Consider the following 57671-nt stretch of genomic DNA (forward strand, 5'->3'; position numbering starts at 1 on the left):
GTTGATTGCTCAATACTGCTGGCGTATCGCCGTCATAAGACGCGCGATTCGCTTTGATCTGCCGAAGCTGATCAGTAAGTTTGCCGCGATCGCTCGCGGCTGTATTATTGACGTTTTGCTGTTCAGTTTTCAAGGTTCATGTTGTGCACCTCTCTTGGCGACTTGACTAATATAGCACGCTGAAAAAATCTCGTCAAGCTTTTACGAGAAACTTTTACACTTCTTATTATAACGTAATATTCTTAATGTTCAACTAAAAAATTATTACAGTTTTGAAAGGGGTCCACTTCCTTTCATTCAAATACTTCCCTCCTTCTCCAATCGTTAATGATAGGCGATCTTAATTAAGAAGAAACCTCTGAATGAATCACCCGGTAATGATTTATTTAAATAAGCTTTCTTTTATAATAGAAGAAAGAATTCTTACAGACAAAAAGCCGCTGACATATGTCGGCGGCTTCTCTTTAAGCAAGAAATATAAAATACAAAACGAAGATAACAAACAGGCCATACATGATCGGGTGGATTTCTTTTCTTCTTCCCGCCACCATCATCGTGATGGGATAGAAAATGAATCCGATTGCGATCCCGGTAGCGATACTATACCCGAGCGGCATGGCAATCATCGTAAGGAATGCTGGAACAGCAATTTCAAACTTGCCCCATTCAATTTGGCCAAGAGCGGAGACCATCAAGACTCCAACGATAATTAATGCCGGAGCCGTGACCGCACTTGTAATCACTGATAACAAAGGATAGAAAAGAATCGCAACCAAGAAGAGGATACCTGTGACCACTGAAGCAAAACCGGAACGCGCTCCGGCTGCTACGCCAGACGTCGACTCAATGTATGAAGTCGTTGTCGATGTCCCGAAGATCGCTCCGCTCACTGTTGCAATCGAATCTGCGAGCAAAGCTTTTCCTGCGCGCGGCAATTTATTATCTTTCATTAAGCCGGCTTGGTTCGCGACTGCCACCAATGTTCCAGCAGTGTCAAAAAAGTCTACGAACAAAAATGTCAGGACGATAACAAGGAATTGAATGGTCATCAATGAACCCGGGTCGCTGAAGATCGGTTCGAGCGCAACACCGAATGTCGGCGCAAGGCTTGGAACATTCAAATCGATTACTGCAGTCGGCAAGCTGACTACTTGGAAGATCATCCCGACCACCGCAGCGATTAAAATCCCAAAGAAAATTCCACCCTTCACTCCGCGCACCATCATGATGACAGTGATGAACAAACCGAAAATCGCAAGCAAAGCCGAGCCATTCGTCAAATCGCCAAGGCCAACAAGCGTATCGGGATTGCCTACAACAATCCCTGCATTCTGCAGGCCGATAAACGTGATGTAAAGACCGATACCGGCGCCGACTGCGTACTTCAGCTGAGCCGGAATTGCATTGATGATCGTTTCACGAATACCTGACAAAGTCAGCAAAATGAAAATCAGCCCTGAAACCAATACTCCAGTCAATGCAGTTTGCCAAGGCACTCCGTACGTAAGAACAACTGTATAGGAGAAGAAAGCGTTGAGCCCCATTCCGGGCGCAAGAGCAAGCGGATATTTAGCGACGATTCCCATCAATAGGCTGCCAATAGCGGCTGCTAGAGCCGTAGCCATAAATACAGCCCCGTAATCCATGCGAAGGGCAGGGTCCAAATCTGGAATCGAGTCCATCGTCAGTGTCAGCGGGTTGACGACCAAGATATAAGCCATCGCCAAGAATGTGGTCAAGCCACCGATGAATTCCTGACGGTAGTTCGTCCCTAGTTCTTCAAATTGAAAATATTTCTTCATTCATAATTCCTCCGTATGCTTTTGTATAAGTCTACGTAAAAAACGCATACAGCGATTTGCCGTATGCGTCCGATTATCCCTGCCCGAAAACAGAGAGTCCCCCTATAGATGTGGCGGACTAAAATCGTAGTCGGATCATTTACGGTGAACCGGTAGAGACTTTCAGGCCATATCCCTGAATTTATACGACAAGCTTATTTAATTTCATATATAGAATACCACGATAGGTATTCGAAAACAAGACAAAACACGAACAATTATATCCTTTTTTTCACTGAAAGTTCGTAAAAAACAAAAAGACGGCTGCTGATGGCAGCCGTTTCTTTCTATTCCCACTCGATGGTTGCAGGTGGCTTGCTTGTAATATCGTACAATACACGGTTGATGTGATCTACTTCGTTGACGAGACGGACACTTATTTTCTCGAGTACATCCCATGGGATACGTGCCCAATCCGACGTCATGCCGTCAATCGATGTAACGGCACGGATGCCGATTGCGTAATCGTATGTGCGGGCATCGCCCATGACGCCGACGCTGCGGATATCCGGAAGCACCGTGAAGTATTGCCAAACATCGCGGTCAAGGCCGGCTTTCTTGATTTCATCACGCAAGATCCAATCCGATTCACGGACGATTTCAAGTTTTTCTTCCGTGACCGCTCCCATAATACGGATGCCGAGACCTGGGCCTGGGAATGGCTGGCGCCAAACGATTTCATCCGGCATGCCAAGCTCGGTGCCGAGTGCACGCACTTCATCTTTGAACAGCGTGTTGAGCGGTTCGATCAATTCGAACTGCATATCTTCAGGCAATCCACCTACATTGTGGTGGGATTTGATTGTTTGGGCTGTCGTTGTGCCGCTTTCGATAATATCCGTATAGAGCGTCCCTTGGGCAAGAAAGTCCATGCCTTTCAATTTCTCTGCTTCATCATCGAAGACATAGATGAATTCATTGCCGATGATTTTGCGTTTCTGTTCAGGGTCGCTTACGCCTTCAAGTTTTTTCAAGAAGCGCTCGCGTGCATCGATCTTGATGACGTTCATGTGGAAGCCGTCGGCGAAGGTTTTCATGACGCTTTCGGCTTCCCCTTTGCGGAGCAGGCCGTGGTCTACGAACATACATGTCAATTGATCACCGATCGCTTTATGGATCAGGACGGCAACAACTGAAGAATCGACGCCGCCGCTTAATGCGCAAAGGACTTTTTTGTCGCCCACTTGTTCGCGGATTTTCGCGATTTCCAATTCGATGTAGTTTTCCATCGACCATTCATCTTTCATGCCGCAAACATCGAAGACGAACTGGCGCAGCATTTCATTTCCGTAAACGGAATGGCGGACTTCCGGGTGATACTGGACGCCGTATAGTTTGCGCTCTTCGTTAGCCATTGCTGCGACAGGGCAGCCAGGGCTCGTAGCGATAACATCAAATCCAGGAGGCGCTGCAGTCACGAGGTCGCCGTGGCTCATCCAGACGATCTGCTCTTGTGGCACGTCTTTGAAAATGGAGCTTTCCTTCGTCAAGGTCAATTCGGCTTTGCCGTATTCGCGGTTGGAAGCTTTTTCGACTTTTCCTTCCATACGCAATGCCATCAATTGCATGCCGTAGCAAATGCCCAATATCGGCAGTCCCATTTCAAAAATCTCCGGATCGATGGAGAATGCATTTTCGTCATAGACGGAATTCGGTCCTCCGGAGAAAATGATTCCTGTGGCATTCATTTCCTTGATTTCAGTCGCGGTGATCGTGTGCGGGTGGAGTTCGCTATAGACACCGATTTCCCGGATGCGGCGCGTGATCAATTGGTTGTATTGGCTGCCGAAATCCAAGACGACGATTTTTTTCTGTTCCTTCAACATAGGGCTGACTGGCAAATCCTTCACCTCTTCTATTCGATTCAGGCCACAATATAAAAAAGAACGCGAAAAATCACTCCTCGCGTTCTTGTCCTCTACGATAAAAAGACGAATGCGCATGCAAACAAGCATGCGTCATCCGCCTTCATAGTCAAGTCATTTCCGGTGACTTGGTAGAGACATCCGAACCGTATCATCGGACATATATGAGGGCACTGTATTCTATAATTTTCTCAATTGTACAGGCTAGTGTTTTCAAAATCAACCGCTTGTCCGATTGATTAAATTTTCCCAACTTTCCTTCAGTTTCGGCCAATCGACCGATTCGGTGTCCCCGCCATACACGGATTTTTCATACACTGCCGTCAATTCCGTCATTTCTTTCGTCCCATAGAACGAATCGACGTATTCGGCATATGATCGCAATGTTTGGCCCGGAGCCCGCTTTATTCCATACAGCTCCAGTTGCTTCAAAAGCCGCAGATAGGCTTTTTCGAAGGTTTCCGCATCCTCCTTCTTACGGCGGTAATACGGAATCAGTACTTTGGGCAGCCATTTCTTACGGACCTTGAATAGCATTAAAGCGAATAACAGCAGGCCGATTGTGGCTGCGATGAGCTTTCCTGCGTGTTCAGAAACGAATTCCAGGAACCGCTCACCCGCTGTCGGTCCGGCATCTGTTCCTGTGCCGCCATCCGGCTGCTCAGGCTGCGCTTCGGGTTCAGGTTCAGGGCGGTCGGGCATCTCCTCTTCTTCCGGTTCAGAAGCGTCGATTTCCAAATCGAAATCAATGGAAGATGATCCAGTGAAACCGATGGTCGGCTCGAACATCATCCAGCCCACCCCCGGCATATAAGCTTCCACCCATGAGTGTGCATTATTGTTCGTCACTTCGTAAACATCATAGCCATCCACAGTATCGATGACCTCCCCTTCGTTAAAGCCTTTCACCCAGCGTGCGGGAATATCCAGCGAACGCAGCAAAACGACCATCGAGGTGGAGAAATTATCGCAGTACCCGCGCTGTGTTTCAAAGAGGAATTGATCGACATAATCCTGATCTTCCGCTGGAACGGCGATATCGCTCTGGCTGTATTCAAAACCATTAGTACTGAAATAACGTTCGACTGCCTGTGCTTGTCCGTAAACCGTGTCGGAACCGGCAGCGATTTCTTCCGCCAATTCCCTGACCCGTTCAGGCAATTCGTCAGGCAATTGCAGATAGCGGTCGTATTCTGGCGGCAGTTCTGCAAGTTCTTCTGTATCTGTTTCACGCAGCGCAGTCAGGCTATAGGAAGGTTCGCTGTAGAACACTTCATAGACATCGGGTTCGAAAGCCGCATTTTCCTGCAATGTGTCAAAGCGCTGCTGAATCGGATCGTAGCGATAATCAAGCGTTTCTTCCATCAAGAAAGAGCTGGTTCCATAAGGATAGAGCACAAACGGGAAAGGCAACTGCATATCCACGAGGGCAGATGAACGCTCCTCGCCTTCCGGAGGGAAGTCTGTTGCGACTTCATCCCCATTTCGGTAAAGCTGCTCTTGGGCATCTTCTTCCGAAAGCTCCCATCCTTTTGTCGTATAGACATCTTTCACTTCGACTTTCCAGTACTGGCCTTCTTCCACTTCCGCCCTGAAGACAGTCGTATCATCAGAGACAAAAGAGCCACCGAGCTGCGAATCATCCACGCCGTAGCCTATGCGCCCGACGCCCCCTTCCCCGACACCGCCCTTTCCGGAATAGGAGGTGATGTACGGAACAGGATCAGGCCAAATCGGCTCGGCTTTCGGCAGATAAAATGCAAGGGCCGTCGAAGCGACCAACAGCAATAATAAGGGAATCGAAAAGACCAGCAATTTATCCGTCTTCGCTGCCGCTCCGTACCGCTCCATCCATCTTGCCAGATGCAATAGCCCTGCCAACAATAAGCCTATGACCATGATGCGGACTATCGCTGCATCACCCGAATATGGGCTGAACGTATCCAGCACAGCAACAAAAATGACCGTCAATAGATAGAACAGGAAAATACTCAGTCGGAAACTGACCCAATAATGGATCAGATAAATAGCCATCCACAACAGGGCAAAAAACAGGACGGTGCGGAACACATCAGTCGTCGCCTGCCAATCTTGGCTGAAGAGCGCCGATAAGCTGATGCTCGCCTGCTCTAAGATAAACCCTATGCTGTCTGCCGTAAAAAAGAGATTTCCTGTATAAACATAGACAATAAACCATAGAATATAAAACAATTTCAGGGGGCCGGTGACCCACCACGGAATGTCAAAAAACGCCATGATGAGGCCAAGCGCCACAAAAGCCAAAAACAGCCGATGATGGCCGGTTTCGGTCAATTCGATGACAGGGCGGAGCCATTCCGACAATAGGAAAAACACCAATATATACAATAAGCCCATAAATACTTTATTTTTTCTGATGGATGTCATGAACGGTTCGCCTCCATAAACGCCGAAGCGAAATTCTCAGGCCCGATCAGTTTTACGCGGAACCCTTTGGATCTGGCATATTGATGGTTTTTTTCATCTTCCGTTGTGATTGACTGCCCTTTTTCTGTCACGACCAAGCATAAGCATTGGCTTAAGCCTGTTACGTTCCGGCGGATTTCATCGACCATTTCGCGCGATAATGCCCCCGTCACATAGACTAAACTCGACACGCGGACTTGTTTCAAGTCGTGGCCGACCACAGCCGCAATCGGCCGGTCCAAGTCATCCTGGACTTTCGCCAAATGATAGAGGGCACGCTGCAATTGTTCATCATTTTGGATCAGCGGGAAAAAAGCGCGCGGTGTGCCGGCGGATAAATAGGCGACACTGGCGTGGGATGCCACTACAGAAGTAAGGATCGAGGCGATCAATTCGACTTGTATTTCGAAAACCGGAGACGGGGAACGGTCATCGAGCAAGAATAGATCCTGCGATTGGCGGTCTTCGAATTCTTTCGTGCGCATCGTCTGCGTACGCGCAAACGATTTCCAGTGGATCCACGAGACCCGGTCTCCCGGCTGGTAATCGCGGATGCCGCTGGCCATCGTAGTATCTTTCACCAAGGTAAATGGCGCGGCGATCGAGCCCTGGTCAAAACTGGAACCGATCGGGCGATACATCATGTCAACAGTGTTAGGGTAAACCAGTATAGCCTCTCGGATCGGCAACAGCTGGCGTTTTTTCACCCACCCGAAAAAATCGGCGGTTTCTACCGTGACGCCCTCTAACACATGTTCACCTCTCGGCATTTCATCGATTTCATAGGTCCAGGAAAATTCCTGGCGAAACCCCGGCAGCAACAGCTGCCGGCCTGCTTCCGCCATGCGGACTTTAAGCCGTGCAGATTGCGCCTGTTCCTCGAGGACGGTGTAAAGCAGCGGAAACGGAAACGCTCGCCGGACGGTGACAGTGGCCGAAAAGCGATGGCCGCTCCGCACTCGTGGCGTATGGACTGTCCGTTCCGCACGCAAATTGCGCAATGGATAGAACGACAACAGGACAGAATAAAGAATGAAAGGAACAGATACGTAGAAAATGAACCAACTAACAAAGCCGCCTTGAAACATGGCGAATGAAAAAGTCAAAAAAAGCAGGATGAGCACAAATATCATCCTGCCCGACGAACCTAAAATTTGTTTGACCCGCTTCATTGATTCACAAGCCTTTGTACAGGAACGCGTGTCTTGGCAATGATGCGCTCTGTCAATTCTTCAGCTGTAATGCCGTCATACCGGGCCTCCGAACGAAGCATGATGCGGTGGCCAAAGACGAATTTCGCCAAATATTGGATATCATCCGGTGTGACATAATCCCGCCCTTTCAGCATCGCATAGGCTTGCGCCGCTTTCATCAAGGCAATCGAACCGCGCGGGCTGACCCCGAGATAGACATATGGATCACGGCGCGTTTGTGTCGCCAATTCCACGATATAAGTGCGGATTGTATCGTCCACGCGAATCGTCCGCACTTCTTCCTGCAGCTTGAGCAATTCTTCGAGCGTCAGCACCGATTCAAGTTCTTCAATCGGCGGGATGGATTGGGAACGGGTCAACACTTCGATTTCTTCTTCCCGCGTCGGATAGCCCATTTTCACTCTCAGCAAAAAGCGGTCCAATTGCGCTTCCGGCAATGGATAGGTTCCTTCGTATTCGATCGGGTTTTGGGTCGCCATGACGAAAAACGGTTTCGGGATCTGCATCGTCACGCCGTCTGTTGTGACTGACGCCTCCTCCATCGCTTCCAATAAGGCGGACTGGGTTTTCGGCGACGTCCGGTTGATCTCATCCGCCAAGACGATATTGCCCATGATCGGGCCCGGGCGGAAATGGAATTGCATGTCTTTCGGGTTATAGATGGACACGCCCACCACGTCTGAAGGCAGTAAGTCCGGGGTGAACTGGATGCGCTTGAAATCAGCCCCGACTGATTTTGCCAGTGCCCGGACAAGCATCGTCTTGCCGACGCCCGGTACATCTTCAAGCAAAACATGGCCATGTGATAATAAAGCGACCAAACTCAACTCGGCGATTTCGCGCTTCCCGATAATCACTTTTTCGATATTATCTATGACTTTCCCTAATCGTTCTGTCGCTTTCATATCGGTTCCTCCTATATATGTGAAAAAGGTTTTGAATTGTCACAATCTTATTGCCATCATAGCGGATTCCAAGCGATAACTCAACTTAGCCACCACGGCAAGCCGGCTCAGCAGGCCATTCGAAACTATGCGCCAAATAGAAAAAAGCGGGAAAAGCATATGCTTTTCCCGCCTTGTAGTCCTACTTAATTGTTTTTCCAGAAATCATCGAAAATCGTTACAGGCAAATGGCGCTTATGTTGTGTTTTCAGATAATAGCCTTCCAGTTTTTCACGCGCCTCTGACGGAATCTCCTTGCCTTCCAAATAATCGTCGATTTGGTCATAGGTGATGCCGAGCGCGACTTCATCCGGAATGGCGGGCTTATCTTCTTCCAAATCGGCCGTCGGCACTTTTGTATACAAGTGCTCCGGCGATCCGAGCGCTTTGAGCATTTCACGCCCTTGCCGCTTGTTCAAGCGGAACAAAGGCATTACGTCAGCTGCACCGTCGCCGTATTTTGTGTAAAACCCAGTAATCGCTTCAGCCGCATGATCTGTCCCGAGAACGACTGCATCATGCATGGCGGCGACCGAATACTGTGCTTTCATGCGTTCGCGTGCCTTTTCATTGCCTTTCGCGAAATCCGTCAACTCGATGCCTTCTGCTTCCAGTGCACGGTCGCTTGCATCGACTGCTTCTTTAATATTGATCGTATAAATTTTGGTCGGCTTAATGAAATCGATGGCATCCCGTGCATCATGTTCATCGAATTGAACCCCGTATGGCAGGCGCACGCCGTAAAAGCCGTAAGTTTGGCCGCCTTCTTCCTCGTTCAATTCATCGACGGCCATTTGCGCCAGCTTGCCGGCAAGAGTCGAATCCTGGCCGCCCGAGATGCCAAGCACAAATCCCTTTAGAAATGAATGATGCTTCAAATACTCTTTCAGGAATTCGACCGTGCGCTTTACCTCTTCCTGCGGGTTGATCGAAGGCTGTACCTTCAGTTCATTGATGATCTGCTGTTGTAATGTCGACATGTGGATCCTCCTTATTTGTTCGTGAATTCCTGAACCGATTCCCGTACTTCCTGGATATTCCGCATTTTGTTATTCCAGCATTTCTCACTCAAATCAACCGGATATTCTTCCGGGTTGAGCGACCGCTTGTACTCATCCCACAGCAAGTCGAGTGTCCCGACTGCGTATTTCTGTATTTCTTCCAGCGGCGGGCTCTCGTAAATGACTTCTCCCGCTTCGATGACTTTCTGATGGATGTTCACGGCATCGAAATTGGTGACGAACTTCGAGACGAATGTATGGACAGGGTGGAACATTTTCAAGCGTTCTTCAGAAGCGGGGTTTTCGTCATGCATTGTAATGTAATCACCTTCTGATTTCCCATTTTCCCTATCTATAATCCGGTAAACGTTTTTCAAACCTGGAGTCGTCACTTTTTCCGCATTGCCGGAAATCTTGATGGTATCTTCCATTTCGCCTGCACTGTTTTCGATTGAAACGAGTTTATAGACCGCGCCCAGCGCTGGCTGGTCATACGCAGTGATAAGCTTCGTCCCGATTCCCCATGCATCGACGCGGGCTCCCTGGGCTTTCAAGTTGAGGATGGTGTATTCATCCAAATCGTTGGAGACGACCACTTCGGTGTCAGGGAACCCTGCATCATCGAGCATTTTCCGCGCTTCCTTGGACAAAAAGGCAATATCGCCGCTATCCAGGCGGATGCCGCGGAAATTGATTTTATCTCCGAGCTCCTTGGCCACTTGGATCGCGATCGGCAGGCCGGACTTCAAGGTATCGTATGTATCGACCAGGAACACGCATTCACGGTGGCGCTTCGCATAAGCATGGAATGCTTCGTATTCATCTTTATAGGCCTGGATCATGGAATGGGCATGCGTACCTGCGGCCGGAATGCCGAATAACTTGGCGGCGCGGGTGTTGCTGGTCGCCTCTAAACCGCCGATGTAGGCGGCACGGGTGCCCCAAATCGCTGCATCCATCTCCTGTGCGCGGCGCGTGCCGAATTCCATGACACGCTCAGTGCCCACGACTTGTTTGATGCGGCTCGCTTTTGTAGCAATCAAGGTTTGGTAGTTGACGATATTAAGAAGTGCCGTCTCGACCAATTGCGCTTCCAAAAGAGGTGCTTCGATGCGGATCAACGGTTCATTTTGGAAAACAAGCTCACCTTCGACAACTGAGTATACGTCTCCCGTGAAACGGACTTCTTTTAAGTAATCCAAAAAATCTTCCTTATAGCCTAGTTCGTTGCGCAAATAAGCGATATCACTTTCCGAAAAATGGAAGTTCTTCAAATAATGAAGTATTCTCTTAAGCCCCGCAAATGTGGCATAACCATTGCCGAATGGCAATTTACGGAAAAATAGTTCAAAAACCGCTTTCCGTTCATGCATCCCATCCGCCCAATAGGTTTCAGCCATATTGATCTGGTATAAATCGGTATGTAATGCCAAGCTGTCATCTGCATAACGCGTTTCCACAAAAATCCCCTTCTTCCACAGTAATGACTATCATTATACATCAAATTCCTTATTTTATAAGACATTGAATTCCCATAGAAGCCCTATCATTGACATATACCCAAAATTATGAGATAGTATTCAGAGTTAACTACGAGGTAACATATAAATTTTGATAATCTGGCATTCTACGCAATGTTTTTGAAGATACTTATTCACACTGGCGCGATTACAGGATCGCAAGGACGTAAAAGAAGGTAGGGTTTACGTTGCTTAAGTTTTAAACACCCAGTGGAACTATTACCGCGGCAATGAAAGCAAACACTTTCAATGGAAATGATTCCCCGTTCGTTACGGGTTGATATTTTGGTCAAAACACATGATTGTTACCTAATAAACAAAGGGCTGTCCTCATCCGAGGGCAGCCCTTTTCCAATGCTCTAATACTTCAATGCGACGTTTTTCAAAACGGTATAATTGCGCAAGGCTTCAAGCCCTTTCTCCCGCCCAAAACCGCTTTTTTTATAGCCTCCGAACGGCATCTGCACACCGCCGCCGGCACCGTAATTATTGATGAACACTTGTCCTGCACGGATTTTCGAGGCAACGCGGTGAGCCCTTGCGCCATCTGATGTCCAGACGCCCGCCACCAAGCCATAATCCGTTCCATTCGCAAGCCGTATCGCCTCCTCTTCCGTCTCAAATGCGAAAGCCGCAACGACCGGCGCAAAGATCTCTTCCTGGGCGACATAACTTTTCGGCGATAGGCCTTCAATGATGGTCGGCTGGAAAAAATAGCCGCCGGACAGTTCTTCACGCTCTTCCCTTTTGCCTCCGCAGAGGAACTTCGCGCCTTCTCCCCTTGCGGTTTCCATGAAGCTTTCGATGCGCTCATATTGTTTTTCATTCAGTACAGGGCCAAGGTCAAAATCGTCTTCACCTTTGCCAAGACGGACAGCGCTTAAACGTTCAGACAGTTTTTTTAGAAACTCCTCTTTGATCGATCGATGAATCAGCAATCTGGAGCCCGCCGAACATGTCTGCCCCGCATTCTGGATAATGGAACGCATTACCCAGTCGAGCGCTTCCGCCTGGTCGCAGTCCTCGAACAGGATATTCGGTGATTTGCCCCCGAGTTCGAGCGTGACCGGTTTGACATTTTTCGCGGCTGCAGCCATGACGGCAGAACCGGTCTGGACCGACCCTGTAAACGTAATATGGTCGATATCAGGATGTTCGCAAAGCGCCGCACCGGCCTCAAAGCCGTATCCCGTGACGACATTGAAGACCCCTTTTGGCAACTCGGTCTGATCGATGATTTCCGCAAGCCTTAGCGCCGTTAAAGGCGTATCTTCCGCAGGCTTTGCAACGACTGTATTACCGGTCGCGATCGCGGCTGCCGCCGAACGCGCAATGATCTGCAGCGGGTAATTCCACGGCACGATATGGGCGGTCACGCCAATCGGTTCACGCACGGTGTAATCGAGAATGCCGGGCTGTACCGGAATCGTTTCGCCGAAAATCTTGTCGGCCATGCCGGCATAGTATTCAAAATACTGGGCAGCTGCCTCGACATCTTTCCTGCCTTGTGCCAGGGGCTTTCCGGTGTCACGCGTTTCAAGAAGCGCGATCGCTTCCAGGTCTTCCCGCAAGGCTGCCGCGATTTTGTGCATGATTCGCCCACGCTCGGCCGGATGGAATTGCTGCCATTCTTCCGATTCAAAGCAAGTTCTCGCAGCGGCCACTGCACGGTCGATATCTTCCGCTTTGCCCCTCGGCACTTGCGCCAGTATTGCACCGGTCGATGGATCTTTCGTTTCGAAACATTCCTGGCTGGCGCTATCCTTCCATTCCCCTGCCATATACATTTTCTTTTTACTCATTCGCTCGCTTCCTTCCATTAGATTCCCCGTCCGCCATCGACATTGACGACGCTTCCAGTCATCATTTTCGCTAAATCCGAACTCATGTACAGGAGGGCATTGGCAATGTCCTGAGGCTGGATCAAGTCGCCAAGCGGCACGCTTTTTCGGAATGTATTTTCTTTCATCGACTCCACATCGGCTCCCGCTGCTGTAAATTCCCCGAGCATTTGGGTATCAGATGGCCCGGGGTTGATGCAGTTGACGCGAATGTGATGAGGGGCCAGTTCGATCGCCAAGGCTTTCGTCAACGATACCGCAGCGCCTTTGGATGCGATATAGGCATTCAATCCAGGGCGCGGGCGTTCAACGGAAATCGATGCTACATTCAAGATCGAGCCTGAACCCTGGCGTTTCATATACGGGACCGCTGCCCGTGAGGTGAGGAAGACCGCTTTTGTATTGATGGAAAAGATCCGTTCCCACATTTCCAGGGAAACGTCTTCGATATCCGTTGCCGATTGGGCGATCCCGGCGACATTCGCCAATATATCGATGCGTCCATAGGAATTGTGGATTTCTTCAAAAGCAGCTTCAACGCTTGCTTCATCAGTCAAGTTGCTATTGACGACCAGCAATTTCCCTTGATGCCGGTTTTTCAATTCACCTAATGAATCCGTCCGGATATCGAGGGCAGCGACGTTCGCGCCGCTTTCAAGGAAACTTTCCACGGCCGCTTTGCCCATGCCGCCGCCGGCTCCGGTAATGACTGCTGTTTTGCCATCCAATCGAATCTCCATTTAACGCCCTTCTTTCACTGTGATTTGTTCTTTCACCGCTTGCCTGATCGCCGAACCGAGCTGTTCGGTAGTGGCGTCTCCCCCAAGATCCGGGGTGCGTACCTTTCCTTCGCCCAGCACTTGCTCGATTGCCGACACGATTGCCTTTGCCAATTCCGGCCTGCCGAGATGGTCGACCATTAATGCCGCTGACCAAATCTGGGCGATGGGGTTGGCGATGCCTTTGCCTGCGATGTCCGGTGCAGAACCGTGAATCGCTTCAAACATCGAAGGGAAATCACGTTCCGGGTTGATGTTGCCGGATGGCGTAACGCCGAGCCCGCCGACAATGGCCGCACCTAAATCCGTCAAAATATCGCCGAACAAGTTCGAGGCAACCACCACATCGAATGATTCCGGGCGTTCGACGAAATAGGCGGCAAGTGCATCGATGAAATAACTTTCGAGTTCGATGCCATCATACTCCGCTGCCACCGCAGCGACCGCTTCATCCCACAATTTCATGGAATGGATGATGGCGTTCGACTTCGTGGCACTCGTCACTTTTTTCCGGCCTGTAGCTTGCGCATATTCATACGCATAGCGGGTGATGCGCTCGACACCTGCGCGGGTGATGACTGTATTTTGTATCGCCATCTCCTGCGGCTGTTCCGCATACAAACGCCCGCCGACGTTCGAGTATTCCCCTTCCGCATTTTCACGGAACACGATGAAATCGACGGGCGCCTCATTTTTCAGCGGCGACTCGATTCCCGCCAGCCGTTTGATCGGCCGCATATTGACATATTGGCGGAAGTTTTTGCGGATCGGCATGATCAATTGCCATATGCTGATTTCATCCGCAACGCGTGCATCGCCGATAGCACCAAACAAAATTGCGTCGAAAGCTTTTAATTGCTCAAGGCCGTCTTCCGGCATCATGGTACCGTGTTCCAAGTAATGTTCACTATTCCAGTTGAATTCGGTAAAGCGGATGTCGAATTCCGGGTCCACTTCGCGGATCAGTTCCAGCACGCGAACCGCTTCTTTCGTCACATCCGGCCCGATGCCATCACCCGGCAACACCGCTATATTATAAGTCGCCATGAATTTCCCCCTAACTTAATCTCCTAATAAGAACAAACTGATTTCCGGGATAAAGGACAAAATGATTACGTCGATCACCATGATGAGAATGAAAGGCACAATCGCCCGAAGCAGGCTTTCGAATTTGGTGCCCGCGATATTCGCGGCCACAAACAAGTTAACCCCCACTGGCGGCGTGATGAAGCCGATGCCGAGGTTGACGACCATAATTATGCCAAAATGCACCAAATCGATGCCGAGCGCACTTGCAATCGGGGCAAGAATCGGCGTCAGGATGATGATGGCTGCAGACGTCTCGAGGAAAATCCCGCAAAGCAACAGCACTAAATTGATGATCAATAAAGCGATAATCCAATTGTCCGTCAAACTCAACATCATTTCCGTCAATTCAGCCGGAATGCGCTGGCGCGTCAGATAATAGCCGAAAACAGAGGCCCCTGCGATGATGAACATGATGACCGCAGTCGTCACGACAGAAGAAGAGAAAATCGCCGCAAGATCCGTGAACTTGATTTCCCGGTAAACGAACAAGCCGATGACAAGTCCGTAGACCACCGCGACCACTGCCGCTTCTGTCGGTGTGAAAATGCCGCCATAGATGCCGCCAAGAATGATGACCGGCATCAATAATGCAAGAAACGCATCCATAAATGCTTTGAAAAAATCTTTCGCCCCGAATTTCTCGCCCCCGCCGTAACCTTGTTTCAAGGAAATGAAATAGACGAGCAAGATCAAAGACAACATGACCATAAGACCCGGTACGATTCCGGCGATGAACAAATCACCGACCGAGACGCCCGCTGCTACACCATATAAAACAAGCGGGACGCTAGGCGGGATCATGATTCCGATGGTACCGCCAGCTGCTTGAATGGCAGTGGAAAAGCTTTTATCGTAGCCTTTATTGACCATTGCAGGAATCATCAGCGCCCCGACCGCAGCTGTCGTGGCGGCCGCTGAACCGGAAATCGCCGCGAAAAATGCACAGGCGACAATGGAAACAATCCCGAGCCCGCCTTTGACGCGGCCGAAGATGACATTCGCCAAATGAATCAAGCGGTTTGAAATCCCGCCGCTTTCCATCAATTTACCTGCCAGGATGAAAAATGGAATCGCCATCAATGGAAAGGAATCGACCGAATTGAACATGCGCTGGATGATGACAATGATCGATACATTGCCTTCAAAATAAAAAATCAACGCGGAAGCCAGCCCGAGTGCTATCGCAATCGGGACGTTAATCAAAAACAAGGCGATCAGCAGCACAAACAATAAGAGGGCCATATTCACACACCCCCGCTTTTGAAGTCTTGCTTAAAGCGTGCAGCCATGTTGATGATCAATACGGCACCGCTGATTGGGATGATCATGTAAATCGCCCCCATCGGTATGCGCAAAACCGGCGAAGACTGCGCCATGCCTTGCATCGCTAAATTATATCCTTCGACCACCATGAGCAAAAAGAACATGAGGCTCGCAATTGTGGCAATGATATAAAGCACTTTCCTGCCAGGCGTACGGAATAGGTTGACGAAAAACTCCATGCCGATATGCGCTTTTAGCGACATTGCATAAGCTGCACCTAAAAATGTCAGCCAAATCAAGCTGTAACGGGCCACTTCTTCCGTCCAGGCGAGCGGCGAACCGAGCACGAACCGGAAAATGACCTGAAGAAAAACAACTGTCACGAGCACTGCCATGAGCAGGTTCAAGAAATGCTTAATTCCTGAATTCAAATAACCGATCCATTTCATCATCGATTTCCCCCGATAGAAAAAAGAGAGAAGACACTCTCTCTTTTTTAAGTTTCAATTATAGTTTACTAAGGCCGTTTCATTAGCCAGCAAAAACGTCCTTTGACAGAAGCGCTCCCTTACTGGGCATCTAAAATACGATTCAGTAATTCCTGATGCTCGATTTGGTCATAAACCGGGCGTACCGCTTCCTGGAACGGGGCAGTATCGATGTCCTCAATGATTTCCATGCCCTCATCTTTCAGGTTCTGCAAGGACTCCTGCTCCATTTCGACAATAAGGTCACGCTCCATGGCGCCCACTTTCTGCCCTTCCTCCATGACGATATCGCGCAGGTCTTCCGGAAGTTCGTCATATGTCTGCTGGCTCATCATGTAAATGGCAACAGAGTAGACATGGCCCGTCAAGCTCATATACTGCTGGTTCGCATCGAACAAGCTGAACTGGTCCGCTACGATCGCCGGGTTTTCCTGGGCATCCACGACGCCTTGCTGGAGTGCCGTGATCGCTTCTGTCCAGGCCATCGGTGTCGGCTGTGCCCCTAGTTCTTCAAATGCCGCCAAGTGGATTTCGTTTTCCTGGGTACGGATTTTCAGGCCTTCCAAATCGGCAGGCGTATTGATCGGACGCACAGCGTTCGTCACATGGCGGTAGCCGTTTTCTCCCCAAGACAAACCGATGATGCCATTCTCTTCAAGCTTCGTGAACAATTCATCGCCGATCTCCCCTTCGAGAATTTCTACTGCAGAGTCACGGTCGTTGAACAGGAAAGGCACATCCAAAACGCCAAGCTCAGGCACGAAATTGGTGACCGGCGCTGTAGAAGAAACGACCAGGTCGACCGTGCCAAGTCCCATGCCTTCAGTCAATTCGCGTTCCGCACCGATTTCACTGTTGGCGAACACCTCGATTGTTACACGGCCATCCGTGCGTTCTTCCACGTTTTCAGCCATCTCCAAAAAGCCGAGATGATACGGATGGTCTTCAGGCAATGAATGCCCCGCCTGCAGGTTAAAAGTTTCTCCTGAATCCCCGCCGGACGTGTCCCCTTCTGAACTTCCGCACGCCGTTAAAGCAAGCGCGCCTCCAACCAATACTGTTGCAAACCCCATTTTCTTCATCGCCATCTTGTTTCCCCCTTTGTTTATTGTTTATTGCATTGCTGCAGAATTGCCGGTTTCATAAAACAGCTTTCCAGGATTCAAGAGATTTTGCGGGTCCAAGGTTTTTTTCAGGGCCTGCATGACACTATACGCATTGCCATGTTCAAGTTGCTGATACTTCGCCTTGCCGATGCCGACTCCGTGTTCACCGGTACATGAACCGCCTTTTGACAAAGCATATTCAACAATCGCCCGGTTAAATGCTTCCGCTTTCGCCATTTCCTCGGGATTTTCAACGTCAATCATCAACAGTGCATGGTAATTGCCATCTCCTACATGCCCGAGAATGCCCCCTTCAAGCCCTTCGGCGCGCAGTGCTTCCTGTGCAGCGTGGATGCCGCCCGCCAATTGTGAAATCGGCAGGCAGACATCCGTCACCATCATTTTTTTGCCTGGATTCGCCCGCATCGCTGCATAAGCTAAATTGTGGCGGGCATCCCATAATTGGGCTCTAGCCAGTGAATCTTTTTCGAATTTGAAATTGCTGCATCCATTATCGGATAAAATATCACGGGCAAAATCGACGTCTTGCATGAGCCCTGCTTCGTTGCCATGGAACTCGAGAAATAATGTCGGGACTTCCGGGTAGCTGGTATGGCTGTATGCATTCACCTGGGCGATCGATGCCGCGTCCACCAATTCGATACGCGCGACCTGGATGCCTGCAGACTGAATCGCCACCACCGCCGAGACGGCTTCATCTATAGAAGAAAAGTCCGCCCGTCCCGCGATAGTCATTTCCGGTATCCCGTAAACTTGCAAGGTGAGCTCCGTAAATGCGCCGAGCGTGCCTTCCGAACCAACGAATAAGCCGTTCAAGTTATAGCCCGAAGATGATTTGACCGCCAAATTACCGGTATGGATGATTTCGCCGTTAGCAAGCACCACTTCAAGATCCCGGACTTGGTCGCGCATGACGCCATAGCGGACAGAAGTCGTCCCGCTCGCATTCGTCGCCGCCATGCCCCCCAGTGTTGCATCGGCTCCAGGGTCTACAGAAAAGAACAGGCCGTGCTTTTTCAATTCCTGGTTCAGCTTCGATCGGGTCACGCCAGGCTCCACACGGACGAGAAAATCTTCCGGCTTTATTTCCAGCACTTTATCCATCAATGAGAAATCCATCGTAATGCCGCCTGCATATGGAATGACATGCCCTTCAAGGCTAGTGCCGAGCCCGAATGGAACGATGGGGATTTCATGCTTGCCGGCAATTTTCATGACCCGGCTTACTTCTTCAGACGATAATGGAAAGACGACGGCATCAGGACGGGCCGGTGTATGGTACGACTCGTCCCGGCTATGCTGGTCGAGAACGGCGCTATTCGTGGTCACCCGATCAGCAGCCAATGCCTGCTTGAGTTCTTCCAGATAACTCATGCTGGTTCCTCCTTGCAGATTTTATCTATTTAAATAATCCGTAACCGCTCCTTTGGAAGAGCAGGAAACATTATGTGCGTATTTTCCAAGCACGCCTTTGCGGTAAAGCGGCGGCGCTGTCCATTCGCTTCTGCGTTTTTCCAGTTCTTCTTCCGATACGTCCATGGAGATTTCCTGCAGGTCCGAGTCGATCGTCACCATATCGCCTTCTCGGAGCAAAGCAATCGGTCCGCCCGATTGCGCTTCCGGCGAGATGTGGCCGACGACGAGGCCGTGCGTGCCGCCTGAGAACCTTCCATCAGTCAATAGCGCGACGGATTCGCCCATGCCTTTTCCGACGAGGATCGCTGAAATCGACAGCATTTCCGGCATGCCCGGGCCGCCTTTCGGGCCGACGTAGCGGATGACGAGAACGTCGCCGTCATTGATTTCATTTGCCATGACCGCTGCAGTCGCTTCTTTTTCATTATCGAAGACGCGTGCCGGGCCTGTATGGCGGTTGACTTTGACGCCTGACACTTTCGCAACTGCGCCTGTGGGGGACAGATTGCCTTTCAGGACGATCAGCGGGCCGTCTTTTCGTTTTGGGTTGTCGAACGGCATGATGACGTCCTGGCCTTCTTCAAGGCTCGGTGCTTCCTGCAAGTTCTCTGCGACTGTCTTTCCTGTAACCGTCATGCAGTCGCCGTGCAAATAACCGGCTTCCAATAGCATTTTCATGACCGCCTGAACGCCGCCGACCCGGTGAAGGTCCTGCATGACGTATTTTCCGCTCGGCTTCAAATCCGCAATATGCGGAACCGTTTTTTGGAGGCGGTTGAAATCGTCGATCGTCAAATCCACTTCCGCGGCGTGCGCAATCGCCAATAGGTGAAGGATCGCGTTCGTCGAACCGCCGAGTGCCATGACGACCGTGATGGCGTTCTCGAACGCTTCCTTCGTCATGATGTCTTTTGGGTAGATGCCAAGCTCGAGCAAATTATGCACGGCTTTACCGGCAGCTTCACAGTCCGCTTCCTTGTACTCCGACACGGCCGGGTTCGAGGAACTTCCCGGCAAGCTCATGCCCATCGCTTCCGCTGCTGACGCCATCGTATTCGCTGTATACATGCCGCCGCATGAACCCGCGCCCGGGCATGCGCTGCATTCGATCTTGCGCAAGGCCGAATCATCGATAGCCCCATTATTATGCTGGCCAACGCCTTCAAATACGGAGACGATATCGATGTCCTGGCCGTTATAGCGCCCTGCTGCGATGGTTCCGCCGTAGACGAAAACTGCCGGCACTTCGGAGTTGGCGATGGCGATCAAACAGCCGGGGATGTTTTTATCGCAGCCCCCGATTGCGACAAGCCCGTCCAAGCTTTCTGCGCCGACGACCGTCTCGATGGAATCCGCGATGACATCACGGCTCGATAGGGAATACTTCATGCCTTCGGTCCCCATGGAAATCCCGTCGGAAACGGTGATCGTATTGAAGATGAACGGGACGGCTCCCGCGTCTTTCGCCCCTCTTTTGGCAGCTCTTGCCAATTCATCGATATGTATATTACACGGCGTCACTTCGCTCCATGTGCTTGCGATGCCGACCATCGGCTGCTCGAATCCTTCATCCGTCACTCCGACCGCCCTCAGCATGGCACGGTTGGGCGCTTTCATCGCCCCTTCGCTGAACACTTTACTCTTGATGCGCAAATCTTTTTTCATGTTATCCTATCCTTTCTATGTAGCGGCTATGTGGATTTATGGGCATTCATATACCTTGAGTGCCCGCTTGGCTCAACTAGCAAGCAGCAGGAAACAGTTTGCCGGCTGATTTGAGTTTCTCTTAATTATAGAGGACATTTTTCAGAATTCAATGAATAAAACGATAATTAATAATAATATTTCACAATTTGTCACACATATTTTATATGTATACGCTCTCATACGGTATGAAAGTATTTTCGCTTATCTACAGACAATTCGGTGCATAAATTTACATAGCGCGCTATAACAATAAAAAAGCACGCGCTGCAAAAGCTGCGTGCTTTCTGCCGAACTATCCCAATTTAAAGCAGATGACTTTCGTATCCGTCATTTCCTGGATTGCGTATTTAACGCCTTCCCTGCCGAGCCCCGACTGTTTGACACCGCCGAACGGCATGGCGTCGATGCGGAAATCGCTGCTGTCGTTGATCATGACGCCGCCCACTTCGAGCTCCTCGATCGCCCGGTGCGCATGATCGAGATTTTTCGTAAAGATTCCTGCCTGCAGCCCGTACTCGACTGCGTTGGCCCGTTCGATCGCTTCGTCCAGATTTTTCACGCTATAGAGCAAGACGACCGGCCCAAAAATTTCTTCTGCTGCAAGCGTGCAATCTTCGGGTACATCCGTGAGTACCGTCGGCGAATAGAATGCACCGTCCCGTTCTCCGCCCGTCTCGAGCATGGCGCCTTTATCCAGCGCCTCCTCGACCAGCCGTCCGACGCGTTGCGCTTCTTTTTCCGTAATCAAGGGGCCCATATCCGTCATTTCGGATTGCTTATCGCCGACAATATAGCGTTCCGTTTGTTCGACGAATTGTTCTTTGAACAGATCGAATACAGGGTCTTCGATATAGATCCGCTGCACGCCGAGGCAATTTTGGCCGGCTGCCCAAAACGCGCCGGATACGGATGATGCCACTGCGTCTTCCATATCCGCGTCTTGAAGAACGATGACAGGCGAGTTCGAGCCAAGTTCCATGCCCACTTTTTTCAGCCCCGCTTTTTTGGTGATTTCAAGCCCGGTCTCGACGCCTCCGGTAAAACTGATCATCCGGACAGCGGGATGTTCGACTAACACATCCCCGATTTCCCCGCCTCTTCCGGTGATGACGGAAAGGATTTTTTCCGGCAATCCTGCGTGCGAAAAGGCTTGCGCCAGCAACAATGCGCTAAGGGGCGTGACAGTCGCCGGCTTGACGATGATCGCGTTGCCTGATGCAATCGCCGGGCCGACTTTATGTGCCACCAGGTTCAGCGGGTCGTTGAACGGCGTGATGGCCCCGATGATGCCGAGCGGAAAGCGCCGGTAATAGCCGACTTTGCCGACTCCACCAGGCGATTGGTCGAACGGGATCGTTTCGCCGGTGATGCGCCTCGCTTCTTCTGCACTCAAGCGCAAAGTTTCAACTGCCCGCCCTACTTCTTTCCGTGCTTCACGGATGGTTTTGCTGCTTTCTTTGGCGATTGTGCGCGCATAATCTTCTGTGTTTGATTCGATATAATCCGCTGCTTTGCCGATGATTTGCATACGTTCAACCACTGTCATTCGTGCAGCGATTTTGGCACCCGCCTTTGCCTCCGCGATGCAAACTTCCATATCTTCCTTCGCCGCGGCAGGCACCCTGTCGACAAGCGATCCGTCCTGAGGGTCGATGACGTCGATCCATTGTTTTCCGTCTACCCATTCACCTGCCAGAAACATTTTCCGGCCTTCGACATGTGTCGCCATCTATTCCTCCTCCTTTCATGACCGCACCGCTTCTCTGGCCTTTGCGATCGTCAATAAATCGATGAGCAAGGAAAAGCCGGTTTCCGTTTTGCCGGCTCCTGCGCCGCTCAAAGTGACCGGCCCCAACAGGTCAGTCTCATAAGTGATGGCGTTGAGCGCGCCTGAAATGGAAGCGAGCGGGTCATCCAGCGGCACTTTTTCAGCCGCGACTTTCGCTTTGACGAGGCCGCCTTCCTTCTTGGCCGAAGCGATCAGCTTCCAGCGCTTGCCTTCCACGCGTGCTTGTTCGATCAGTTCAGGGGTCATTTGTGAGATGCCTGTGCACTCGACGTCTTCGACGGATAAAGGCATGCCCATGACATGCTGCGCCAGAATGACGATTTTATAACGCGCATCGAGCCCTTCGACATCGCTCGTCGGATCCGCTTCCGCATAGCCAAGTGATTGGGCTTCCTTGAGCGCCGCTTCATAGGTTTTCCCTTCATCCATGCGCATGAGCATGAAATTGGTCGTGCCGTTCAGGATGCCGCGGATTTCGGTGATGTCATTTCCGGCAAGCGTCGCGACCGGCATCCGTAAAGCAGGCGTCCCGCTCATGACCGTTCCTTCAAAGCCCCAGGAAACATTGTGTTTATCCGCCAACGCCGAGAGCTCCTGGTAAGCGAGCGCAACCGGCCCTTTGTTGGTCATGACGACGTTCTTGCCGCTTTGGAAAGCTGCCCGGCAATGGTCGATTGCCGGCTGCCCGGTTTTCACGTCCGTATAGGACACTTCCACCACCGTGTCAGCGTTCGATTGCCTGATCGTCTCCAAACTGTCCCAGCCCGTGATGAGCCCTTCCGTTTTCGGATAGCTGTCCAGGCTTCCGGTCTTTTGTACCGCGTCCAGAACCGCTTCGAGGTCGAGCCCATCCGGATGGTACAGCGAGCCTTTCCTGAAGTCGGATATCGCGACTACTTTCGCTTCGAAGCCTTCCCGCTCTTGCAGGCTTTGCCGTTTATTGTGCAGGATTTCCGCGAGCCCTTGGCCGACTACGCCGAAGCCGATAAATGCCAGTTTATGTGTCATGCTGCTCCTCCTCTTCTCCGTGCCCGTCCGGTTGTTCGAAAAAGCCGATTGCTGCATTGGCTAATATGGCGGCTCCGAGCGGCAGGCTGCGCTCATCGATATCGAAATGCGGCGTATGCAAATCCCGCTCGATTCCGTCATCCACCGCGCAGCCGAGGAAAAACATCGCCCCCGGCAGCTGCTGCGTGACATAACCGAAATCTTCGCCTCCCATGCCGAACGCCTGGTGAGTGAACCTCACAGATGGATCTGTTTTACGGATAGCTGCTGCGATCCGTTCGTTGACGCTTCTATCATTGACCAATGCGGGTTCCCCCCGCTGGTAATGAAAGGAATGACCGCCGCCAAGCTGATCGGCAAGCGCGAAGGCCTGGCGGATTTCCGCCTCAAGCAAATTCCGCGCTGTGCTTGAATAGCTCCTGACCGTTCCTTCCACTTGGACCTCATGCGGGATGATATTGCTTGCGGTTCCAGCATGGATCTGCCCGACGCTGACAACCGCGGGTTCGAGCGCGGAAATTTTCCGCGGCACGATGCCGTGCAGTGCCTGCAAAATGAGGCCGAGCATCCAGGTCGGGTCGCTGCCGAGCTCCGGATACGCACCGTGGCCGCCGGTCCCCTGGATGGTGCCATGAAAGACATCGACGTTCGCCATGCTGATGCCGTCGTGCATTTGAACAGCACCGACTGGTAGCCACGGGCACATGTGAAGCGCGATTGCCAGCTCCGCTCCCTTATAAGCGCCCGCTTGCAGCAAATACGGGGAGCCGGACATGGACTTTTCATCAATCATTTCTTCCGCCGGCTGGAAAATGAATTTGACCGTTCCGCCTAATGGTTTGTCCCGGTAGTATTCCGCAAGAAGCGAGACAGCGCCGAGCAGGATGGCGGCATGCGCATCGTGTCCGCAGGCATGCATGACCCCAGGGGCTTTCGAGCGGTAATCGCACGTGTTCGCTTCCTCGATCGGCAAAGCATCGATATCGGCGCGCAATGCCATTACCGGGCCCTCGCCGGTTCCGACCGTTGCGGTCACGCTCGTTTCTAGGCCTATTCCCCGTTCGACCGCAACGCCTTCGATCGGTTCCAATACCGAGGTGATAAAATCCGCCGTCTCGAATTCCTGGAAACTCAACTCCGGGAATTGGTGCATCGTCCGCCGCCATTCGCTGAGCTTTCCGCCCATCTTTTCCGCTTCATTCAGAAGTTTGTCTTTGGCCCGCATGCTATTCACCCGGCTTTCCGATTAGACGTTCATCACCGTTTCGACATGCTGGAACGCCTGCTCGAAATCGTTGATGATGTCTTCGATTTCCTCGATGCCGCAAGAGACGCGGATCAAGCCTTCCGGAATGCCCATCGCGGCGCGTTCTTCCGGCGTGCATTCCACGTGGCTCGTCGTACGTGCCGGGCCGACTGTCGTCTCGACCGCCCCTAGGTTCGCTGCACGGTTCGCGTATTGGAGCTTCGGCAACAAGTCGCGCACCGTGTCGACGCCGCCTTTCACCGAGAAGCTCAGCATGCCGCCGAAGCCTTTCATCTGGCGTTTCGCGATATCGTGGTTGGGGTGCGTCTCGAGCCCCGGATAGAAGACGTCTTCGACGATGTCTTTTGTCTGAAGGTATTCAGCAAGCGCCATGGCATTCTTGCTTTGTTCACGGATGCGTAAATGCAAGGTCTTCATGCCGCGCAGCAGTAAATAAGCTGCCATCGGGTCCATCGTCGCGCCGTTGATTTCGCGGTAATGATAAACCTGCTCGACCAGTTCATGCGAGCCGACCAATACGCCGCCGAGTGCATCCGCATGGCCCCCAAGGAATTTCGTTGCGCTGTGCAGGACGAGGTCAACACCGTGTTCTAATGGATTCTGGTTGATCGGCGTGCCGAATGTATTGTCGATGATGACAAGCGCGCCTGCTTCATGGCCTGCTTTTGCCATGCGGGCAATGTCCGTGATTTTGACCGTCGGGTTGGTCGGTGTCTCCAAATAGAGGATCTTGCAGCCTTTTTTGAGCTCTGCTTCGATCGCCTCATGGTCGCCGGTATCGACGAGTGCGACGTCGATTTGCTGGCGCGGCAGGAATTCGGTGAAGATCTTGTTTGTCCCACCGTACGTATCCTTGATCGATACGATGCGGTCGCCCGGCACGAGGAAGGTCGCGAGCGTGTTGCTGATGGCTGCCATGCCCGTCGAGAAGCTCGTCGCCGATTCCGCTCCTTCCAGCAATTTCACTTTGTCTTCGAACGCTTGGACTGTCGGGTTCGTGTTGCGGCCGTAGATATGCCCTTTTTTCTTGCCGATTGCCACATCGTACCATTCGTCCATATCGTCGTACGTATAGGCGACGCTCAAGACGACTGGCACTTGCGATGCCCCGTGTACCAGATAATCTTTTTCCCCGCCCCAGACCGCTTGTGTTGATTGATGGATTTTGTTATTAGTCATGAACTCACTCCTCAAATTTTTTATTGCTTCCAGTTTTTCATTGCCGGTGATCAGGCACCGCCTTGATAACCGATCAAATGGCCTTTGGTGAATAAGCCCCGCGGCATATTCGCCAGCGTTTCACAGCCGGTTTCCGTCACGCGGAAGGTTTCGCTCACTTCAAACCCGGAGTCCTCGAACCACATCGCCGGGATCATGTGGAAGGCCATGTTCGGCTCAAGTATCGTCCGGTCGCCCATGCGGATGCTTGCGGTATGCTCGCCCCAGTCCGGCGGGTAATTCAATCCCACCGGATAGCCTATGCGCGCCTCTTTTTCAAACCCGTAGCGGGCGATGGTTTTTGTCCAGGTGGCACAGATTTCTTCCAGGTAAATGCCCGGCTTGATCATCGCCAGGCATTCGTTGATGCCTTCTGTCGTCACATCCGCCAGATGCTGAAGTTCTGCATCTGGCGTCCCGATAAACACGGTTCGGGCCAATGGCGAATGATACCGTTTGTAACAGCCCGATAACTCCAGCGTGACCGACTCCCCTTGTTTATAGCGCTTATCGGTCCACGTCAGATGGGGGGCTGCCGTCCGTTCACCCGTCGGCAAGAGCGGCATGATCGACGGATAATCGCCGCCGTGTTCTTTCGTGCCGCTCACTTGCACTTCCAGGATCCTTGCCGCGACGTCGCACTCCCGGACGCCCTCCCCAATCATTTCCATGCCTGCTGCCATCGCTTTTTCCGAAAAACGCGCCGCCCGTTTCATGTAGTCGATTTCAGTATCGGATTTCACCAGCCTTACCCAATTGACCAAGGAGGTGGCATCGTGAAAACGGGCGTTCGGCAAGCCTTTTTGCAAGCTGGCAAAACATTTCGCCGTAAAGTAATAACTATCCATTTCAACGCCGATCGAACGCCGGTCCTGGCCGATTTGCGTCAGGATTTCCGCCACGAAATCCATCGGGTGGCGCAATTCCGTTTGGACGTAGATTTCGGGGTAAGCGATGATGTTGTCGTGATAAAGCCAAGTGGTGATCTTCGCTCCATTTGCATCCATAATGCGCCCCACCCATATAGGCTGGTCTTCGTCCTCGATGACGATGAGCATCTGGTGTACGTAAAACGACCAGGCATCGTATCCCGATAAATAATTCATGTTGGCTGGATCGGTAATAAGCAGCACTTCAATCCCGCTTTCCGCCATCCGCTGTTTCGTTTTTCTGATACGCCCCTGATACTCTGCTGTTCCAAATGACATGGGGAATCCCCTCCTCGTGTTCACGAATTAAAAGTCGGAATAATCAATTTATTATTCTTGTTTTCACTATAACTGCCGGCCTTCTTTTTATGCATCCGTCATAATGTATGAAAATACGTGCAGCCCTTTAGTCAATTTTTCCACATAAAAAAAGCCTTCTTGATTAGAAGGCTTTCATTCAAGCATTATTCGGTTCATTAGCACGGATGCGGTAAGTCCGGACACATAATTCCAATAGAAACAAATCGTCCGGGTCGACAAGCGACAGTCCTGTCAAAGATTCGATTTTACGCAAACGGTAAAGCAGGGATTGACGATGCAAGTTCAAGGCACGCGCCGTTTGGCTGACATTGCCCTGATAATGGTTGTACGCGGAAAAGGTGCCGATCAGATTCATTTGCCGCTGCTGGTCATAATCGACAAGCGGCTGGATCGTCGACAGGATGATGTCTTTCATCCCTTCCGTTTTTGCCAGTTGCAACAGCAGGCGGTCTGCCCGCGTATCGCGGTAATCCATCCGATGCCCCGCCCCTTTTTTCCTGCGCCCGATTTCCAGCGCCGCTTTCGCATGCCGGAAACTGTTACTGAACCCTTCGAATCCTTCCTCATAATCACCTATCCCCCAGGACAAAACGACTTCCGGCAATAAATTCCCAAGCCGCCGTTCGATCAAATCCAGGAAATTGATTTGGTTTTCTTGTCCGCTTTCAAGCGGCTTTTCCAGAAAGATGATCAAATACCCATCTGCATAGCCTGTCATCACCGTGCGTTTCATGGCATGGGCCGCATAATGGATTTCTTCTTCAATATAGGCAACCATGCTTTTCGACCATTCTGTATACGAACTATGGTCAGGCTTTCGCCGCTCGAATAATTCCCTGAAATTCTCAGGGCTTCCCGCCAGGCCAATATACGGGAGCTCTAGGTCATAGCCAAGTGCGCGGGCGCGGGAAGCCGCCTGCTCTTTGGTCGTAAACTCCCCATTTGCCAACTCGCGGACGAAATCCATCCGAAGTGCCGCTTTTGTCTCTTCCACTGCGTTTTGCCTAGAACGCCATAAGGAAATGGTCGTTGCGGCATGTTCCAGCACATGAACCGAAAAGACATCTAGACGCCCATCCCCTGCATTTTCCGGCAGTTCGACGAATATATAGCCCTGAGCTTCCTCAGATACTTGAAGCACCGGCACTTGGACGAGTTTTCGCCCGCCCATTTCTCCGCTGCGGAATTTCTGGATCATCGGGTCGCGGTTCCCTTTCGGAGTTTCCTGGCGAATCGGGAAAATCCCTTTGCCGACCTGCTGTTCCCACGCTTCCAATTTGGTGCGCGAAAAACCGGCAGCTGCTTGCACTGCCCCGTGTGCATCCGTGATGAGCAGCGCACTGTCGAGCTCGCGGCGGATATAGGCAGCGATTTTCTCCAATTCCGCATCCGCCAGAATCAATTTCAATAAATCCTGCTGCACTTGTTCCGAACGTTGCCGCTCTTGACGGTGCAGATCGTTCAAATCGATCATCACTTCTTCGATGACCGTCGAAAAGCGCAGCTCCCACGGCAGTTCAATGAGCAGGAATGCCTGCTCTTCGGCCATTTCTGCAATCTCTTTGGGAATTTCAAAAACGTGCCGCCCCATCGCGATCATGAGGGCGGCTGCCCCAGAATCGATGATGTCCTGGACAAATCCGCGAAATGTCTCCAACTCGTTTTTACATCCCATCGCAGTCGTCAATACCAGCTCATTGCGGCGTACGAAATTCTCCACCGGCATTTCCATGACCGACACCCAGTGCACAGGCTGCGCATGTGCATATTCTTTGGCTGTACGGACGACCGCCCCTTCCAACAATTCATAATCCAAGACATCTTGCACGGTCAGCTGCATATGATCCCCTCCGCGCTACATTGGTTTCTGCCAGTATAGCAAAAACAAACCTTCTGAAAAAGTAAGTGTCCGAATAATCAGAACAAATTATAAATGAAAAGGATTTTTCCATTCCATCAATAAAGCATAATCACGGGACTCTTCATCATCTAAATATCCCGGAACTAGGGTCACCGGCATGCGGCCGCAACTGAGCAAGAAGCTGATGACTGGATCCCTCAGCTCACCCGCCAGCACATTTTCTATGTATTGTTCAGCGGACAGTTCATGCGCGTAACGATGATACCCTGGCATGCGCCCGCCGCCCACGAGACGCTCGAGCCCGTCCGCAACGACCCGCTCATACATCGCTTCCATCAATAACTTGCCAAGTTTCAGTTTGCGGAATTTCGGCTTGATGCCGATGTCGACAACATACAGCGATTCACCGTCTGGGTCATGCGTTCCGATCGATCCCGAATCAGTCACTTGTTCCCATGTATGTAAAGGACGATTGGGATCGAATTTCGTGAGCATCCCTGTCATGGACCCTGCGATTTCGCCATCGATCTCTACACAGATTGCGCCTTCAGGATAAAAGGCGATATGGTTTCCAAGTTGTCGCTCGTTCCATAACAAATCGGGAGGGAACGGCGGCGGAAAACTTTCACGCTGGACTTCGATCAAGCCAGAAAAGTCTTCTTCTGTGTAGGTCCTGATAGTCGCTAAAACCGGACGCCCATCCTTAAAAACGTATTGCTGTTTTTTATACATTGTGTCGCCGCCTTTCTTTTTGATTAGTTTACCCTAAGAGGATGCATATACACAGTTGTAGGGATGAGAGGAATGAGGCGAGTCTGAGGTTAATGGCTTTGGCAACTTAAAATTCGCTAAAAAGAAAAGCTTGCCGAATTGGCAAGCTTTCCTGTTGTTCTATTATACTGGCGGCAATACCTGTGGTCCGTTGATTGTCACGTTTCCATCAGCATTTTCTGCTTGTGTTGCGATTTGAGGCAATCCAGCCGACAAAGTCAAGATTAGCGCTAAGGTTGCACCAACCAATAATTTTTTCTTTTCCATGTTATTCACCGTCACTTTCCAGAAATTGAGTTTGATAGTAATAGGCTTTCTGCCAATCTTGCTGCTCTTTGTAATGAGCCGCAAGCTCTTCAGAAAGATGTTTGGTGTCTTTTATATAACCATATTTTTTGAAAAATGGAAACATTTTATCTTCTTTATAGTTCAAAAGTTCTTGTTGGGAAAATTCTCGTTTTCCATAATAATCGCTATAAATATTAAAGTATTCTTCATCTTTCGGAGTCCCGGGCATGCGCAATTGTTCAATTAACTGAAGCGTTTCTTCTTCACTTATTCCCTCGAGTTCCAATAGATTTATGATTACTGCTTTATGGATGTAACTTCCGGGTTGCACCACATCTTTCAATTCCGAAAATAGCTCGAATGCTTGATTGCCCTGTTTTTGATTTTTCAACAATTCCGCATAATTATAGAGAACCGATTGATATAACTCGTGTTGATGTGTCAAGTAGGCGTTACGTTTCACCACTTCATACAAGCTTGCGGCTTGAGTGCTTAAATTCCGTCTCGTATAGTTGATTGCTAGCAATAGCTGCGCATGCAGGAGGCGGATGTAATTATGGTGCATTTCATAAGCACGTACCGCCCGTTCCGCAAAGTATGCAGAAAGTTCTAGACGGTCATGCACTATTAAAATTCTAGCTTTTTGATAGTAAAACTCCCCTTCAAGTTTTTGCGGGATACTTTGAAGTCCTTGATCCAATTGGTACATCAAATCCATCGCTTCTTTTTGCTGGCCTAAAGTAGTGAAATACAGCGCCTGAAAAAATCGGCTCATCCATAACTCGGGTGCTGTAAAAGAAGCTTTCAGCTTTTCAAGCAGCTTTTGCTGTGCTGACGCTTTGTCCATCTGCAAATCCAGGACATAATAGCGGAATTTATACAATTCGTATTGATTCACCAGGTCGGTTGATTGCAGGTAATCGTCCTCATCCAAAAGCTCTTCATAGATTTTATGCAAATTGTCGAGATCGTAATGAAGTGCGCAATCGATAAACCGCCCCAATTGCTGTTCAAGCCGCTTCTGGTGTTCCAGTTCTTTTTTCAATTGCACGCCCATTTTCAAAAGCAGGGCTTCGTACGTTTCTTCGTGCGGCGTATAGGTATTGGATTCAATCTTGCTCAAATGCGATATCGAACAGATGCCATCAGCGAGCTGTGACTGTGTGAGGTTGTTTTTGAGCCGATAGTATTTAATCACAGAACCGATGTTCATAAACTCACCTTTCTTTGTCAGAATATATAAATAATAACACAAAAAAACAAGCCTGGCTGTGACAGCCAAGCTTGTTTTTAGGCCAACTCTTATGGCAGGCGGTAGAAGCCGAAGCCAGAAGCGGAGTCGTCTCCAGATCCTGCATAATAACCGGAAAGAATGTCGTTGTTAGCTGCGCGGTTTTGAAGATCGCCGCGGACTTGCGTGTGCGATGCAGATGGGTTTGCTGCCCAGATTTTAGCTGCAAGGCCGGCTGCATGTGGAGATGCCATCGATGTCCCACTGATCGTTGCATAGCCTCCGTCATACCAAGCGGAGTAAATGCTTGCGCCTGGAGCCGATACTTCTACATCATATTTCCCGATGGAATAATCGCCAGCATATTGGCTGTATCCGCGTGAAGAGAAATCCGCTACGCGGTACGTGCCATTTTGCTGCACATTCTCAAGAGCTGCTACCGCTACGGCATTTTGCAATGCACCCGGGAAGCCGATCGATCCTTGGTACGGGCCTTCGTTGCCTGCTGCTGCAATGACAAGCACGCCTTTACCGTATGCGTAGTTGACCGCATTCGTGATCAAGCTGCTTTCTGCTGAAGATCCAAGAGACATATTGATGACAGTTTTCTGGTTCAAGGCTGAAGCCTGGTCTGCTACGTGACGGATGGCCGTTGCGATATCATCGGCAGAACCGGATCCGTCATCGCCAAGCACTTTGTATCCCCAAAGGTCCGCTTGCGGCGCTACGCCGTACAAGCCGCCATTGCCGTTCGCAAGTGCTGAGCCGGCTACGTGCGTCCCGTGCCCTTGACGGTCCGTGCAAGAACCGTTGCGGATACTGGTTCCAATAGTGAAATCTTTACATTGCTCAACGTTCGCTGCAAGGTCAGGGTGGCTAGTGTTGACGCCCGTGTCCAGGACAGCGATGTTGACACCAGAACCGCCGCTTGTTTTTGTGATGGAGCTGTTGTTATAGACTGCTTTGATGCCCCACGGAGTGGACTGGGAAGCTGCAGCTGTTTTATAGCGCGCTTGCGGTTCAAGCGTTGTCGTTTCCACTGTATATTCCGGAACTTTTTCAATCGTCACGTTCTTATTTTTCTTCAAAGCTTCGTATTGCTTTTCCGTCATATTGGTTGTGAAGCCCTCGCTATTGAAATCCCAGTGGACGCCATATTGGTCTTTCGCTTTTTCAAGCTCTTTTTTCCCTGGCATGTCGACGAGCACACGGATCTTCTCGTTGGCGTTCGCATTTTGTGCGTCCGGAGCTTCATTTGCTGAAACCCCCATGGCTGGTACGAGCATCGTCGCTGCCAGCATTGCTGTCGTAATGAATTTTGCTGATTTTTTCATCTTTCGAATCCCCTTTTCCGAATAGATTTGTATGGCCCTGTGCAGCAAGCGGCGTCCCGCCTGTTGTCCTGCGGCTGTTGCCATGCTTTAAATCTAGCAGAGAAAAACGGATTGTGTAATTGGGAAAATCCTTGCCCAGGAAAGCCCCTCATAACCAAAACATAACTTTATACCCACAACTATATTCCTTCAAATGAGGAAAATGAGAACATTAAAAAAAGCCGCTCGATGCGGCTTTTAATTCAATAAATAGACACGCGCTTCGTATGGTTGCAGTTTGCCGTCGACATAGCTGTCGTAATTCGACAACAACAATTCCCCGTCGACCGGGTTCCACCAAGAACATGTATCGTCATCGAGATGCGAAATGATCAAATAACGCGCTTCCCCGTAATCACGTGTATAGGCATAAACATAAGGACATTCCAAAAATGTCAAATGCGTACTGCCGTAAACCAACGCTTCGTGATCTTTTCGCAGTTTCAGCATCTTTTTATAGAAAGACAGGACCGATTGGGGATCTTGCTGCTGTGCTTTTACATTGAGCCAATTGAAATTCGGGTTTAACGGAATCCATGGTTTGCCGCCTGTAAAGCCGGCGTTTGCGCCAAAGTTCCATTGCATCGGGGTCCTTGCGTGGTCGCGGCTGATTTTCTTGATGGTCTTCATCAAATCTTTGTGAGGGACTCCTTTTTGGCGGTTATAGCGATACATATTCTTCGTTTCGATATCGCGGTACATATTGATGTCATCGAACGGCGCATTGGTCATGCCGATTTCCTGCCCTTGGTAAATGAACGGCGTGCCTTGCATGAAAAAGTACATGCAGCCTAGCGCGGTCGCACTTTCCCGCCAATGCTCCCGATCGTTGCCCCAGGTTGAAACGGTGCGCGGGCGGTCGTGGTTTTCCAAGTACAAGGAATTCCAGGCAATCCCTTGCGCACTGCGCTGCCAGCGATCAAGGACGATCCTCAAATCGTCGACGTCGACACCCGCGCTTTCTTCATCCCACGCTTCTTCGTGCGCTTCCAAATGGAAGATCATATTGAATTTGCCTTCTTCTTCGCTGATCCATTCGCTGATTTCATGCGCCCTGACGCTGTTTGCCTCACCGACGGTCACGACATCATAACGGTCAAAGGTTTCACGCCGCAATTCTGCCAACAGCTCCTGAATTCCTTGGACATTCGTCATCTTCTCCCAGGCCGGCACATAATTCAGCCCCTCCGGATTCGGCATGTCCGTATACTCTTTTTTCAAATGATTGATGGCGTCTACGCGGAAACCGTCAATTCCCTTATCGAGCCACCAAAGGATCATATCGTAAATCGCCCGCCGCAATTCAGGATTTTCCCAATTCAAGTCGACTTGGCTCTTTGAAAACAAATGAAAATAATATTGTCTTGTTTTCGGGTCATAGGTCCAAGCCGGCCCGCCAAATATGCTTTCCCAATTCGTCGGATGATCGCGCCAGACGTACCAATCGCGTTTGGGGCTGTCTTTCGACGATTTTGATTCCAGAAACCACGGATGCTGGTCGCTTGTATGATTCAATACCAGATCCATCATGATTTTCATGCCGCGTGAATGGATGTCCTCAAGCAAACGGTCAAAATCATCCATCGTCCCCATTTCATCCATAATCGCTTGATAATCGCTGACGTCATACCCGTTATCGACATTCGGCGATTTATAGACGGGGCACAGCCAAATCATGTCGATGCCGAGTTCCTGCAGATAATCGAGCTTTGCCCGGATGCCGTTCAGGTCCCCCAACCCGTCGCCGTTCGTATCGAAAAAACTGCGCGGGTAAATTTGATAGACTACCGCTTCTTTCCACCACGTCTTTTTCAAGCTCATCCCCCTCTTCCTGCTATTGCGGAATTGATGTGCTCACATTGACTGCCGGGAACCGTTTTTTTATAGTATACGCCCTTTCCCGTGAAAGTCCTCTTTGCCTGCATAATAAAAACCGCCCGCGATATGCGGACGGTTCGGGTCAATTATTCAAATAATACTGTTCCATGGCACTTGCGGAGAATCCGGCGACATAATCGCTGCCGCCATCGTCTTCAATCGATTCGACCATCATCGCCAAAATGAAGTCCTGCTGCTCAGCATGATAGGAAACGAAGAACCCGTTCTCTTGCCCCTCTTCCCCGAGAGCGCCTTTCAATTCAGCTGTGCCGGTTTTACCCGCGATCGGTACAGCATCGATATCGGCTGATTTAGCGTAGCCGTCCGTGACGACATTGCGGAGATTGTCCTGCAATATGGCCGCGTTATCTTCGCTGACCACCCCTTCTTTCCATATTTGGCCGGCGGATTCGCTGGCGTAAAGCGTCGGCTCATAGATTGTGCCGCCGTTCAGGAATGGTTCGTAAGCCGAGGCGAGATGCAGGATGTTGGCGAGCATCTGCCCTTGGCCAAACGATGTGTCCGCCAATTGCCCTTCGGATCCAAGGCTGCCGTCATTGGAGATTTGCGAACTTTCCAGCTCGATGGCAAACGGGATTTCCTCCCCAAAACCATAGGCAGTCAGGCCGTCAATGAATGTTTCCGTCCCCATCTCCAATGCCTGTCTCGCAAAATAAATATTATCCGAGTAGACGAGCGCACGATTCAAATCGATCGGATTCGGCGCTTCCGGATGCAATCGGGACACGCGGTATGAGCCCCACGAGCTGTCTTTTTGCCATGTCTGGCCGTTGATCTCGAGTCCTTGCTGAGGATCGAGCGTCCCCGCTTCCATGCCGATGGCCGCTGTCACAGGCTTGATGGTCGATCCCGGTGCATAACGGGCAGCAAAGCGTGTAAACAGCGGATTCAACGGATCTTCCGACAATTCCGTGTAACGTTCCCCGCTGATCCCTGCGATAAATTCATTCGGGTCGAACCCCGGTGAGCTGATGAGCGCCAAAGTTTCCCCGTTTTCAGGCGATACCGCAGCGGCGGTGCCCGGTTCCCCTTGCATCGAATCATAGACGGCCGTCTGCAATTCGGCGTCGATCGTCAATTCGACGTCTTCTCCGGCTGTCGGCTCCTGTTCAGCGAGGACGATGTCTTCCGCCCCCTCTGCCTGCTTCTGGATCAGGATGCGCGCGCCGCTTTCACCGCGCAAGCGCTCTTCTAGCCGGCGTTCCAGGCCTTGGCGGCCGATCAAGTCATTCGTCCCGTAGCCCTGGCCTTTCAAGTCTTCCAGCTGCTCTGCCGTAATCGAGCCGATATAGCCGGTCAAATGGCCGAATGCCTCGCCGTAAGGATATTCGCGCATCGCCGTTTCCTGATAAGTCACGACATCGCTCGCTTCCACGTCCTCTATCAATTGTTCCGCCGATTTCGACGCTTTTGTCAGCGGCACGAATTGATCCGGCTGAACCCAACTTTGGTTCAGGCTTTCTTCAACCGATTCCACCGTCAACCCAAGAAGTTCAGCAGCCTCAGCTATATCGCTGTCTCCTTCCAGCCGGTCCGGCACCACGCCAAGATTATAGCCGGTGCCATTGATAGCCAGCCCGCGCCCTTCACGGTCCACAATCTCCCCGCGCTCAGCGGCTTCTGTCCGCACTGCGACTTCATCGCCTTCTTCAAGGTCCTCAAAGATCAAGGACGGATCCCAATCGACAAACCAGTTCTCTCCACTTTCCTGCTCTTCATGGATCAACGAAACCGTCTGGTCGAATTCAACCGGCCCGGCAAGCGTCTCCATCGTGATAGTAAGCGGAAACTCGGCCGGCTCCGCTTCGTCCCATTCCGCATCTTCCTGCGCGGTATAGCTGACTTCAAGATTCTCGATGCCGAGGTCCTCAATCAATTGCTGCTGCCGCTCATCGAACGCTTCTTGGGGAAACGCTTCTTTCGAGCCTTGTGTCAAATAGTCTTCATACATCGCAGTGAACTCCTGCTCATTCCAATGGCCGACGTATTCATCCAATCGATCTTCCGGTGTCGGCTGCGGTTGGCATCCTGCCATGGCGAGTACCCCTGCACCCGCTGCTATTGCTATGTATCGTTTCATTTCGATGACCTCCTGTAGCTTTCTAGCTAACGCTCTTGCATTGCCCCAAATATCCTTCAATAAAGCGGAAAATTAATAGGACGCAAAAAAATAGCCAGTTCAACTTCATTAATTGCGTGAAACACCCAAGCTAATTGAAGTTTCTTTTTATTTTACCAATAAGTGGCACCGAAGCAAACCCGATTCACTCAGTTTCAAAGCTTTTCAGTTTTTCTTGCTGGATATGCTTTCATTTCCTCCACTATGGTAAAATCAGTAATCATAGAATAGGAGGATGCTTATGATCAACTTAACATATTCACAAGCGATCGAGTCTGCAGTAGATCTCAAAATGAAAACACGTTTGCAGCAAATCCAGGAGGATCTGTATGCAAAAAAAGGAGCAGGATCCGATTTCCTCGGCTGGCTTGACTGGCCATCTTCATTGCCTGAGGATTTCCTGGCAAAAATCGAAGATACTGCCAAAGCGATCCGCGAAAAGGCTGACGTTTTGGTGGTCATCGGAATCGGCGGTTCCTATCTAGGGGCAAAAGCCGTCCTTTCTGCGCTGTCGCCTTATTTCCAGAAAGACGAGCAATTGGAAGTGCTGTTCGCGGGACATCAAGTGAGCGGTGAATACTTGAAGCAATTGCTTGAACACTTAGAAGGCAAGGAAGTCGTCGTCAACGTCATTTCGAAATCCGGCAAAACGACAGAGCCAGCTATCGCGTTCCGTTTCCTGCGCGACTATATGGAAAAACGCTACGGCGACGGTGCGGCCGAACGCATCATCGTGACAACCGACGCTGAAAAAGGGGCACTTCGCCAATTAGCGGAAACAAAAGGCTATCAACGCTTTATCGTGCCGGATGATGTCGGCGGGCGCTACTCCGTCTTCACGGCAGTTGGGCTGTTGCCGATTGCCGCTGCCGGGCATTCAATCCGTAAGCTGTTGGACGGTGCAAAAGAAGCGGAAACAACTTACCGGGATGCTGGCCCTGACCATAACCCCGCAATGCAATACGCGGCGATCCGCCATCACCTGTATGTCCAAGGTTATACGACAGAAGTGAACGCCATCTTCGAGCCGAAGCTGTCGTTCGTCCAGGAATGGTGGAAACAATTATTCGGTGAAAGTGAAGGAAAAGAAGGAAAAGGCATCTTCCCGGCATCGGTCGTCTTCACGACGGACTTGCACTCACTTGGCCAATTCATCCAAGACGGGCAGCGCAACTTGTTCGAAACCTTCCTGCTGGTAAAAGAAGCACAGGAAGACCTGGAGATTTTCGAAACACCTGAAGACGGCGACGAATTGAATTATATTGCCGGCTTGTCCTTGCAGGAATTCAACCATATCGCCCATAAAGGCACATCGAATGCCCATCTGTCCGGCGGCGTGCCGCAATTGAGCTTGACGGTGGAGCGCATCGATGAATCCCAGATCGGCCATTTGCTGTATTTCTATATGCTGAGCTGCGCATACAGCGCCTACCTTCTCGGCATCAATCCGTTCGACCAGCCGGGCGTCGAAGAATACAAAAATAATATCTTCAAGCTGTTGAAAAAACCAGGATTCTAAAAAAAAAAAACGCTTTTCCCGAACAGCCTTCTGGCCAATCGGGAAAAGCGTTTTTCAATAAGATGTTTCTCTGCCAGAAGCGTTAAGCGAGCTTATATACCCGTGCTTCATACGGCTTTAATTGATGCACATCACGGTCCCCGTAGTTGGCGAGCAGCAGTTCCGCGCCTTCCGGTTCCAGCCAAGCGCATGTAGTGCTTCCAAGGTTAGCGAGGATGAGCACCTGTTCGTCACCTTGTGTACGGGTATAAGCATACACATCTTCACATTCGGCCTCAACCAAGTCATAGCTGCCATAAACCAGCACATCCATGTTTTTGCGCAAGAAGATCATTTGCTTATAGAAAGACAAGACGGATGCCGGATCCTGCATCTGGCTTTCGACATTGAGCCATTCGAAATTCGGGTTCACCTGCAGCCACGGGGTGCCCGTCGTGAATCCGGCATTTTCTCCTGCGTGCCATTGCATCGGCGTGCGGGAATGGTCGCGGCTTGTCGATTTCAATAAGGTCATGATCGCATCATGTTCCATGCCTTCCGCTAAATTATAGAAATACAAATTATGCGTATGGACATCGTCATAATGATGGATTTCGTCGAACGGCGCATTGGTCATGCCGATTTCCTGGCCTTGATAGATGAACGGAGTGCCTTGCATGAAGAAATACATGCAAGCGAGCGCTGTCGCACTTTCGCGCCAGTATTCGCCATCGTTGCCCCACGTCGAGACGACGCGCGGCTTGTCGTGGTTTTCGATGAACAATGCATTCCAGCCGACGCCGTCGACCGCTTTTTGCCAGCGCGTCAGGACGGTTTTCAAGTCATTGACGTTAATCCCCTGCTTGACATCGCTGTCCCAAAGCGTCAAATCCTCGAATTGGAACACCATATCGAATTTGCCGTCTTCTTCGCTGATCCATTCATCGATATCTTCAGCATAGACGCCATTCGCTTCCCCGACCGTCATGATGTCGTATTTCGCAAAAGTCTCATCACGCAATTCAGCGAGCAGCGGCTGAATGCCGTCAACATTCATCATTTTTTCCCATGCCGGCACCCACGGCTTGCCTTCTTCTATCGGCAGGTCGCTGAAATCTTTCTTGATATGGCTGATCGCATCGACGCGGAACCCGTCAATGCCTTTATCCAGCCACCAATTGATCATTTCGTATAGCGCTTTACGGACCTCTGGATTTTCCCAGTTCAAATCCGGCTGCTTTTTCGAGAAGATGTGCAAATAATATTGCCCCGTCTTCTCATCGAGTTCCCACGCCGGGCCGCCAAAAATGCTCTCCCAGTTGGTCGGGCGGTCACGCCAAATATACCAGTCGCGTTTCGGGTTATCGAGCGACGAGCGCGATTCCAAAAACCACGGATGCTCATCGCTCGTATGATTGATGACCAGGTCGATGATCAATTTCATGCCGCGTGCATGCACTTCTTCGAGCAAACGGTCGAAATCCGCCATCGTCCCGAGTTCATCCATGATTTCCCGGTAATCGCTGATGTCATAGCCATTATCATCGTTCGGCGATTTATACATCGGGCAGATCCAGATAACATCGATCCCGAGTTCCTTTAAATAATCCAGTTTCTCCGTGACGCCATTGATATCCCCGATGCCATCCCCATTTGAGTCATTGAAGCTGCGGGGATAGACTTGATACGCCACCGCTTCTTTCCACCATGTTCTATTCATAATCGTTTCCTTTCAAAGACTTTGGCAAGAACCTCTTTCGATCAAGGCCGCCGGAACGATGATGTTCCGGGGAGGCGCATTGCCATCGTTTATTTTTTCCAATACCAGATTCGCCGCTTCCATTCCAAGGTCGAAAATCGAAATGTCCACCGTGCTGAGGGGCGGTTTCAAATGGCTCGATAAAGTGTGGTTGTTAAACCCGACGATCGATACATCGGCCGGTACGGTAATATTCAAATCTTCCAAATAACTGATCACCTCATAGGCGACCAGGTCATCGTGCGTGACGATGGCTGTAGGCGGATTTTTCTGTTCCATCAAATTGCGGATCGCCTGCTGTTCATGGCCTTCCATCTGTTCCTGTGTGACAACATACTCCGGGATGAACGGAATCTTCGCTTCGTCCAGCGCTTGCCGGTAGCCGCTCAAGCGGTCCGCAGACACGATGAAATCGGATGCCCCGCCGACAAATGAAATATCCCGGTGGCCAAGTGAAACCAAATGGCCGACCACTTCTTTCGCGATGGCGACATTGTCATTATCGACATAGGAAATGGCGTCCGGGCGTGTATACGGCCGGCCCACCACCGAAAACGGAATGCCGTTAGCCAGCAGGTAATCCATGACTTTATCATCGGTTTTCGAATACAGCAAGATAATGCCGTCGACGCGTTTGCCTTGTGTCATCGCCACGACTTCTTCATAGATTTCCTGCCCGGTCGCGCTGGTCGATAGATACAACCCGTACTGGCTTTGATGGGCACTGACGGAAATGCCGCGCAGGACTTCCGGGAAGAATGGGTTCTGGAAAGCAAGCGTCGTCGAGTTTTCCATGATGACGCCGATCGCTTTGCTTTTTTGTGCCACCAGGTTGCGCGCTTGGAAATTCGGGTAATAACCGAGCTCCTCCATGGCTTTCCGTACTTTGCGCTTTGTTTTCGGGGTGATCTTCGGATGGTCCGCAATAACCCTAGAAACCGTCGCCGGCGAGACTTCGGCCAATTTCGCAACATCTTTGATTGTAATCGCCATTGCGATTGCCCCCTTATTTTACAGCGCCGTCCGAGACACCTTTGATGATCGAACGCTGTGCAAAGAAATAGAAGATAATGACCGGAATGATCGCCAGCGTAAGTCCCGCAAGCGCCAAATGCCATTGCTTCGTATATTCGCCGAAGAAGAAGAACATCTTCAACGGAATCGTTTCACTGCCGGTCGTATTGATGACCAGCGACGGCAACAGGTAATCGTTCCAGATCCAGATGATATTGAGTATGGCGACCGTAACGGTGATCGGCTTGAGGATCGGGAAAATGATATGCCAGAACACTTGCCAACGGTTCGCCCCGTCGATTTTCGCCGCTTCATCGAGCGATTTCGGGACATTATTCAAAGCACCATGATACAGGAAAATCGACAGGCTCGCACCGAAACCGATATACATGAAAATCAATCCGCCGCGGTTCAGCATATCGAATTGGCCGAATACCGTGACGAGCGGAATCATCACCGATTGAAACGGGATGAGCATCGCCGAGACGAACAGGAAAAACAGGATCGTGGAGATCTTGCTTTTCGCTCGCGACAACGCATAAGCAGCCATCGCCGAGAACAAGACGATGAGCACGACGCTGACAACGGTGATCAATAAAGAATTGAACAAAGTTCTGAGAAAGTCGAGTTCCTGAAATGCCACGATGTAGTTATCGAAGCTCCACGCTTCCGGAGGGCTCGTCGTGTCGAGGAAAATTTCCTTTTTTGATTTGAAGGAATTGACGAACATTAAGTAAAAAGGCAATAGCCATAGAATCGCCAGTGCGACGCCGAGCACTTCAACTTTTATATTCCAGCGGTTGCGCATTACATTTCGACCTCCCGGCGTTTATTGATATACACTTGAACGAGTGCAATAATAGCGACGATCAGGAAGAAGATGATCGCTTTTGCCTGAGCATAGGCGAAGGCATTTTGCACAAACGCTGTCTTGAAAATTTCCATGGCGACCATTTCCGTCGAATTGTATGGGCCGCCCGCTGTCAGCGATAAGTTCTGGTCGTACAGCTTGAATGTATTCGATAAAGTCAAGAACATACTGACTGTGAACGCCGGGGCAACAAGCGGAAAGATGATGTAGCGGAAGCGCTGTACGGTCGATGCGCCGTCAATTTCAGCCGCTTCGATCAACTCTTTCGGCAAGCCTTCCAAATAAGCGATGTAGATGACCATGATATAGCCCGCCATCTGCCAGCTCATCAGTATGACCAAGCCCCAAAAACCGGTTTCGGTTGTCGACAGCCATGCCTGCAAGCTTTCCATGCCTACTGCCTCCCCGACACTGGCAAACACTTTCAGGAAAATGAACTGCCAGATAAACCCGAGGATCAAACCGCCGATCAAGTTCGGCATGAAAAAAGTCGTACGCAGCAAGCTGCTCGTCTTGATTTTTGATGTGACGATCAACGCGAGTGAAAGCCCGATGAAATTGATCAAAATGACGGACACAACCGAGAACTTCGTCGTGAACCATAGCGAATCGAGGAAACGCTCATCCTTGAATAGGTTCAGGTAATTCTGGAACCCGACGAATTCGCCGGTTTGGATACCGTTCCACGCTGTAAATGAATAGAAAAGCCCCAGCAGCATCGGCACAACGACGACTAGTGCCAACGCCAACAATACAGGCGCTAAAAATAACCAATAGGAAAGATCCCGTGTACGCATAGTTTAGCCTCTCTTTCTAGTTAAGCCCCGAAACAAAACAAAGCAGCACAATGGCTGCTCTGGTTTGATGGACAAATTACTCTCCGCGGCTCGTTTCCCATGCCGCTTTCGCTGAATCGACCACTTCTTCCCAGCTCGCTTCATCGCTCAAGTATTTCTGGATGCCAGCGCCGAGTTCATCTTCACCCCATCCAGTCGGATAGCCCATGAAGACCCAGCCAATTGTTTCGCCGGCTTCTGAAGCGTCGTAAATCGCTTTGGACATTGGATCCGTAATTTTCGATGTGTCATAACCTTCGTATGCCGGGATAAATTTAAAGTCTTCCAAAACAGCTGTTTTTCCAGTATCGGACGTGTAGAGCCAATCGAGGAAATCTTTTGCTGCCGTTACGACTTCTTCATCTTGGTTCGAGTTGACGCCCCAATACATCGGCACGCCGACCGGCAAGCCGCCGTCTTCCAAGCCTTCAACCGGGATCGGCATCATGCCGACGCCTGAATCCGCGAGTTCCTGGTCAATTCCTGCAATCGAACCGTGAACCCAGTTACCTTGCTGGATGATCGCCACGCGCTCAAGTGAAAATAGCTCTTCTACTTGCTGTGAATAATCCAGGCTCACAGTTGGTTGTTTGGAATACTCGTTTTGCAAATCAAGGATTTTCTTGAATCCTTCGCCGTATTCGAATTCCACTGTATCTGCATCGTATGCCGTCAAGACGTTATTATCGAATTCAGGCGCGAGGAAAGTGTTCGACAAATGAAGCCCTGTGACCCATGTTTCTTTTCCTGGCAATGCGAAGACAGATTCAAGGCCGAGTTCGTCTTTTTTCGAATCAAGCGTCTTCACTGCTTCTTCCAAGCTTGCATAATCCGTAATCGAGGCCGCATCGATTCCCGCTTCTTCGAACAAGCGCGTATTGTAGATAAATCCGTAGCCTTCCTGGTTGTACGGCAAACCGAGCACTTCCGATTCGACTGTCACCCCGTCCAATGTGCCTTCAAGCGCTGCATCTGCGGCGCCTGTATCGGACAAGTCAGTCAAGTTGTCTTTCCAGTCCGCTACGTCCTGTGGCCCGCCAATGTTAAAAATAGCCGGCTCATTACCTGAAGCGAAACGGGAACGAAGTGCAGCGCCGTAATCTTCCCCGCCGCCGACTGTCGTGATTTCGATATTGACGTCAGGATTTTCTTCTTCATATTGTGCGACGACATCTTCGAACTGGTCTTTGAACTCCACTTTAAACTGGAAGATATCGACTGTTACTTGCTCCCCGCCGCCTTCTGCCGTTGAGCCTTCATCCCCTGAACTGCATGCTGCAAGCGCCCCCGCAGACAGTAAAACAGACGCCAATAACCCTTTGCTGAACTTTAATTCCTTCACTTGAACTCCCCCTTTGAGTTGTCGTGCAAACGATTGCACGATAGAGCAGAAAAAAATGGAAACTCCTTGGTAAGCGTTTCCAACTAATAATTATTAACAGATTATCACAATGAAAACGTTTGCGCAATCTATTTTTAAAATATTTCAATTGTTTTTATGTCGTGCAAGCAATCTATAGTCAACCGGCACCCTTCACGGCCTGCGCCAGCCTTTTCACTCGGGCATGGCTCAGGCTTCAGGACCTTTGAACTCTTATCTTTATTTCTCCAAAACGAGCAGCGCTGCCCCAAGCATGCCGGCATCGTTTTCGAATTGTGCCACTTCCACCGGTAATGGATTCAATAGCACTTCCGCCAATTGGCGCTTTAGTTCATCCATCCATGCAGAGGCCGATTCCGATACACCACCGCCAATGATGAGCATGTCCATATCGAAGATCGCCTGTAAGCTGCTGATGTAGATTGCCAAGTCCTCGGTGAAGTCAATGACCAGCTTTTGCGCTTGGGCATCTGTTTCAGCCAGTTCGAATAATTCTGGCGGCGTCACCGAAAGCCCCGTTTCCTTGATACGGCGTACAAGGGCCGTACCCGACAGGTATTGCTCTGCACAGCCAAGCCGGCCGCAAGCGCAGCGTGAACCGTTTGGATACAAGATCATATGGCCCAGTTCTGCAGCCCCGCCGTGCGGGCCGCCGCTCAACAGCTTGCCATCCCAGATGATGCCGCCGCCAAGCCCCGTGCCGAGCGTGATGCAGACGACGCGCCCGAGCCCTGTTGCGGCGCCGAATTTCGCTTCAGCGAGCGCCGCGCAATTGGCATCGTTCTCCACTTCCACGTATCGCCCTGTCGCTTGTTCCAGCGGTGCTTTGACCTCTGTCCCTGTCCAGCCCGGGAGCATATCGCCTGCGAAAACGATGCGCCCTGCTTTCGGGTCGACAAAGCCGTGCGTTCCGATACCGATTGCGGACACATCAGGATGCTCCTCTAAAAACAACAGCACTTGACGCTCCAAATGCGGGTACAATGGAAACTCCGTTTTCACTTGACGCTCTGCGAGTATCCGTCCCTCTGCATCAATAACCCCCATACGGATTTTCGTTCCCCCAATGTCTACACCAATTACTTTACTCATTTTCCCCATCCTTCCTTAACCTCATTCACCTATTTTTTGATGGCCCTCATAAAAGCATAAAGCTTCATATGGCCTTAGCTTCACTACGTCCTGATTTTCCTGCGGAGGGTAATTTCCGATCAGCACTTGACCCGTTGGCAACGGCAGTTCACGCGGCGTTTCGGAAAAATTGCAGTAAACCGTCAATTGCTCATCCGCTGCACGTCGTGTATAGGCAAAAATCTCTTCGTCTTCACGATGCAATAGCTTGAAATCGCCTTTAGTGATAACTTCAAGTTCTTTTCTGAACGCGATCAATTTTTGGTAATAGCCAAATACCGAATCCGCTTCGTGACGTTTTTCTGCATTGATCTCCGGATAATTGGGATTGACTGAGATCCACGGATCGCCTTTCGTAAAACCGGCGTTTTGAGAGTCGTCCCACTGCATCGGCGTTCTGGCATTGTCACGGCCTTTTGCGTGGATTGACTTCATGAGTTCTTCGTGCGGAATGCCTTGCGCGCGCTTTTCCTTATACATATTCAAGGTCTCGATATCCCGGTACTCATCGATTGATGAAAACGCCACATTGGTCATGCCAAGCTCTTCCCCTTGGTAAATATACGGCGTCCCTTGCAAGAAATGAAGGCAAGTGGCGAGCATTTTCGCCGATTGCTTGCGGTACTGCGCGTCATTCCCGAAACGCGAGACGATACGCGGCTGGTCGTGGTTGTTCCAATACAAGCTGTTCCAGCCTTTTTCAAAAAGCTCCACTTGCCATTTCTCCAGGTTTTCTTTCAAATCCGTGAGGTGCAGCGGGTGGAGCTCCCATTTTCCGCTTGGCCCCTGGTCCAGGTTCATGTGTTCGAAAGTGAAAATCATGTTCAGTTCGCGGCGATCCGGGCCCGTATATAATTTCGCGTCTTCCGTCGCGGCGCCGGGCATTTCCCCGACCGTTACGATGTCATAATCGGACAGCACTTTTTCGTTCATCTCCTGCAAAAATTCATGGACGCGCGGCCCGTTGAAGAAGTGGGGTGTGCCATCGCCATCGATGCCATCCGGAAAATCCTGGTCTTTGGAAATCATATTGATGACGTCCATGCGGAAGCCGTCGACGCCTTTATCAAGCCACCAGCGCATCATCTTATACACTTCATTTCGCAGTTCCTCGTTCTCCCAGTTCAAGTCAGGCTGTTTCTTGGAGAACAGGTGCAGATAGTATTGCTCTCTCTCTTCATCGAATTGCCACGCCGACCCGCTGAAAAAAGAACGCCAATTGTTCGGCTGATCTTTCCAGATGTAATAGTCAGGGCGCTGCGTAAACCAATTGTGTTCGTCAGACGTATGATTGACGACTAAATCCATGACAAGGCGCATCCCGCGCTCGTGAACTCCCTCAAGCATCCGTTCGAAATCATCCATCGTCCCGAACTCCTGCATGATTTTTTGGTAGTCGCGGATGTCGTAGCCATTGTCATCGTTCGGTGAATCGTAGACAGGGGAGAGCCATAACACATCCACGCCGAGCTCCGCCAGATAATCCAGCTTGCGGATGATCCCTTGGATGTCGCCAATCCCGTCGCCATCAGAATCCATGAAACTTCTCGGATAAATTTGATACACCACTGCTTTTTTCCACCACTCCGTCATAGTCTCGCCTGCTTTCCTGAAGATTCATTCATTTCTTTTTATCATACGAAAAATTGGAAAAGAAACACAGAACTTTTTAAGTAAACCTTTTATAAAAATAAGTTGACTTAAAATAACTCATTCTTTATACTCGGTTTTAGTACATACGAAGTGGAGGATTTTCATGACAACTTCAATAACCAGATCCAGCAATCATTCGCGTACCTTAACACTCGTTCACATCGCCATGTTCGCAGCGCTCATGGCGATCGGCGCCAATATTTCCTCTTTCCTGATCGTCGGGGGTGTGCCGATCACCTTGCAGACCTTCTTCGCAGTTCTTGCCGGCATTCTGCTTGGCAAGCGTCTCGGCGCTGCTGCGATGATCGTCTATGCCGCAATCGGCCTTGCCGGCGTCCCGGTCTTCGCCAAGTTTTCAGGTGGCATGGACACATTGATTTCCCCGACATTCGGCTTTATCCTATCTTATATCTTTACCGCTTTTGCAGCAGGTTGGATTGCAGAAAAAATGCCTTCCAAAAAGGGGTTTATCTTCGCAGCTCTTGCAGCGACAGCGATCAATTACGTGTTCGGCACCAACTGGATGTATGCCGCTTATAAACTATGGTTTGCCGCGCCGGAAGGCTTTACTTACGGGATGGCATGGGCTTGGATGGCGGTGCCTCTTCCAAAAGACGTGCTGCTCGCTGTTTTTGCCGGCCTGTTCGGTTTCCGGATGCAGCCCATTATCAAGAAATACTTGCCTTAACAGGAACAGCCAGTTGCCGGAAACCCCGGCAATTGGCTTATTTTTGTACGCTCGATTCGTCGACGCGCAACTTATAATTCTGTTCGATGATGCGGATCAACCCAGCCAGGCTGGCATTGACGGGCGTTTCGATTCCGTGCTTTTTCCCCAGCTTCACGATGCCGCCGTTGATGACTTCGATTTCGGTCTGGCGCTTCTTCAGGATGTCCATGAGCATCGATGATTTATTGCCGCCGATATCCTGACGCCCCATTCTCAGGCATTCTTCTGCGACCGCTTCGGCGTCCGCCTCCACGCCTTCCGCACGGGCGACGAGCACCGCTTCTGCCGTGACCGCGCGCAGCAAGTCTTCTCCTTCCTGCGTATTGAGGATGTCGCCGTTCTTCAGGCGGGTGAGGGCGGTCACGGAGTTGAAAGCGGCATTGACGAATAATTTATTCCAGATGACTGCGTTGACGTCCGCAGACACTTCCGTTTTCATGCCCGCTGTACTGAGCATTTCAGCAAAAGCTTCGAGTTTCTTGCTGGCAGCTTCTTCTTCGACATTGCCCAGATAGTTCGTGCCCCAGCCCCGATGGAGAATTGTGCCATCGTGTTCAACGCTCGCGCCATGGCCAAGTGTTCCGGAGACGACCGTATTCATCGGGAACAACTGCCGGATCGTTTCGGCGTTCCCGATGCCATTTTGCATCGTGACGATCACCGTACCCTCAGCCAGCTTGCCACGCAGTTTGCTGAGCACCGCTTCATTGGCCTGGGCTTTCAACAGGACGAGAAGAATATCCACCTGCTCACCGGCTTCCAGGTCCTGTACGACTTCCAGCCCGATTTGCGTTATTGAATTATCTTTTTCGACGATGCGCAATCCCTTTTCATTGATGGCCTCTACATGGCTATTCAAGCGGTTGTATAAGCGCACTTCTTCCCCGCTTGCCTTCAGTTTGCCTCCAGTTAAACACGCCATCGCGCCTGCCCCGGCAATTAAAATCTTCATCCCATTCCTCCTATATATATATGTCTACTTTCTTTCTTCACTATACCAAAAAGGCCTTCTGCGTGGCAGAAGGCCTTTTCTTAGTTTGACAAGAAACTCATAATAATCGTATTTTCCGAAGCTTATTGCTCGCTTTCCGTGGGCTCGCGCCCAAGCCTCCTCATCCGCTTCGCTGCTTGCGGGGTCTCGGTCGTCTCGCTGATCCACTGGAGTCGAGCAATCGCTTCTCCAAATACTCAGATAGAATATTGATTTTTGATTGTAGAAATAGTGATTTCCTTTTTCATTCATAACGGATTATAGACTTCTTCAACACTCTGAAAAGGCCTTCTGCGTGGCAGAAGGCCTTTTCTTAGTTTGTTGCTTTCTTTTCGCCTTTGGCTTTGTCGTTTTTACCGACTTGGCGGATATCCGCCAAGATCAAGGCCCCGATCAGCAGCAAGCCGAGATAGCCGACTGCCGGGTACAGATAATTGACCAAGGCCGTAAAGCCGACGAAGCTGAGCGCAAAAGCGATCAACCCGGCAATGATGACGAAAATCCGGAACTTCTTCGTGCCGATCTCCGTGAACCGTGCAGAGAATGACAGCAGCATGCTGACAGCCGTATTGTAGATCATCGCGAAGATGACGACTGCCATGATGATGCCGAGGATTGGCGAGATGTCATCACCGATGGCGAGCATCGGCAAATCGGCTCCCCCGACGACATCCACTTTCGCGAATATCGCCACATAACTGAGGAGGATCAACACGCCGAAACCGAGCCCGCCGATCAACCCGCCGCGTGCTGCCACTTTCTCGTCCTTTTCAGCGCCGCCCATGACGAGCGACATCGAAGCGCCCAGCGCGATTGCGAGCGATACATAGTTAATCGCTGACAATAGCCAGTTCGGCGTAGCCGACAGCTGTTCTTTCGCCACCGGATCGAGTGCGCTGAAACTGCTGTCCATCGTGATGACGCTGTAAATGGCGATTCCCACCACCATCAAAATCAGGAATGGCGTGATACTGGAAATGACCGTAATGACTTTTTTCACGTTCATCATGATCGTGACGATGACCAAGACAATCATGATGCTGCGCCCGAATGCCGGCGCCAGGCCAAATTGTTGGGAGAAAATCGAACCGGCTCCAGCGACCATGACGACTAAAATACCGAATAAGGTCAATATCAATGTATAGTCAATCACTTTTCCGAGCCATTTCCCGCTGATGCGGTAGACGACGTCTTCATGAGAAGTGGTTTGCATGCGGCTTCCGAGACGCGTCAAAATCATCCCGATATAGCCGAATAAGGCGGTAGCGACCAGGACGCCGCCTACGCCCCAGTAACCAAAACTAGTAAAGTATTGCAAAATTTCCTGCCCGGAGGCGAAGCCAGCGCCGACAACGATCCCGATAAAGGCACTGGCTATTTTCAAGCTTCTTTTCATAAAACCCTCTCCTTTTCTTGGTGGTGGACAATCTGGATGTTCAATAAAAATTATTTTTATACAGATAATTTTTCATACCCCTAATCCAGGACAAATCAAACAAATTCTTGCTTTTCCGGACCTTATCGCTTATTCTTCCTTATTAGTAATAGAAGATGAAAGGCGGGGAGAGCAGTGGATTTGGCTGAGTTTGAACAAGCGATCGAAAAATTCATCGGGCATGCGGGATTTTGGGCGCCACTCTTGTTCGTTTTGCTTCATTTGATTCGCCCATTGCTGTTTTTGCCCGTCATCGCCGTTTGCATAGCAGGCGGTTTTCTTTTCGGCTTTTTCCAAGGGGCCGTCCTATCATTTATCGGGTTGACTCTGATGAGTTTCGTTTCATATATGCTGATCAATAAATTCCCGCGCTTCCGCGCCAAACTCGCTGCCCTGAAAGACAAATGGTTCCCTGACCGCAATTTGACCGTTTCGCAGGTGATGATCCTGCGGGTGATGCCATTTGTCCATTTTCACCTGCTGTCATTTTATTTGATGGAGATGACTAATACGCGCCGTGAATATATGTATTACTCCGCACTCGGTTTAATCGCCCCAGCTATCCTGTATACCGCTTTTGGCAGAGCCATTTCGGAATTCCCCTGGTACACTACACTCAGCATGTTCCTGCTGCTCGCCGCGATTTTCAGCTTTATCGATAAATGGCAAAGCCGCAAGCATAAAATGGATAAAACCTGACAAGCGCAAATGGCTTTCCGTTTGCGCTTGTGTTATTGAGGTATAGTAAAATAAGAGATAGAGATGAGAGGACGAAAACAATGCCTATATTCACCAGAAACGACATTAGCCTGTATTACGAAGATATTGGAAGCGGCCAGCCGCTTCTCCTGTTCCACGGGCTGACCAGCAGTTCCGCCATGTTCTACCGCGAAATCAGTTTTTTCCGGACGAAGCGCCGCATCATCGCGCTGGATTCAAGAGGCCACGGCCACTCGGCAAAACCTGATTCCTATACACTCGACAACCACATCGAAGACGCCGCCGCTTTACTTGACCATCTGGGGCTGGAATCGGTCGATGTCATCGGTGTTTCCATGGGAAGTTATATTGCGCAGGGGTTAGCTGCGAGACGGCCTGAACGCGTGCGCAAATTATTATTGGTCGCCACGAAATCCTACGGCGAGCAATCATCCATGGCCGAACTGTTCGAACGCCATGCAGAAGAATTCAACGGCTTGTCCATCCATGACAAGCTGGATAAAGCGCAAGCATATATGTTCCACCGCTTGACCGCTGTCAAGAAATGGCAGGCAAAGACTGCACAAAACAGCCCCCAACTGACTATGGAGCAGCAAGGCATCGCGTCAAACGCTTTGGAGCGCTTTGATTTGCGCCCGGAACTCCCGAGGATTTCAGCAGAAACCTTGGTTATCAGCGGCCGCTATGATGAATTAAATCCGCCCAATAAAGGGCGCGAGACGGCGCATCTCATCCCGCACGCCAGCTATATGGAATTCAAGCGCTCGGGCCATGCACCGAACGTCGAACAGCCCCGGCTGTTTCTCGGCATCGCCGAAAACTTCTTCGACGATTGAGCTTCATTTAATAGCCAAATAAACATAAGAAAGCACGGCGCAAAAATGCGCCGTGCTTTTATTGTGCTGTATAGCCGCCGTCCAGGACCGCTGCCTGCCCGGTGATGCCGCGGGCTTTATCGCTCGCGAGGAACATCGTGTAATCGGAGACTTCCTGCACCGACAGCAAACGTTTCTGCGGAACCAACGGATAGATTACTTCTTCCAGGACTTTTTCCAGCGAGACATTGCGCGTCTTCGCCAGATCACCCATCTGATTGCGCACGAGCGGCGTGTCGACGTACCCCGGGCACATCGCATTGACGGTGATGCCATGCTCTGCCCCTTCTAGCGCCGCCACTTTCGTCAAGCCGATGACGCCATGCTTGGCGCTGTTATAAGCCGCTTTCCCGGCAAACCCGACGAGCCCGTTGATCGAGGCCATATTGATGATGCGCCCGAATCCTTGTTTCTTCATGATCGGGAATGCATGCTTCGTCGCCACGAACGGTGCGACCAACATGATCTTGATCAGCAATTCGTATTTCTCGGTCGGGAATTCTTCGATCGGCGAGACATGCTGCATTCCCGCGTTATTGATCAATACGTCCAAGGAACCGAATGTTTCCACCGTCTTGTCGATGGCTGCTTTGATCTCTTCTTCGCTGGTGACATCACATTTGATCCCGATGCAATCGAAGCCCTGCCCCTTCAATTCATCAGCAGCTTGTTGCACCGCTTCTTCGTTGATATCGGTCAGCACGATCTTTGCGCCTTCTTTAGCGAAATCCACGCTGATTTCATAACCGATGCCGCTCGCGGCGCCGGTGATCAATACAACTTTCTTATCTACCATGATGGAATCCCTCCAAGTGAAAAAATTAAATGCCTAGCCCTAAACTGAACAGCACGATCGCAATCGCCAATCCGATCAGCGGCACGATCACCGTTACAGCCCCCATTGCCCCGTAGGCTGCTTTATGGGTCTCGCCGCAAATCCCTTGGATGGTCGTTACGACATAGCCGTTATGCGGCAATGAATCGAGAGCCCCCGAAGAAATCGCGATGGTCCGGTGAAGCGCTTCCGTGTTGACGCCCATATCGATATAATGGGGCGCAATCAATGGCAATGCGATGACTTGACCGCCTGAAGCGGATCCTGTAAGGCCGGCGATGACACTGACCGCCACGGCGCCGCCAATCAGCGGGCTTCCCGGAATGTTTGTCATGGCATCGACTGCCACTTGGAAAGCCGGGACTGCTTTTGCAACGCCGCCGAAACCGACAACCGCTGCCGTGTTGCCGATGGCGATCAATGCGCCGATTGTCCCGTCCGTCAAAGCTTTGCCCAGGTTCGTGAAATATTTCATGTTCAACAGGTACGTGGTGATGACCCCGCCGAGCAATGCCAAGATCAAGGCAGAAGTGCCGAGTGAATCATGGAAAATGAACGACACAGCCAAAACGACCAATAACGGAATCAAGCCCGTGACCGGATGCGGCAATGCTCTATCCGACATTTGCGGATCGGATTCCCGTGATTCGAAACGCTCGCCTTTCTTCACGGCTTTATTGATCATGCGCTTCAGCCACCAATAGCCGAATACCGCCATGAAGACCGCCACGATGATGCTGACTTCCCAGCCGGCATATGGGCTCGTGTTGAGATACTCAATCGGGATCCAGTTCTGGATCTCCGGCGACCCTGCAGAAGTCATCGTAAATGTCACAGACCCAAGCGCAAGAGCTGCCGGGATGAAGCGGCGCGGCAAGTCCGCTTGCTTGAACAAGCTGAGTGCCATCGGGTAAACCGAGAACGCGACGACGAACAAGCTGACGCCACCGTATGTCAGGACAGCACAGGCGATGACAATCGCCAATACCGCTTTTGACAAGCCGAATTTTCCGACCAGCCATTTGGAGACACTGTCCGCAGCACCTGTGTCTTCCATGACCTTACCGAATATGGCCCCGAGCAAGAACATCGGGAACCATGAGGTGATGAATCCGGAGAAGCCGCCCATATAGTTCGATAGTAAATTGGCTTCCCCTTCCCCCACTAACTGCGGAAACAGCGGCAGCCCGCTGAGAACCGCGACGAACAAAGCCGACAACGGGCCGGCAATCAATAAATTGACGCCTCTCATCGTCAACACGATCAATAGAATAAGCCCGCCGATCATTCCGATCATACTTAACATGATAAATCCCCCTTTTGAATGTGTTACGGTTTTTCGAACAAATTGGAAACGCTTACTTTTCTCCCGGAAAAGCATGGATGAATTGTCTAAATATTTAGTCCTGAAACCTTTTAATACTATACAACGAAGAAATCGATAGGTAAAATGAATAATAATAATAGCTTCCATAGACATTAGTTATAGATAAGGGGCGTTCTTATGGATATCCGACAGCTTAGTTATTTTATCGAAGTGGCAAAGCATCAAAGTTTCACAAAAGCAGCACAAGCCCTCCATGTGACGCAGCCGACACTCAGCAAGATGGTCAAAAACCTGGAACAGGAAATGGAAGTGTCTTTATTCGACCGCTCGTCACGGAAAGTTCGTTTGACCGATGCAGGGGAAGTCGTCTTTATCCAGGCCCAGAAAATCGTCAACAGCCTCGAAGACTTGTCCTCTTCGCTGTATGACATCATGAACTTGAACAAAGGAAAGATCAAAATCGGCCTGCCGCCGGTCATCAGCACGCTGTTTTTCCCGACGATCATCGCAGAATTCCAATCCCGCTATCCCGATGTGACCGTCATCCTGGTTGAAGACGGCGCAAAGAAAGTGGAGGAAAAAGTAGCTGACGGCGAAGTGGATCTAGGATTTGTCATGCTTCCTGTCGATGCCGAACGTTTCGAAGTCGTTCCGTTTGTCGACCAGGAGATCAAGCTGCTGGTCCACGAAGACCATCCGCTCGCCAACCAGGAAACAAGGGACCTGATTGATTTCAAAAATGACCCTTTCCTCCTCCTTAGCAAGGAATTCACGCTCAATGGGCGAACGGTCGAATTCTGCCGCAGCGAAGGGTTCGAGCCGAAAATCGCCTACGAAAGCTCACAATGGGATTTCATCGTCGGCATGGTCGAGAAAAACCTCGGCGTCACGTTGATGCCCAAGCTGATTTGCGACCGCGTACAGGACGGCCCCTTCAAAACCGTCTCCCTGACCCAGACATTCCCGTGGCGGCTCGGCATCATCATGGCCAAAAACCGTTACGTGCCTTATGTCTCCCGCGAATTCATCACACTCGTCAACCAGTTGCCGAAAGTTTGATCCGTACAAAAAGAAGCTGCCCATGAAGGCAGCTTCTTTTGCTTAGGGTTATTTCCGGTCGACGAGTGTTTGGATCATGCTTTTCAGTTCGCCGACCTCTTTTCTCAAGTCTTCGATTTCCGATGTGTCTTCTTTGATGCCTTCAAGTTCAGCCGTCTCTTTGTCGATTTCATCTGAAATCTTCTGCGCATTGTTGACGATTTCCCCGACGATCAAGTTGATCATCAGGAAGGTCGATACGACGATGAAGGAAATGAAGTACAGCCAGGACCATGGCTCAGACTCAAAGACCGGGCGGAAAATCCCGCTCGCCCAAGATTCCAATGTGAAGATCTGGAATAGCGAGATAAGCGAAAGCCCGAGATCTCCGAAATATTCCGGTTCAATATCCGCGTAAAAGAATGTGCCGATGACCGCATAGACGTAAAAGATGATCGACATGAGCAAGATGACGCTCGTGATGGTCGGAATGGCCATGAACAAGGCGGTCACGACGCGGCGCAGTGACGGAATGGTCGACACGGTCCGCAGCACACGCAGCACGCGGAAAATCCGCAATACGCTGATGAATGGGGAATTATAGAGGATAAGGCTTCCGACAACGATGATGAAATCGAAATTATTCCATGCATTGCCGAAGAATTTCGCCCGGTAAACGAATAACTTAGCGAAGATCTCCAAGGCGAAGAATGCCAGGATGATGATATCCAGCATCAACAGCCATGACCCGTAGTTTTCCGCAATTGACGGATAGGTCTCCAAGCCGACCAGCAAGGCATTGATTAAAATCAAAACAGTGATGAATGTATTGAACCGCGCACTTTCCACGATCCGCTTCAGTGATTCCTTCATAGGGCGATAGACGACTCCTTATTTAATCTTATGTAACCGATACGCTCATCGCGCAAAAAAGTTCCCTCCAATTATATCATGCAGTTATGCGGAAGTTGCTTTTCAGCCGGGCGCTCCCTCAGGTAATGTTGCGAAAATGTGACGGCCGCAGACTGCATCTCCTTCAGCGGCAAAGCAGAACCCTAAACAGCCACTAAAAAAAAGCGCCTCCAAGGAGACGCTTTCCTATTCTTGTACAAGCGAGGCGTAGACGATCAAGCGTTCTTCCCTCGTGCCCCGGTCATAATCATAGGTTCCGGAGCAGGTAATCAGCACCAGTTCGGGGGACGAATGATAGCCGAAGACCGAATCGACATCCGCCAAATCGAGCGGCACTGACTCCATCGTGTGGACCTTGAACCGCAGCTCGCGATCGTCGCCGGAGACGAAAATCTCATCTCCCGGCTCGAGCTCCGTCAAATCCCAAAACACAGCCGGGCCGTCCAAATCATCGACATGTCCCGCTATGACCGACCGCCCTCTTTGGCCGGGTCGGTAGCCCGGAGAAAACCAGCTCAGTTCCTCGCCGTTATCCGGCACCGCCATTTCCCCCGTATCGGTCACGCCGAGATGCGTGACATCCGCTTCCACCCCAATGGATGGGATGGACAGCGTCTCTGGCGCGATGCCCGGCTGGTTCAGTTCATTGATCGGGTTGCCCGCCTGCTTCGACTTCGGCTCAGCCGCCGGTTTTTCTTTCTCAGCGGCTTTCGCCTCCCCTGCTTCTTTCGGTTGTTCTGATCTCGCCGCTTCCGCTTTGGCGGAAAAGCCGACTTCCGCACTGCGGATACTCACTTCATCTTGCGGGGCAGACGTACATCCCGCAAGAAATACGGCAGCGAGGAGCAATGCGAATTTATTGAAATCGTTTTCTCCACACAAGCCCGCTAGCTGCTACCAAGAACAACGCGCCACCGACCAGCAGCCACATGGACTGGGATTGTTCAGGCGTGCCAAGTCCAGTTGTCGGCATTTCATCCGGCGATGCAGCCGCTTCGTAATCGACAAGGGCGATCACTTCAAGGGAATCGACTGTGTTGACTGCAAAGACAGAGTAGACAGTATCTGCAGCAAGTTCAGTTCCTTCGAGCGGCAATACTTGTGTGCCATCCGGCAAACGGATTTCCAAGTCGTACGTGTCAGGAGCTACTTCTGCATAATCCGTGATTCCCGGGAACTCGGCTCCGCTGAACAGCGCATCTCCTCCGATGATCCCAACATCAACTGCCGGGGCATCCGGGGACAAATGGCCGACGCGGATTTTCGCCTGGCCTTCAGTGACTTCCATGGAATCTTCAGCTACTACAAATTCGATGGACTCCAAGAGGTTGGCTGCTGCGACTGTATAAGCTTTACCGGCTTCCACTTCCAGATCAGCCTGCAAAACGCCTTCTCCTGCTGCATATTCAGTACCTGCAGCGAATACTTCTACATCATGTGTTCCAGCCGGGACTTCCAAATATCCGGAATCCGTCTTGAATGGTACTTCTTCGAGCGTTAAATCCCCGTTGACGTACACATCTACTGCAGGGGCATCAGGTGAAGCGTGCAACACCCGAACTTTTGCCATGTCACCGTGTTCATCCGCCATGACCAAAGATCCGAGAAGCGAAAACAGCACCAGCATTGCGACAAGAGAGACAGATAACTTCTTCATGTGTCCAACCTCTTTCCATATAGTATTTGTATAACTTTTGTACACCTCATTTATACACCCTACACAAGATAATTTCAATATATATCTAACTATTCTGATAAATTTGAGTGATTTGGCATGTAAAGTGATACAAACTTACGTGGAATAGAAAAAGTTGCCAGGAGTCCTTATTCCTGGCAACCACCCATTATTTATTCATTTATCAGCATTCAAGTCAATCAAGCTCTCAATCACCGTTTCGCCAAGTGCCTGTGTTGCCAAACGGTCAGCTTCCGCGTTTTCCTTTCTCGGGACAAATTCGTATTCGGGATGGATGCCGAGCTTTTCCAGGCGCTGGTCGATCCGGTCTGCCCACCTTGCCAAGCTTTGTTCCGGCACTGCCCATTCACCGCTC

General features: G+C 50.7%; 47 protein-coding genes and 2 riboswitches (1 of these 49 running past the window's edge). Of the genes, 5 read left to right on the forward strand and 42 right to left on the reverse strand.

Translation table 11 applies throughout. The annotated features are described in order from the left end of the window. Nucleotides 1–464: 464 nt before the first annotated feature. The 27 genes from DP119_RS13395 to DP119_RS13520 form a co-directional block, all read right to left on the reverse strand. Nucleotides 465–1802, reverse strand: a complete 1338-nt coding sequence (locus DP119_RS13395) for an NCS2 family permease (protein ID WP_112233648.1) — start codon at nt 1800–1802, stop codon at nt 465–467. Nucleotides 1803–1909: 107 nt separating this feature from the next. Then, nucleotides 1910–2011, reverse strand: a riboswitch (purine riboswitch). Nucleotides 2012–2128: 117 nt separating this feature from the next. Then, complete coding sequence (gene guaA, locus DP119_RS13400; RefSeq protein WP_112233649.1) at nt 2129–3667, reverse strand: glutamine-hydrolyzing GMP synthase; 1539 nt, start codon at nt 3665–3667, stop codon at nt 2129–2131. Nucleotides 3668–3792: 125 nt separating this feature from the next. Beyond that, nucleotides 3793–3894: riboswitch (purine riboswitch) on the reverse strand. Between the two features lie 31 nt (nt 3895–3925). Further along, the gene (locus DP119_RS13405) at nt 3926–6112 is read right to left on the reverse strand and encodes a transglutaminase TgpA family protein (RefSeq protein ID WP_112233650.1); all 2187 of its coding nucleotides are present in this window, start codon (nt 6110–6112) and stop codon (nt 3926–3928) included. Continuing rightward, nucleotides 6109–7284, reverse strand: coding sequence for a DUF58 domain-containing protein (locus DP119_RS13410; RefSeq protein WP_240616450.1), 1176 nt, complete (start codon nt 7282–7284; stop codon nt 6109–6111). The genes DP119_RS13405 and DP119_RS13410 overlap by 4 nt, the downstream gene beginning before the upstream one ends. Nucleotides 7285–7319: 35 nt before the next feature. Next, nucleotides 7320–8270, reverse strand: coding sequence for an AAA family ATPase (locus DP119_RS13415; RefSeq protein WP_101189847.1), 951 nt, complete (start codon nt 8268–8270; stop codon nt 7320–7322). Nucleotides 8271–8455: 185 nt separating this feature from the next. Further along, nucleotides 8456–9289: an ammonia-dependent NAD(+) synthetase gene (gene nadE, locus DP119_RS13420; protein ID WP_112233652.1), complete on the reverse strand. Its 834-nt coding sequence runs from the start codon at nt 9287–9289 to the stop codon at nt 8456–8458. Between the two features lie 11 nt (nt 9290–9300). Next, a complete protein-coding gene (locus tag DP119_RS13425; protein ID WP_112233653.1) occupies nt 9301–10770 on the reverse strand; it encodes a nicotinate phosphoribosyltransferase in 1470 nt (489 codons plus the stop codon). 419 nt (nt 10771–11189) lie between these two features. Beyond that, nucleotides 11190–12632, reverse strand: coding sequence for an aldehyde dehydrogenase family protein (locus tag DP119_RS13430; RefSeq protein ID WP_112233654.1), 1443 nt, complete (start codon nt 12630–12632; stop codon nt 11190–11192). 17 nt (nt 12633–12649) lie between these two features. Further along, entirely contained in the window at nt 12650–13405 is a 756-nt protein-coding gene (locus tag DP119_RS13435; RefSeq protein ID WP_420812320.1) for an SDR family NAD(P)-dependent oxidoreductase, read from the reverse strand. A gap of 6 nt (nt 13406–13411) precedes the next feature. Continuing rightward, nucleotides 13412–14497 (reverse strand): tartrate dehydrogenase, encoded by a 1086-nt coding sequence (locus DP119_RS13440; protein WP_112233656.1) that lies wholly within the window; start codon nt 14495–14497, stop codon nt 13412–13414. A 15-nt stretch (nt 14498–14512) separates the two neighbouring features. Continuing rightward, nucleotides 14513–15781 carry a TRAP transporter large permease gene (locus DP119_RS13445; protein WP_112233657.1) on the reverse strand — a complete coding sequence of 423 codons (1269 nt, stop codon included), beginning with the start codon at nt 15779–15781 and terminating at the stop codon, nt 14513–14515. A gap of 2 nt (nt 15782–15783) precedes the next feature. Next, nucleotides 15784–16254 carry a TRAP transporter small permease gene (locus DP119_RS13450; protein ID WP_112233658.1) on the reverse strand — a complete coding sequence of 157 codons (471 nt, stop codon included), beginning with the start codon at nt 16252–16254 and terminating at the stop codon, nt 15784–15786. Nucleotides 16255–16370: 116 nt separating this feature from the next. Continuing rightward, complete coding sequence (locus DP119_RS13455) at nt 16371–17378, reverse strand: TRAP transporter substrate-binding protein (protein WP_205853886.1); 1008 nt, start codon at nt 17376–17378, stop codon at nt 16371–16373. Nucleotides 17379–17402: 24 nt separating this feature from the next. After that, nucleotides 17403–18791 carry an FAD-binding oxidoreductase gene (locus DP119_RS13460; RefSeq protein WP_112233659.1) on the reverse strand — a complete coding sequence of 463 codons (1389 nt, stop codon included), beginning with the start codon at nt 18789–18791 and terminating at the stop codon, nt 17403–17405. Nucleotides 18792–18812: 21 nt separating this feature from the next. After that, the gene (gene ilvD, locus DP119_RS13465; protein ID WP_112233660.1) at nt 18813–20498 is read right to left on the reverse strand and encodes a dihydroxy-acid dehydratase; all 1686 of its coding nucleotides are present in this window, start codon (nt 20496–20498) and stop codon (nt 18813–18815) included. Nucleotides 20499–20832: 334 nt separating this feature from the next. Further along, entirely contained in the window at nt 20833–22269 is a 1437-nt protein-coding gene (locus DP119_RS13470) for an aldehyde dehydrogenase family protein (protein WP_112233661.1), read from the reverse strand. Between the two features lie 15 nt (nt 22270–22284). Beyond that, nucleotides 22285–23337 carry a homoserine dehydrogenase gene (locus tag DP119_RS13475; RefSeq protein WP_112233662.1) on the reverse strand — a complete coding sequence of 351 codons (1053 nt, stop codon included), beginning with the start codon at nt 23335–23337 and terminating at the stop codon, nt 22285–22287. Then, nucleotides 23327–24562 (reverse strand): M20 metallopeptidase family protein, encoded by a 1236-nt coding sequence (locus DP119_RS13480; protein ID WP_112233663.1) that lies wholly within the window; start codon nt 24560–24562, stop codon nt 23327–23329. Before DP119_RS13480 ends, DP119_RS13475 begins: the two co-directional genes overlap by 11 nt. 21 nt (nt 24563–24583) lie before the next feature. Further along, a complete protein-coding gene (locus DP119_RS13485; protein ID WP_112233664.1) occupies nt 24584–25783 on the reverse strand; it encodes a cystathionine gamma-synthase family protein in 1200 nt (399 codons plus the stop codon). Between the two features lie 50 nt (nt 25784–25833). Next, entirely contained in the window at nt 25834–27030 is a 1197-nt protein-coding gene (locus DP119_RS13490) for a M24 family metallopeptidase (RefSeq protein ID WP_112233665.1), read from the reverse strand. 178 nt (nt 27031–27208) lie between these two features. After that, nucleotides 27209–28912 carry a PucR family transcriptional regulator gene (locus DP119_RS13495; RefSeq protein ID WP_112233666.1) on the reverse strand — a complete coding sequence of 568 codons (1704 nt, stop codon included), beginning with the start codon at nt 28910–28912 and terminating at the stop codon, nt 27209–27211. Between the two features lie 87 nt (nt 28913–28999). Continuing rightward, nucleotides 29000–29665, reverse strand: a complete 666-nt coding sequence (locus DP119_RS13500; protein ID WP_112233667.1) for a GNAT family N-acetyltransferase — start codon at nt 29663–29665, stop codon at nt 29000–29002. Nucleotides 29666–29827: 162 nt separating this feature from the next. Continuing rightward, nucleotides 29828–29971, reverse strand: a complete 144-nt coding sequence (locus DP119_RS15885) for a hypothetical protein (RefSeq protein ID WP_167399237.1) — start codon at nt 29969–29971, stop codon at nt 29828–29830. A 1-nt stretch (nt 29972) separates the two neighbouring features. Next, nucleotides 29973–31274 (reverse strand): helix-turn-helix domain-containing protein, encoded by a 1302-nt coding sequence (locus DP119_RS13505; RefSeq protein ID WP_240616444.1) that lies wholly within the window; start codon nt 31272–31274, stop codon nt 29973–29975. A gap of 20 nt (nt 31275–31294) precedes the next feature. Further along, complete coding sequence (locus tag DP119_RS13510) at nt 31295–32557, reverse strand: S8 family peptidase (RefSeq protein ID WP_112233668.1); 1263 nt, start codon at nt 32555–32557, stop codon at nt 31295–31297. 237 nt (nt 32558–32794) lie between these two features. Further along, nucleotides 32795–34417 carry an alpha-glucosidase gene (locus DP119_RS13515; protein WP_240616445.1) on the reverse strand — a complete coding sequence of 541 codons (1623 nt, stop codon included), beginning with the start codon at nt 34415–34417 and terminating at the stop codon, nt 32795–32797. A gap of 139 nt (nt 34418–34556) precedes the next feature. Continuing rightward, complete coding sequence (locus tag DP119_RS13520; RefSeq protein WP_112233669.1) at nt 34557–36575, reverse strand: penicillin-binding transpeptidase domain-containing protein; 2019 nt, start codon at nt 36573–36575, stop codon at nt 34557–34559. Nucleotides 36576–36849: 274 nt separating this feature from the next. Between DP119_RS13520 and DP119_RS13525 the strand changes: the two genes are divergently transcribed. After that, on the forward strand, nt 36850–38133 hold the full coding sequence (locus DP119_RS13525) for a glucose-6-phosphate isomerase (protein WP_112233670.1): 1284 nt from the start codon (nt 36850–36852) through the stop codon (nt 38131–38133). 82 nt (nt 38134–38215) lie between these two features. Here DP119_RS13525 and DP119_RS13530 read toward each other — a convergent pair whose 3' ends face one another. The 7 genes from DP119_RS13530 to DP119_RS13560 all read right to left on the reverse strand — a co-directional run bounded on the left by DP119_RS13530 (nt 38216) and on the right by DP119_RS13560 (nt 46697). Next, nucleotides 38216–39832 (reverse strand): glycoside hydrolase family 13 protein, encoded by a 1617-nt coding sequence (locus DP119_RS13530; protein WP_112233671.1) that lies wholly within the window; start codon nt 39830–39832, stop codon nt 38216–38218. A gap of 12 nt (nt 39833–39844) precedes the next feature. Next, entirely contained in the window at nt 39845–40864 is a 1020-nt protein-coding gene (locus DP119_RS13535) for a LacI family DNA-binding transcriptional regulator (protein ID WP_112233672.1), read from the reverse strand. Between the two features lie 13 nt (nt 40865–40877). Next, a complete protein-coding gene (locus DP119_RS13540) occupies nt 40878–41693 on the reverse strand; it encodes a carbohydrate ABC transporter permease (protein ID WP_112233673.1) in 816 nt (271 codons plus the stop codon). Then, the gene (locus DP119_RS13545) at nt 41693–42553 is read right to left on the reverse strand and encodes a carbohydrate ABC transporter permease (RefSeq protein ID WP_112233674.1); all 861 of its coding nucleotides are present in this window, start codon (nt 42551–42553) and stop codon (nt 41693–41695) included. The genes DP119_RS13540 and DP119_RS13545 overlap by 1 nt, the downstream gene beginning before the upstream one ends. Before the next feature lie 76 nt (nt 42554–42629). Further along, nucleotides 42630–43934 (reverse strand): ABC transporter substrate-binding protein, encoded by a 1305-nt coding sequence (locus DP119_RS13550; RefSeq protein WP_112233675.1) that lies wholly within the window; start codon nt 43932–43934, stop codon nt 42630–42632. A 258-nt stretch (nt 43935–44192) separates the two neighbouring features. After that, nucleotides 44193–45065 carry an ROK family protein gene (locus tag DP119_RS13555; protein WP_112233743.1) on the reverse strand — a complete coding sequence of 291 codons (873 nt, stop codon included), beginning with the start codon at nt 45063–45065 and terminating at the stop codon, nt 44193–44195. A 21-nt stretch (nt 45066–45086) separates the two neighbouring features. Further along, nucleotides 45087–46697 (reverse strand): glycoside hydrolase family 13 protein, encoded by a 1611-nt coding sequence (locus tag DP119_RS13560; RefSeq protein ID WP_112233676.1) that lies wholly within the window; start codon nt 46695–46697, stop codon nt 45087–45089. 163 nt (nt 46698–46860) lie between these two features. Here DP119_RS13560 and DP119_RS13565 point away from each other — a divergent pair, with 163 nt between their 5' ends. Further along, the gene (locus DP119_RS13565) at nt 46861–47445 is read left to right on the forward strand and encodes a biotin transporter BioY (protein WP_112233677.1); all 585 of its coding nucleotides are present in this window, start codon (nt 46861–46863) and stop codon (nt 47443–47445) included. 37 nt (nt 47446–47482) lie between these two features. Here the strand turns inward: DP119_RS13565 and DP119_RS13570 are convergent, their stop codons facing one another. Beyond that, a complete protein-coding gene (locus DP119_RS13570) occupies nt 47483–48439 on the reverse strand; it encodes a ketopantoate reductase family protein (protein ID WP_112233678.1) in 957 nt (318 codons plus the stop codon). Between the two features lie 352 nt (nt 48440–48791). After that, nucleotides 48792–49874, reverse strand: a complete 1083-nt coding sequence (locus DP119_RS13580) for a YkvI family membrane protein (protein WP_112233680.1) — start codon at nt 49872–49874, stop codon at nt 48792–48794. Nucleotides 49875–50048: 174 nt separating this feature from the next. Here DP119_RS13580 and DP119_RS13585 point away from each other — a divergent pair, with 174 nt between their 5' ends. Together DP119_RS13585 and DP119_RS13590 are read left to right on the forward strand one after the other, a co-directional pair. Next, nucleotides 50049–50612, forward strand: coding sequence for a TVP38/TMEM64 family protein (locus tag DP119_RS13585; protein WP_338066456.1), 564 nt, complete (start codon nt 50049–50051; stop codon nt 50610–50612). Between the two features lie 80 nt (nt 50613–50692). Further along, nucleotides 50693–51469 carry an alpha/beta fold hydrolase gene (locus DP119_RS13590; protein WP_112233681.1) on the forward strand — a complete coding sequence of 259 codons (777 nt, stop codon included), beginning with the start codon at nt 50693–50695 and terminating at the stop codon, nt 51467–51469. Nucleotides 51470–51527: 58 nt separating this feature from the next. On the opposite strand, the gene DP119_RS13595 is transcribed toward DP119_RS13590, so the two are convergent. Further along, nucleotides 51528–52304: a 3-hydroxybutyrate dehydrogenase gene (locus DP119_RS13595; RefSeq protein WP_112233682.1), complete on the reverse strand. Its 777-nt coding sequence runs from the start codon at nt 52302–52304 to the stop codon at nt 51528–51530. 25 nt (nt 52305–52329) lie between these two features. After that, on the reverse strand, nt 52330–53649 hold the full coding sequence (locus tag DP119_RS13600; RefSeq protein WP_112233683.1) for a GntP family permease: 1320 nt from the start codon (nt 53647–53649) through the stop codon (nt 52330–52332). Nucleotides 53650–53847: 198 nt separating this feature from the next. Here DP119_RS13600 and DP119_RS13605 point away from each other — a divergent pair, with 198 nt between their 5' ends. Beyond that, on the forward strand, nt 53848–54729 hold the full coding sequence (locus DP119_RS13605) for a LysR family transcriptional regulator (RefSeq protein ID WP_112233684.1): 882 nt from the start codon (nt 53848–53850) through the stop codon (nt 54727–54729). A 48-nt stretch (nt 54730–54777) separates the two neighbouring features. Here DP119_RS13605 and DP119_RS13610 read toward each other — a convergent pair whose 3' ends face one another. The 4 genes from DP119_RS13610 to DP119_RS13625 all read right to left on the reverse strand — a co-directional run. Next, nucleotides 54778–55581: an ion transporter gene (locus DP119_RS13610; RefSeq protein ID WP_112233685.1), complete on the reverse strand. Its 804-nt coding sequence runs from the start codon at nt 55579–55581 to the stop codon at nt 54778–54780. A gap of 225 nt (nt 55582–55806) precedes the next feature. Continuing rightward, the gene (locus tag DP119_RS13615) at nt 55807–56502 is read right to left on the reverse strand and encodes a class F sortase (RefSeq protein WP_112233686.1); all 696 of its coding nucleotides are present in this window, start codon (nt 56500–56502) and stop codon (nt 55807–55809) included. After that, entirely contained in the window at nt 56477–57277 is an 801-nt protein-coding gene (locus DP119_RS13620) for a DUF4397 domain-containing protein (RefSeq protein ID WP_112233687.1), read from the reverse strand. Before DP119_RS13620 ends, DP119_RS13615 begins: the two co-directional genes overlap by 26 nt. Before the next feature lie 195 nt (nt 57278–57472). Then, a protein-coding gene (locus DP119_RS13625) for a reverse transcriptase-like protein (RefSeq protein ID WP_112233688.1) crosses the window boundary here: on the reverse strand, nt 57473–57671 show its final stretch. Its footprint extends 467 nt past the window's final position; 199 of the gene's 666 nt are visible here — the last part of the coding sequence; the start codon falls outside the window, past its right edge; it ends in the stop codon at nt 57473–57475.

The sequence above is a fragment of the Planococcus maitriensis genome, from assembly GCF_003289925.1.
GTDB lineage: Bacteria > Bacillota > Bacilli > Bacillales_A > Planococcaceae > Planococcus > Planococcus maitriensis.

What these genes read in the sequence shown, in the direction of transcription:
- DP119_RS13510 (WP_112233668.1), bottom strand. Translation starts at nt 32,557, where the DNA reads ATGAAAAAATCAGCAAAATTCATTACGACAGCAATGCTGGCAGCGACG.
- DP119_RS13535 (WP_112233672.1), bottom strand. Translation starts at nt 40,864, where the DNA reads ATGGCGATTACAATCAAAGATGTTGCGAAATTGGCCGAAGTCTCGCCG.
- DP119_RS13540 (WP_112233673.1), bottom strand. Translation starts at nt 41,693, where the DNA reads ATGCGCAACCGCTGGAATATAAAAGTTGAAGTGCTCGGCGTCGCACTG.
- DP119_RS13460 (WP_112233659.1), bottom strand. Translation starts at nt 18,791, where the DNA reads ATGAGTTATCTGGAAGAACTCAAGCAGGCATTGGCTGCTGATCGGGTG.
- guaA (WP_112233649.1), bottom strand. Translation starts at nt 3,667, where the DNA reads ATGTTGAAGGAACAGAAAAAAATCGTCGTCTTGGATTTCGGCAGCCAA.
- DP119_RS13500 (WP_112233667.1), bottom strand. Translation starts at nt 29,665, where the DNA reads ATGTATAAAAAACAGCAATACGTTTTTAAGGATGGGCGTCCGGTTTTA.
- DP119_RS13545 (WP_112233674.1), bottom strand. Translation starts at nt 42,553, where the DNA reads ATGCGTACACGGGATCTTTCCTATTGGTTATTTTTAGCGCCTGTATTG.
- DP119_RS13520 (WP_112233669.1), bottom strand. Translation starts at nt 36,575, where the DNA reads ATGAAACGATACATAGCAATAGCAGCGGGTGCAGGGGTACTCGCCATG.
- DP119_RS13395 (WP_112233648.1), bottom strand. Translation starts at nt 1,802, where the DNA reads ATGAAGAAATATTTTCAATTTGAAGAACTAGGGACGAACTACCGTCAG.
- DP119_RS13410 (WP_240616450.1), bottom strand. Translation starts at nt 7,284, where the DNA reads ATGATATTTGTGCTCATCCTGCTTTTTTTGACTTTTTCATTCGCCATG.
- DP119_RS13590 (WP_112233681.1), top strand. Translation starts at nt 50,693, where the DNA reads ATGCCTATATTCACCAGAAACGACATTAGCCTGTATTACGAAGATATT.
- DP119_RS13515 (WP_240616445.1), bottom strand. Translation starts at nt 34,417, where the DNA reads ATGAGCTTGAAAAAGACGTGGTGGAAAGAAGCGGTAGTCTATCAAATT.
- DP119_RS13455 (WP_205853886.1), bottom strand. Translation starts at nt 17,378, where the DNA reads ATGGCGATGAAGAAAATGGGGTTTGCAACAGTATTGGTTGGAGGCGCG.
- DP119_RS13620 (WP_112233687.1), bottom strand. Translation starts at nt 57,277, where the DNA reads ATGAAGAAGTTATCTGTCTCTCTTGTCGCAATGCTGGTGCTGTTTTCG.
- DP119_RS13480 (WP_112233663.1), bottom strand. Translation starts at nt 24,562, where the DNA reads ATGCGGGCCAAAGACAAACTTCTGAATGAAGCGGAAAAGATGGGCGGA.
- ilvD (WP_112233660.1), bottom strand. Translation starts at nt 20,498, where the DNA reads ATGAAAAAAGATTTGCGCATCAAGAGTAAAGTGTTCAGCGAAGGGGCG.
- DP119_RS15885 (WP_167399237.1), bottom strand. Translation starts at nt 29,971, where the DNA reads ATGGAAAAGAAAAAATTATTGGTTGGTGCAACCTTAGCGCTAATCTTG.
- DP119_RS13415 (WP_101189847.1), bottom strand. Translation starts at nt 8,270, where the DNA reads ATGAAAGCGACAGAACGATTAGGGAAAGTCATAGATAATATCGAAAAA.
- DP119_RS13600 (WP_112233683.1), bottom strand. Translation starts at nt 53,649, where the DNA reads ATGTTAAGTATGATCGGAATGATCGGCGGGCTTATTCTATTGATCGTG.
- nadE (WP_112233652.1), bottom strand. Translation starts at nt 9,289, where the DNA reads ATGTCGACATTACAACAGCAGATCATCAATGAACTGAAGGTACAGCCT.
- DP119_RS13525 (WP_112233670.1), top strand. Translation starts at nt 36,850, where the DNA reads ATGCTTATGATCAACTTAACATATTCACAAGCGATCGAGTCTGCAGTA.
- DP119_RS13430 (WP_112233654.1), bottom strand. Translation starts at nt 12,632, where the DNA reads ATGAGTAAAAAGAAAATGTATATGGCAGGGGAATGGAAGGATAGCGCC.
- DP119_RS13405 (WP_112233650.1), bottom strand. Translation starts at nt 6,112, where the DNA reads ATGACATCCATCAGAAAAAATAAAGTATTTATGGGCTTATTGTATATA.
- DP119_RS13605 (WP_112233684.1), top strand. Translation starts at nt 53,848, where the DNA reads ATGGATATCCGACAGCTTAGTTATTTTATCGAAGTGGCAAAGCATCAA.
- DP119_RS13610 (WP_112233685.1), bottom strand. Translation starts at nt 55,581, where the DNA reads ATGAAGGAATCACTGAAGCGGATCGTGGAAAGTGCGCGGTTCAATACA.
- DP119_RS13495 (WP_112233666.1), bottom strand. Translation starts at nt 28,912, where the DNA reads ATGCAGCTGACCGTGCAAGATGTCTTGGATTATGAATTGTTGGAAGGG.
- DP119_RS13565 (WP_112233677.1), top strand. Translation starts at nt 46,861, where the DNA reads ATGACAACTTCAATAACCAGATCCAGCAATCATTCGCGTACCTTAACA.
- DP119_RS13490 (WP_112233665.1), bottom strand. Translation starts at nt 27,030, where the DNA reads ATGTCATTTGGAACAGCAGAGTATCAGGGGCGTATCAGAAAAACGAAA.
- DP119_RS13580 (WP_112233680.1), bottom strand. Translation starts at nt 49,874, where the DNA reads ATGAAAAGAAGCTTGAAAATAGCCAGTGCCTTTATCGGGATCGTTGTC.
- DP119_RS13450 (WP_112233658.1), bottom strand. Translation starts at nt 16,254, where the DNA reads ATGATGAAATGGATCGGTTATTTGAATTCAGGAATTAAGCATTTCTTG.
- DP119_RS13440 (WP_112233656.1), bottom strand. Translation starts at nt 14,497, where the DNA reads ATGGCGACTTATAATATAGCGGTGTTGCCGGGTGATGGCATCGGGCCG.
- DP119_RS13475 (WP_112233662.1), bottom strand. Translation starts at nt 23,337, where the DNA reads ATGACACATAAACTGGCATTTATCGGCTTCGGCGTAGTCGGCCAAGGG.
- DP119_RS13570 (WP_112233678.1), bottom strand. Translation starts at nt 48,439, where the DNA reads ATGAAGATTTTAATTGCCGGGGCAGGCGCGATGGCGTGTTTAACTGGA.
- DP119_RS13485 (WP_112233664.1), bottom strand. Translation starts at nt 25,783, where the DNA reads ATGACTAATAACAAAATCCATCAATCAACACAAGCGGTCTGGGGCGGG.
- DP119_RS13595 (WP_112233682.1), bottom strand. Translation starts at nt 52,304, where the DNA reads ATGGTAGATAAGAAAGTTGTATTGATCACCGGCGCCGCGAGCGGCATC.
- DP119_RS13555 (WP_112233743.1), bottom strand. Translation starts at nt 45,065, where the DNA reads ATGAGTAAAGTAATTGGTGTAGACATTGGGGGAACGAAAATCCGTATG.
- DP119_RS13530 (WP_112233671.1), bottom strand. Translation starts at nt 39,832, where the DNA reads ATGAATAGAACATGGTGGAAAGAAGCGGTGGCGTATCAAGTCTATCCC.
- DP119_RS13470 (WP_112233661.1), bottom strand. Translation starts at nt 22,269, where the DNA reads ATGGCGACACATGTCGAAGGCCGGAAAATGTTTCTGGCAGGTGAATGG.
- DP119_RS13560 (WP_112233676.1), bottom strand. Translation starts at nt 46,697, where the DNA reads ATGACGGAGTGGTGGAAAAAAGCAGTGGTGTATCAAATTTATCCGAGA.
- DP119_RS13445 (WP_112233657.1), bottom strand. Translation starts at nt 15,781, where the DNA reads ATGGCCCTCTTATTGTTTGTGCTGCTGATCGCCTTGTTTTTGATTAAC.